General features: G+C 70.9%; 55 protein-coding genes and 2 tRNA genes (1 of these 57 running past the window's edge). 29 read left to right on the forward strand and 28 right to left on the reverse strand.

From position 1 onward, the window contains the following. Window positions 1-110, forward strand: the final stretch of a protein-coding gene (locus ABGB12_RS07680) for a hypothetical protein (protein ID WP_347675566.1). It extends 532 nt beyond the left edge of the window; only the last 110 of its 642 coding nucleotides appear in the window; its start codon lies off the left edge, out of view; it ends in the stop codon at window positions 108-110. A 103-nt stretch (window positions 111-213) separates the two neighbouring features. On the opposite strand, the gene ABGB12_RS07685 is transcribed toward ABGB12_RS07680, so the two are convergent. From ABGB12_RS07685 to ABGB12_RS07695, 3 genes are all read right to left on the reverse strand, one after another. Then, window positions 214-1602 carry a glycine--tRNA ligase gene (locus tag ABGB12_RS07685; RefSeq protein ID WP_347675567.1) on the reverse strand — a complete coding sequence of 463 codons (1389 nt, stop codon included), beginning with the start codon at window positions 1600-1602 and terminating at the stop codon, window positions 214-216. Between the two features lie 120 nt (window positions 1603-1722). Further along, on the reverse strand, window positions 1723-2538 hold the full coding sequence (locus ABGB12_RS07690; protein WP_347675568.1) for a glycoside hydrolase domain-containing protein: 816 nt from the start codon (window positions 2536-2538) through the stop codon (window positions 1723-1725). Window positions 2539-2611: 73 nt separating this feature from the next. Then, window positions 2612-2899, reverse strand: a complete 288-nt coding sequence (locus tag ABGB12_RS07695; RefSeq protein ID WP_347675569.1) for an antibiotic biosynthesis monooxygenase — start codon at window positions 2897-2899, stop codon at window positions 2612-2614. An 88-nt stretch (window positions 2900-2987) separates the two neighbouring features. Between ABGB12_RS07695 and ABGB12_RS07700 the strand changes: the two genes are divergently transcribed. Genes ABGB12_RS07700 through ABGB12_RS07715 form a run of 4 tightly spaced genes read left to right on the forward strand, consistent with a single transcriptional unit; the run spans window position 2988 to window position 5974 of the window. After that, window positions 2988-3905, forward strand: a complete 918-nt coding sequence (locus tag ABGB12_RS07700; protein WP_347675570.1) for a metal ABC transporter substrate-binding protein — start codon at window positions 2988-2990, stop codon at window positions 3903-3905. Window positions 3906-3920: 15 nt separating this feature from the next. Then, on the forward strand, window positions 3921-4700 hold the full coding sequence (locus tag ABGB12_RS07705) for an ABC transporter ATP-binding protein (protein WP_347675571.1): 780 nt from the start codon (window positions 3921-3923) through the stop codon (window positions 4698-4700). A 21-nt stretch (window positions 4701-4721) separates the two neighbouring features. After that, window positions 4722-5585, forward strand: coding sequence for a metal ABC transporter permease (locus ABGB12_RS07710; protein WP_347676104.1), 864 nt, complete (start codon window positions 4722-4724; stop codon window positions 5583-5585). After that, window positions 5582-5974, forward strand: a complete 393-nt coding sequence (locus ABGB12_RS07715; protein ID WP_347675572.1) for a transcriptional repressor — start codon at window positions 5582-5584, stop codon at window positions 5972-5974. Before ABGB12_RS07710 ends, ABGB12_RS07715 begins: the two co-directional genes overlap by 4 nt. Here the strand turns inward: ABGB12_RS07715 and ABGB12_RS07720 are convergent. After that, window positions 5971-6561: a TetR/AcrR family transcriptional regulator gene (locus tag ABGB12_RS07720; RefSeq protein ID WP_347675573.1), complete on the reverse strand. Its 591-nt coding sequence runs from the start codon at window positions 6559-6561 to the stop codon at window positions 5971-5973. The two genes, ABGB12_RS07715 and ABGB12_RS07720, sit on opposite strands and share 4 nt — an antisense overlap. 77 nt (window positions 6562-6638) lie before the next feature. On the opposite strand from ABGB12_RS07720, the gene ABGB12_RS07725 reads away from it, so the two are divergent. Then, window positions 6639-7529, forward strand: a complete 891-nt coding sequence (locus ABGB12_RS07725; RefSeq protein ID WP_347675574.1) for an alpha/beta hydrolase — start codon at window positions 6639-6641, stop codon at window positions 7527-7529. A 78-nt stretch (window positions 7530-7607) separates the two neighbouring features. On the opposite strand, the gene ABGB12_RS07730 is transcribed toward ABGB12_RS07725, so the two are convergent. Together ABGB12_RS07730 and ABGB12_RS07735 are read right to left on the reverse strand one after the other, a co-directional pair. Beyond that, the gene (locus tag ABGB12_RS07730; RefSeq protein ID WP_347675575.1) at window positions 7608-8267 is read right to left on the reverse strand and encodes a hypothetical protein; all 660 of its coding nucleotides are present in this window, start codon (window positions 8265-8267) and stop codon (window positions 7608-7610) included. Between the two features lie 691 nt (window positions 8268-8958). Next, window positions 8959-10851, reverse strand: coding sequence for a glycoside hydrolase family 15 protein (locus ABGB12_RS07735; RefSeq protein WP_347675576.1), 1893 nt, complete (start codon window positions 10849-10851; stop codon window positions 8959-8961). 216 nt (window positions 10852-11067) lie between these two features. Between ABGB12_RS07735 and ppdK the strand changes: the two genes are divergently transcribed. The 4 genes from ppdK to ABGB12_RS07755 all read left to right on the forward strand — a co-directional run bounded on the left by ppdK (window position 11068) and on the right by ABGB12_RS07755 (window position 17120). Next, window positions 11068-13737 carry a pyruvate, phosphate dikinase gene (gene ppdK / locus ABGB12_RS07740; protein WP_347675577.1) on the forward strand — a complete coding sequence of 890 codons (2670 nt, stop codon included), beginning with the start codon at window positions 11068-11070 and terminating at the stop codon, window positions 13735-13737. 110 nt (window positions 13738-13847) lie between these two features. Then, entirely contained in the window at window positions 13848-14540 is a 693-nt protein-coding gene (locus tag ABGB12_RS07745) for a YdcF family protein (protein ID WP_347675578.1), read from the forward strand. Between the two features lie 40 nt (window positions 14541-14580). Then, the gene (locus ABGB12_RS07750; protein WP_347675579.1) at window positions 14581-15792 is read left to right on the forward strand and encodes a deoxyguanosinetriphosphate triphosphohydrolase; all 1212 of its coding nucleotides are present in this window, start codon (window positions 14581-14583) and stop codon (window positions 15790-15792) included. Between the two features lie 92 nt (window positions 15793-15884). Further along, on the forward strand, window positions 15885-17120 hold the full coding sequence (locus ABGB12_RS07755; RefSeq protein WP_347675580.1) for an FAD-dependent oxidoreductase: 1236 nt from the start codon (window positions 15885-15887) through the stop codon (window positions 17118-17120). Between the two features lie 102 nt (window positions 17121-17222). On the opposite strand, the gene ABGB12_RS07760 is transcribed toward ABGB12_RS07755, so the two are convergent. From ABGB12_RS07760 to ABGB12_RS07795, 8 genes are all read right to left on the reverse strand, one after another. Further along, window positions 17223-17918, reverse strand: coding sequence for an urease accessory protein UreD (locus tag ABGB12_RS07760; RefSeq protein ID WP_347675581.1), 696 nt, complete (start codon window positions 17916-17918; stop codon window positions 17223-17225). Between the two features lie 61 nt (window positions 17919-17979). After that, a complete protein-coding gene (ureG, locus tag ABGB12_RS07765) occupies window positions 17980-18639 on the reverse strand; it encodes an urease accessory protein UreG (RefSeq protein WP_347675582.1) in 660 nt (219 codons plus the stop codon). A gap of 23 nt (window positions 18640-18662) precedes the next feature. After that, complete coding sequence (locus ABGB12_RS07770; protein WP_347675583.1) at window positions 18663-19346, reverse strand: urease accessory UreF family protein; 684 nt, start codon at window positions 19344-19346, stop codon at window positions 18663-18665. After that, window positions 19346-21055: an urease subunit alpha gene (locus ABGB12_RS07775; protein WP_347675584.1), complete on the reverse strand. Its 1710-nt coding sequence runs from the start codon at window positions 21053-21055 to the stop codon at window positions 19346-19348. Before ABGB12_RS07775 ends, ABGB12_RS07770 begins: the two co-directional genes overlap by 1 nt. After that, window positions 21048-21389: an urease subunit beta gene (locus tag ABGB12_RS07780; RefSeq protein WP_347675585.1), complete on the reverse strand. Its 342-nt coding sequence runs from the start codon at window positions 21387-21389 to the stop codon at window positions 21048-21050. Before ABGB12_RS07780 ends, ABGB12_RS07775 begins: the two co-directional genes overlap by 8 nt. Beyond that, window positions 21386-21688, reverse strand: coding sequence for an urease subunit gamma (locus ABGB12_RS07785; protein ID WP_347675586.1), 303 nt, complete (start codon window positions 21686-21688; stop codon window positions 21386-21388). Before ABGB12_RS07785 ends, ABGB12_RS07780 begins: the two co-directional genes overlap by 4 nt. 62 nt (window positions 21689-21750) lie before the next feature. Then, window positions 21751-22914 carry an FAD-dependent monooxygenase gene (locus ABGB12_RS07790; RefSeq protein ID WP_347675587.1) on the reverse strand — a complete coding sequence of 388 codons (1164 nt, stop codon included), beginning with the start codon at window positions 22912-22914 and terminating at the stop codon, window positions 21751-21753. Next, a complete protein-coding gene (locus ABGB12_RS07795) occupies window positions 22911-23531 on the reverse strand; it encodes a TetR/AcrR family transcriptional regulator (protein ID WP_347675588.1) in 621 nt (206 codons plus the stop codon). Before ABGB12_RS07795 ends, ABGB12_RS07790 begins: the two co-directional genes overlap by 4 nt. A gap of 130 nt (window positions 23532-23661) precedes the next feature. Here ABGB12_RS07795 and ABGB12_RS07800 point away from each other — a divergent pair, with 130 nt between their 5' ends. The 4 genes from ABGB12_RS07800 to ABGB12_RS07815 all read left to right on the forward strand — a co-directional run bounded on the left by ABGB12_RS07800 (window position 23662) and on the right by ABGB12_RS07815 (window position 28148). Then, window positions 23662-24708, forward strand: a complete 1047-nt coding sequence (locus tag ABGB12_RS07800; RefSeq protein WP_347675589.1) for a phosphatase PAP2 family protein — start codon at window positions 23662-23664, stop codon at window positions 24706-24708. After that, complete coding sequence (gene dnaG / locus ABGB12_RS07805) at window positions 24642-26486, forward strand: DNA primase (protein ID WP_347675590.1); 1845 nt, start codon at window positions 24642-24644, stop codon at window positions 26484-26486. Before ABGB12_RS07800 ends, dnaG begins: the two co-directional genes overlap by 67 nt. A 73-nt stretch (window positions 26487-26559) precedes the next feature. Then, on the forward strand, window positions 26560-27705 hold the full coding sequence (gene rpoD, locus ABGB12_RS07810; RefSeq protein ID WP_347676106.1) for an RNA polymerase sigma factor RpoD: 1146 nt from the start codon (window positions 26560-26562) through the stop codon (window positions 27703-27705). Window positions 27706-27767: 62 nt separating this feature from the next. Beyond that, window positions 27768-28148, forward strand: a complete 381-nt coding sequence (locus ABGB12_RS07815; protein WP_347675591.1) for a heavy metal-binding domain-containing protein — start codon at window positions 27768-27770, stop codon at window positions 28146-28148. 16 nt (window positions 28149-28164) lie between these two features. Here the strand turns inward: ABGB12_RS07815 and ABGB12_RS07820 are convergent, their stop codons facing one another. Beyond that, window positions 28165-29418 (reverse strand): molecular chaperone DnaJ, encoded by a 1254-nt coding sequence (locus tag ABGB12_RS07820; protein ID WP_347675592.1) that lies wholly within the window; start codon window positions 29416-29418, stop codon window positions 28165-28167. Window positions 29419-29613: 195 nt separating this feature from the next. Here ABGB12_RS07820 and ABGB12_RS07825 point away from each other — a divergent pair, with 195 nt between their 5' ends. The 7 genes from ABGB12_RS07825 to ABGB12_RS07855 all read left to right on the forward strand — a co-directional run bounded on the left by ABGB12_RS07825 (window position 29614) and on the right by ABGB12_RS07855 (window position 36669). Then, window positions 29614-30189 carry a TerD family protein gene (locus tag ABGB12_RS07825; RefSeq protein ID WP_347675593.1) on the forward strand — a complete coding sequence of 192 codons (576 nt, stop codon included), beginning with the start codon at window positions 29614-29616 and terminating at the stop codon, window positions 30187-30189. A gap of 47 nt (window positions 30190-30236) precedes the next feature. Next, window positions 30237-30815, forward strand: a complete 579-nt coding sequence (locus ABGB12_RS07830) for a TerD family protein (protein ID WP_347675594.1) — start codon at window positions 30237-30239, stop codon at window positions 30813-30815. 64 nt (window positions 30816-30879) lie between these two features. After that, window positions 30880-31977: a DUF475 domain-containing protein gene (locus tag ABGB12_RS07835; RefSeq protein WP_347675595.1), complete on the forward strand. Its 1098-nt coding sequence runs from the start codon at window positions 30880-30882 to the stop codon at window positions 31975-31977. A 231-nt stretch (window positions 31978-32208) separates the two neighbouring features. Beyond that, window positions 32209-33384 carry an HpcH/HpaI aldolase/citrate lyase family protein gene (locus tag ABGB12_RS07840; RefSeq protein WP_347675596.1) on the forward strand — a complete coding sequence of 392 codons (1176 nt, stop codon included), beginning with the start codon at window positions 32209-32211 and terminating at the stop codon, window positions 33382-33384. Then, on the forward strand, window positions 33381-34742 hold the full coding sequence (locus tag ABGB12_RS07845) for a phosphoribosyltransferase family protein (RefSeq protein WP_347675597.1): 1362 nt from the start codon (window positions 33381-33383) through the stop codon (window positions 34740-34742). The genes ABGB12_RS07840 and ABGB12_RS07845 overlap by 4 nt, the downstream gene beginning before the upstream one ends. Then, entirely contained in the window at window positions 34739-35830 is a 1092-nt protein-coding gene (locus ABGB12_RS07850; RefSeq protein ID WP_347675598.1) for a cysteine protease StiP family protein, read from the forward strand. The genes ABGB12_RS07845 and ABGB12_RS07850 overlap by 4 nt, the downstream gene beginning before the upstream one ends. 5 nt (window positions 35831-35835) lie before the next feature. Then, window positions 35836-36669, forward strand: a complete 834-nt coding sequence (locus tag ABGB12_RS07855) for an HAD family hydrolase (protein ID WP_347676108.1) — start codon at window positions 35836-35838, stop codon at window positions 36667-36669. On the opposite strand, the gene ABGB12_RS07860 is transcribed toward ABGB12_RS07855, so the two are convergent. Both ABGB12_RS07860 and ABGB12_RS07865 read right to left on the reverse strand, forming a co-directional pair. Then, window positions 36666-37157, reverse strand: a complete 492-nt coding sequence (locus ABGB12_RS07860) for a hypothetical protein (protein ID WP_347675599.1) — start codon at window positions 37155-37157, stop codon at window positions 36666-36668. The genes ABGB12_RS07855 and ABGB12_RS07860 overlap by 4 nt on opposite strands. Window positions 37158-37568: 411 nt before the next feature. Then, window positions 37569-37641 (reverse strand) — tRNA-Asn (locus ABGB12_RS07865). A 133-nt stretch (window positions 37642-37774) separates the two neighbouring features. Between ABGB12_RS07865 and ABGB12_RS07870 the strand changes: the two genes are divergently transcribed. The 5 genes from ABGB12_RS07870 to ABGB12_RS07890 all read left to right on the forward strand — a co-directional run bounded on the left by ABGB12_RS07870 (window position 37775) and on the right by ABGB12_RS07890 (window position 41561). Further along, window positions 37775-38044 carry a YtxH domain-containing protein gene (locus ABGB12_RS07870; protein ID WP_347675600.1) on the forward strand — a complete coding sequence of 90 codons (270 nt, stop codon included), beginning with the start codon at window positions 37775-37777 and terminating at the stop codon, window positions 38042-38044. 44 nt (window positions 38045-38088) lie between these two features. After that, window positions 38089-39423 (forward strand): trehalase family glycosidase, encoded by a 1335-nt coding sequence (locus ABGB12_RS07875; RefSeq protein WP_347675601.1) that lies wholly within the window; start codon window positions 38089-38091, stop codon window positions 39421-39423. Between the two features lie 28 nt (window positions 39424-39451). After that, a complete protein-coding gene (locus ABGB12_RS07880) occupies window positions 39452-39790 on the forward strand; it encodes a GntR family transcriptional regulator (protein WP_347675602.1) in 339 nt (112 codons plus the stop codon). Continuing rightward, window positions 39787-40659 (forward strand): DUF1648 domain-containing protein, encoded by an 873-nt coding sequence (locus tag ABGB12_RS07885; protein ID WP_347675603.1) that lies wholly within the window; start codon window positions 39787-39789, stop codon window positions 40657-40659. Before ABGB12_RS07880 ends, ABGB12_RS07885 begins: the two co-directional genes overlap by 4 nt. Window positions 40660-40736: 77 nt before the next feature. Next, on the forward strand, window positions 40737-41561 hold the full coding sequence (locus ABGB12_RS07890) for an SAM-dependent chlorinase/fluorinase (protein ID WP_347675604.1): 825 nt from the start codon (window positions 40737-40739) through the stop codon (window positions 41559-41561). Window positions 41562-41641: 80 nt separating this feature from the next. On the opposite strand, the gene ABGB12_RS07895 is transcribed toward ABGB12_RS07890, so the two are convergent. After that, complete coding sequence (locus ABGB12_RS07895) at window positions 41642-42256, reverse strand: SGNH/GDSL hydrolase family protein (protein WP_347675605.1); 615 nt, start codon at window positions 42254-42256, stop codon at window positions 41642-41644. Continuing rightward, entirely contained in the window at window positions 42253-43617 is a 1365-nt protein-coding gene (locus ABGB12_RS07900; RefSeq protein ID WP_347675606.1) for an MFS transporter, read from the reverse strand. The genes ABGB12_RS07895 and ABGB12_RS07900 overlap by 4 nt, the downstream gene beginning before the upstream one ends. Before the next feature lie 97 nt (window positions 43618-43714). Here ABGB12_RS07900 and ABGB12_RS07905 point away from each other — a divergent pair, with 97 nt between their 5' ends. Beyond that, the gene (locus ABGB12_RS07905) at window positions 43715-44332 is read left to right on the forward strand and encodes a TetR/AcrR family transcriptional regulator (protein WP_347675607.1); all 618 of its coding nucleotides are present in this window, start codon (window positions 43715-43717) and stop codon (window positions 44330-44332) included. On the opposite strand, the gene ABGB12_RS07910 is transcribed toward ABGB12_RS07905, so the two are convergent. From ABGB12_RS07910 to ABGB12_RS07930, 5 genes are all read right to left on the reverse strand, one after another. Continuing rightward, on the reverse strand, window positions 44329-45708 hold the full coding sequence (locus ABGB12_RS07910; protein ID WP_347675608.1) for a wax ester/triacylglycerol synthase family O-acyltransferase: 1380 nt from the start codon (window positions 45706-45708) through the stop codon (window positions 44329-44331). The two genes, ABGB12_RS07905 and ABGB12_RS07910, sit on opposite strands and share 4 nt — an antisense overlap. A gap of 125 nt (window positions 45709-45833) precedes the next feature. Continuing rightward, complete coding sequence (locus ABGB12_RS07915) at window positions 45834-47333, reverse strand: MFS transporter (protein WP_347675609.1); 1500 nt, start codon at window positions 47331-47333, stop codon at window positions 45834-45836. A gap of 2 nt (window positions 47334-47335) precedes the next feature. Continuing rightward, window positions 47336-47992, reverse strand: a complete 657-nt coding sequence (locus ABGB12_RS07920; protein ID WP_347675610.1) for an LppX_LprAFG lipoprotein — start codon at window positions 47990-47992, stop codon at window positions 47336-47338. Window positions 47993-48103: 111 nt separating this feature from the next. Continuing rightward, window positions 48104-48640 (reverse strand): hypothetical protein, encoded by a 537-nt coding sequence (locus ABGB12_RS07925; protein WP_347675611.1) that lies wholly within the window; start codon window positions 48638-48640, stop codon window positions 48104-48106. 221 nt (window positions 48641-48861) lie between these two features. Continuing rightward, window positions 48862-48935, reverse strand: a tRNA-Ile gene (locus tag ABGB12_RS07930). A 156-nt stretch (window positions 48936-49091) separates the two neighbouring features. Here ABGB12_RS07930 and ABGB12_RS07935 point away from each other — a divergent pair. Next, window positions 49092-50186, forward strand: a complete 1095-nt coding sequence (locus ABGB12_RS07935; RefSeq protein ID WP_347675612.1) for a glutamate--cysteine ligase — start codon at window positions 49092-49094, stop codon at window positions 50184-50186. A gap of 76 nt (window positions 50187-50262) precedes the next feature. Beyond that, window positions 50263-51417 (forward strand): M20 family metallopeptidase, encoded by a 1155-nt coding sequence (locus ABGB12_RS07940; RefSeq protein WP_347675613.1) that lies wholly within the window; start codon window positions 50263-50265, stop codon window positions 51415-51417. Between the two features lie 14 nt (window positions 51418-51431). Here the strand turns inward: ABGB12_RS07940 and ABGB12_RS07945 are convergent, their stop codons facing one another. The 4 genes from ABGB12_RS07945 to ABGB12_RS07960 all read right to left on the reverse strand — a co-directional run bounded on the left by ABGB12_RS07945 (window position 51432) and on the right by ABGB12_RS07960 (window position 55413). Then, window positions 51432-52010, reverse strand: a complete 579-nt coding sequence (locus ABGB12_RS07945) for a hypothetical protein (RefSeq protein ID WP_347675614.1) — start codon at window positions 52008-52010, stop codon at window positions 51432-51434. Window positions 52011-52330: 320 nt separating this feature from the next. Then, window positions 52331-52459 carry a hypothetical protein gene (locus ABGB12_RS07950; protein WP_347675615.1) on the reverse strand — a complete coding sequence of 43 codons (129 nt, stop codon included), beginning with the start codon at window positions 52457-52459 and terminating at the stop codon, window positions 52331-52333. A gap of 329 nt (window positions 52460-52788) precedes the next feature. Further along, a complete protein-coding gene (locus ABGB12_RS07955; RefSeq protein WP_347675616.1) occupies window positions 52789-53997 on the reverse strand; it encodes a S8 family serine peptidase in 1209 nt (402 codons plus the stop codon). A gap of 207 nt (window positions 53998-54204) precedes the next feature. Next, window positions 54205-55413, reverse strand: coding sequence for a S8 family serine peptidase (locus ABGB12_RS07960; protein ID WP_347675617.1), 1209 nt, complete (start codon window positions 55411-55413; stop codon window positions 54205-54207). Window positions 55414-55564 lie beyond the last annotated feature (151 nt).

Below are 55564 nucleotides of genomic sequence, written 5' to 3' on the forward strand. Positions count from 1 at the left end.
AGTACAACGCCGGTGTCGGCGCCGGCCACCTCAAAGGCGTGAAGTACGAGGTCGTCCAGTGGGGCAAGGGCGCGGGCAAGAAGGGCGCTCCGCAGCCCTTCGGCAGCTGACCCGGGCGGGGCTCCACGGAGAACCCCCCAAGAGCGGCAAGGGAAAAGCCCCGGCGAGAGCCGGGGCTTTTCCCTTGCCCGAAGACCGCCCGAGGCGGGCTGGTCAGCAGCCGATCAGCTGAGCGGCCAGGAAGGACTCCACCCGGTCGAGGGCGATGCGCTCCTGCTTCATGCTGTCGCGCTCCCGGACGGTCACCGCCTGGTCCTCCAGGGTGTCGAAGTCGACGGTGATGCAGAACGGGGTGCCGATCTCGTCCTGGCGGCGGTAGCGGCGGCCGATCGCGCCCGCGTCGTCGAACTCCACGTTCCAGTGCCTGCGCAGGGCCGAGGCCAGGTCGCGGGCCTTGGGGGAGAGGTCGGCGTTGCGGGACAGCGGAAGCACCGCGACCTTGACCGGTGCCAGCCGCGGGTCGAGGCGCAGGCTGACCCGCGTCTCCATCTGGCCCTTGGCGTTGGGCGCCTGGTCCTCGGTGTAGGCGTCCATGAGGAAGGTGAGCATGGCCCGGTCGACACCCGCCGCGGGCTCGATCACGTACGGCGTGTAGCGCTCGCCGGTGGCCTGGTCGAAGAAGTTGAGCTCCTTGCCCGAGGCCTTGGAGTGGGCGTTCAGGTCGAAGTCGGTGCGGTTGGCGATGCCCTCCAGTTCACCCCACTCCGAACCCTGGAAGCCGAAGCGGTACTCGATGTCCACGGTCCGCTTGGAGTAGTGGCTGAGCTTGTCCTTCGGGTGCTCGAAGAAGCGCAGGTTCTCCTCCCGGATGCCCAGGCCGCGGTACCAGGCCATCCGGGCGTCGATCCAGTACTGGTGCCACTCCTCGTCGGTGCCGGGCTGGACGAAGAACTCCATCTCCATCTGCTCGAACTCGCGGGTTCGGAAGATGAAGTTGCCCGGAGTGATCTCGTTGCGGAACGATTTGCCGATCTGGCCGATGCCGAACGGCACCTTGCGCCGGGCGGCCTGCTCGACGTTCTTGTAGTTGATGAAGATGCCCTGGGCGGTCTCCGGCCGCAGGTAGGCCAGGCCGGAGGCGTCCTCGACCGGGCCGAGGTAGGTCTTGAGCAGGCCGCTGAACTGCTTGGGCTCGGTGAACGCGCCCTTGGTGCCGCAGTTCACGCAGACGAGGTCGGCCAGGCCGTTCGCCGGCGGGCGGCCGTGCTTCTCCTCGTAGGCCTCTTCGAGGTGGTCGGCGCGGTAGCGCTTGTGGCAGTTCTGGCACTCGGTGAGCGGGTCGGTGAAGGTCTCGACGTGGCCGCTGGCCTCCCACACCTCGCGGTTGAGGATGACGCAGGAGTCGAGGCCGACGACGTCCTCGCGGCCCTGGACCACGGCCTTCCACCACTGGCGCTTGACGTTGTTCTTCAGCTCGACGCCCAGCGGGCCGTAGTCCCAGGAGGCGCGCAGTCCGCCGTAGATCTCGCTCGAGGGGAAGACGATGCCCCTCTTCTGAGAGAGAGAGACGATCTTTTCCATCACATCGGAACGGCGGACCATGAGTATGTCTCCAGCAAGAAACCCCGGTAATTGACGGTTTTGAGTCTAGGGCACAAGGGTAGACGGCCACGTCTGTTAACCCTCGGCGTCGGGTAACGGTCTGCCGTGCGGCCGTGACTTTCAGTAGACGGGGCCGTCGACGAAGTTGCTGTCGACCTTCATCCTGACCCCGCCGTGCTCCTCGAAGTGGCCTCCCCGGTACTGCTTGATCCGCTGGTGGTCGTACCAGAGGTCGTCGGGCACGTACCGGTCGTCGCCGTAGGGCTCGGGTTCGCCGTCCCAGCGGGCGTACCAGATGGCGTGCGGCCGGGTGATCCCCTCGGCCCGGGCCAGGTCGCGGATGCCGCTGGCGGCGCTGCTGTAGACGCCGGACAGGTAGCCGAGCTCGTCCAGGGTGGTGCTCCAGGCGTCGAGGAAGGCCAGGACCGCGTCCCGGCAGGAGCGGTCGCGGCTCTTGTAGGCCTCCATGTCGTAGTAGATCGGCTGCCCTTCGGGGATCCCGAGCCGCTGGGCCTGGAGCACGGCCCGCACGGCCTCGTCCGCGCCGCGCTCGAACGCCCGGTCGGCGGCGAACCGGTGGCGGAAGCGGGTGCAGGGGGCCTGGGGGCCCACATAGGTGGGGATCAGCCGGTAGCCGATCCGCCGGACCGCCCTGACCCACTCGGGGGTCAGATGGGGCTGCTCGCAGCTGCGGGCGGCTCCGCCGATGTAGATGTTGGCGACCGAGTAGGCCTGCCGCCAGGCCCGCATCGTGCTCAGGGGAGGGGCCGCGCAGGTGTCGAAGCCGTGCCCCGAGGCCCAGGCCTGGTGCTGGCCGCGCGGAGGGGAGATCGCGCGTTCGGCGGGACGCCCGGGGGAGGGGGCGGCGACGGCGGAGGCGCAGGGCACAACGATGGCGAGGCTGAGCAGACCGAGGGCGAGCACGACTCGGGGCATCGACGTCCTTCCGGTGATCGGGTGAGGCGTTGATCACCGGACGGAGGCCCGGGTAAACGGCCTGCTCAAAGCTTTACCCCGGCTTGACCACCTCGTAGGCGCCCGGCTCGTCGATGGCCAGGGCGGACAAGGGTATGAAAGCCATCCGGACTTCGTAGGCGCCCAAAGCACGGCGGTAGTAGCCTGCACCCTCCCATTCGGTGACCAGCGCCCACAGATCCGGTTCGTCCACGCAGCGGCCGAGCCTGCCGTAGCGGAATCCGGCGGAGGACTCCAGCGCTGCGAGGACGGGCTCGATCCTGGCCTGGAAGTCGTCGGCCTCGGGGCCTTGGGGGACGCGGTAGCGGGTAATGGCGATCACAAGGCCATCCTGGCATCCGGGGTCCGGTCCCGGGACGGATGATCTTACCGGTTTTGACAATCATTTTCATTTTCGTCATCATGGAGCCATGAAGAGAAGCGTCCTGGTTTCCGGTGTTTTGTCCGTAGCGTTGCTGGCCACCGCGGCCTGCGGGGGCGGCGGCTCCCCGACGGACGGGAAGACGGAGATCACGGCCTCCTTCTACCCGGTCGCCTGGCTCGCCGAGCGGGTCGGCGGCGGGCACGCCGCGGTCACCGTCCTCACCAAGCCGGGCACCGAACCCCACGACGTGGAACTGTCGCCCCGCCAGGTGGCCGAGATCACCGAGACCGGGCTCGGCCTCTACGTGAAGGGCCTGCAGCCGGCCGTCGACGACGCGTTCGCCCAGCACGCGGCCGACCGCTCCCTGGACGTGGCCTCCCTGGTGACGCTGGTCCCCGCCGCAGAGCACGAACACGAGGGGGCGGAAGGGGAGGCGCACGAGGGCGAGACCGATCCCCACCTGTGGCTCGACCCCTCCCGCATGGCCACGGTGGCGACCGGGATCGGCGAGAAGCTGGCCTCCGTCGACCCCGCCAACGCCGCGGACTACCGGGCGAACGCGGCCAAGACCGCCGGAGAGCTCAACGCGCTGGACGGCGAGTTCAAGACCGGCCTGTCCAAATGCGAGCAGCACACCATCGTGACCTCGCACGCGGCCTTCTCCTACCTGGCCGACCGGTACGGGCTCGAGCAGGTGGCGATCTCGGGGATCGACCCCGACTCCGAGCCGTCCCCCCGGCGCATGGCCGAGCTGAGCGACCAGATCAAGGCCCTCGGAGTCACCACGGTGTTCACCGAGACCCTGGTGAGCCCCAAACTCGCCCAGACGCTGGCCGACGGCGCGGGCGTGAAGACCGCGGTCCTCGACCCGGTGGAGGGGGTCAAAGAGGGGTCGAAGGACGACTACCTGTCCGTCCAGCGCCGGAACCTGGAGGCGCTGAAGACCGCGCTGGTCTGTTCCTGAGTGACAATGGAAACCATGATGGATGCCGTTTTCGAGCTGCATGAGGGGCATGTCAGGCTGGATGGCCGGGAGGTCCTGCACGGGATCGACCTGCGGATCTGCGCCGGCGAGGTCGTCGCGCTGCTGGGGCCCAACGGGTCGGGCAAGTCCACCCTGGTCCGGGCTCTGCTGGGGCTGGTGCCCCTCTCCTCGGGACGGCGCTCCGTCTTCGGTTCCGAGAGGTTCCGCGACTGGGCGCGGATCGGATACGTGCCGCAGCGGCTGAGCGTCGGCGGAGGAGTGCCCGCGACGGTCCGGGAGGTCGTCTCCTCCGGCCGGATCGCGCGCCAGTCCCGCTTCCGGCCCACCTCCCGGGCCGACCGGGCCGCCGTCGAGCGGGCCATGGACGCGGTGGGCATCGCCCATCTGGCCCGGCAGAGCGTGTCCCAGCTGTCGGGCGGGCAGCAGCAGCGGGTGCTCATCGCCCGCGCCCTGGCGGGCGAGCCCGAGGTGCTCGTCATGGACGAGCCGCTGGCCGGGGTGGACGCCGAGAACCAGCGGGCGCTGGCCGAGACCCTGACCACGCTGGTCGGAGAGGGCCGGACGATCGTGCTGGTCCTGCACGAACTCGGGCCGCTGGAGCCGCTCATCACCCACAGCGTGGTGCTGGAGCAGGGGAGGGTCGTGCACCGGGGCGAACCTCCCGCGCCTTCGGGGGCATGCGCCCTGCCCGGCCACGACCACGTCCATCCGCACGCCGAACCCGAGCCCGTCTCGTTGTGGCGGGCGCTGGTGGGCCGGACGGGAAGGCACTGACCCTTGCTCGCCTACGACTTCATGCAGCGGGCGCTGCTGGCCGCACTGCTCATCGGCCTGACCGCCCCGGCCGTCGGCACCTTCATCGTGCAGCGGCGGCTGGCCCTCCTGGGCGACGGCATCGGCCACATCGCGCTGACCGGCGTCGCGCTCGGCCTCGTCACCAGCACCTCGCCGCTGCTCGGCGCGATCGTCATCTCGGTGCTCGGCGCGATCTGCATCGAGCTGCTGCGCACCCGCGGCCGCACCGGCGGGGACGTCGCGCTGGCGCTGCTGTTCTACGGGGGGCTGGCCGGAGGGGTGCTGGTCACCAACTTCGCGCCCGGCGGCAGCACGTCCAGCCTGCTGTCCTATCTGTTCGGCTCGATCAGCAGCGTCTCCGCCCAGGACCTGACGGTCATCGGGGTGCTCGTGCTGGCGGTGCTGGCCTTCCTGGCGCTGTTCGGCCGCGAGCTGTTCGTCCTGTGCCAGGACGAGGAGGTCGCGCGGGCCTCGGGGCTGCGGGTGAACCTCCTCAGCATGATGCTGGCCGTCACCGCCGCGCTCACCATCGTGGTGGCGATGCGGGTGGTGGGGCTGCTGCTGGTCAGCGCGCTCATGGTGGTGCCGGTCGCGGCGGCGCAGCAGCTCACCCGGGGGTTCAAGGCGACGGCGCTGCTGGCGATGATCTTCGGCATGGTCGCCGCGGTCGGGGGACTGGCCGGGTCGTACCAGTTCAGCACGGGGGAGGTGAACATCTCTCCGGGACCCGCGATCGTCATGGTGGCGCTGGCCGTCTTCGTCCTGTCCACCGCCGGCGGGTTCCTGACGCGGCGCCGGAGCGCCCGGATCCCGGCGGGACCGGTAATGTCTGGGGGCGGAGCCGTGAGTGAGGAGACACCATGACGACCGCCAGACGCGAGGCGGTACGCCGCGCCCTGGCCGCCGGCGAGGGATTCCACAGCGCCCAGGACATCTACGCGGTGCTTCGCGCGGAGGGCTCGAAGATCGGCCTGACCACGGTCTACCGCGCGCTCCAGGCGATGTCGGAGTCCGGCGAGGTCGACGTGCTGCGCACCGCCGAGGGCGAGGCCGTCTACCGCGCCTGCACCACCGAGGACCACCACCACCATCTCGTCTGCCGCTCCTGCGGCCGGACCGTCGAGGTGGAGGGGCCCGCGGTGGAGAAGTGGGCGGACGCCGTGGGCGCCGAACACGGCTTCATCGACATGACCCACACCGTCGAGGTCTTCGGCACCTGCCCGGAGTGCGCGGCCAAGGCGCGGAGAGGCTAACCGAACATACGGTCCAGGTGCGCGTCCAGCACCTCCATCGCCTCCTCCTCGGTGCAGGCGCCGAACAGGAGCGGCGCGACCAGCCCTGACACCGTGCTGTACAGGCTCCGGGCCTCCCGGTCCACGTCCAGGTCCGCGGGGAGTCCTCCCTCCTGCCGCACGTCCTCCAGTCGGGCGCGGTAGAACGCGGTCGCCCCCTCGATGGCGTGGACGGCCAGCGAGGCCATCGCCGGATCGACCACGGCCCTGGCCTGCAGCGCCGCGTACAGCCGGGCTCCGGCGCGGCTCTCCTCGCTCGTCGGCAGCATCTCCTGGATGACCCGCCGGAACCACTCCCGGGCCGAGCCCGGCGGTTCGGCGAAGCGCTTGCGGACGCGGGCCGCCAGCAGGTGCTGGTTGTGCTCCATCGCGAACAGGACCATCTCGTCCTTGGTCTTGAAGTAGTGCTGGACCGCCCCCATGGACACCCCCGCCTCGGCGGCCACCGCCCGCAGGGTGGCCGCCTCCAGGCCCCGGGCGCCGATCAGGTGCAGCACGGCCCCGGCGAGGTGCCGCCGCCGCTCCTCGTGGTCGACCTGCTTGGGCAAACCCGCCTCCTTTGGCAATGCGGATGCATTGCGTCGTTTGTTACCATGCAGATGCATTGTAAAACGAGGAGGTGCTCGTGGAGACCATCAGGAAGGCCCGCAACGGGGACGTGGAGATCGCTTACGAGAGATTCGGAAAGCCGGGGGGCGAGCCGCTGGTCCTGGTCGGCGGGCTGGACGGCCAGATGGTCTGGTACGACGAGGACTTCCTCTGCCGCGCCCTGGCCGACCGGGGGTTCGACGTCGTCCGCTACGACAACCGCGACGCCGGGCTGTCCACGCACTTCGGGCCCGGCAGCAGGCCCGCCTACTCGGCCAGGGCGTTCATCGACGATCTGGTCGCCCTCCAGGACGAACTGGGCTGGAGTTCGGCCCACCTGTTCGGCCTGTCCATGGGCGGTGGGATCGCCCAGCTCACGGCGCTGCTGCACCCCGACCGCGTCCGCGCCCTCATCACCATGGGCGCCCTGCCCATGCGCAAGAACCTCTTCGTCGCGTCGGTGCGTCACATGCGCTTCCCCGGCCCGTTCAGGCACGCGTTCAAACGTTTCGGGGACTCCCGGGACGAACAGATCCGCATGCTCGTGCACGTCACCCGGATGGCCGCGGCTCCGGGCAGGTACGACGAGGAATGGGGGGCGAAGAGGGCCGCCGAGTCCTACGACCGCCGTCCGCCGGACCCGCACGCCCGCCAGCGCCAGCTCTTCGCGCGCAGGTTCGATCTTCCCCCGGGCGGGATCTCCGGCATCAAGGCACCCACCCTGGCCCTGCACGGCGAACTCGACCCCCTCGTCAGGGCCTCGGCCGTCCGCGCGATAGCCGAGCAGATCCCCGGCGCCCGGTGGGAACTGCTCCCGGGAGTGGGCCACGCCCCCGGCGTGGCCGAGGACTGGGGCCTCCTCGTGGATCGGATCGACCGGCACGTGAAGGCGGTGGAACAGGGGGGTCGAGCGCGGTCCTGCGGTTAACCTGATCACAGCGGGCCCGTCTCCGCCCAGCTCCAATGGGCGGAGACGGGCCCGCCTCACGCGGTGCCCTCGACCGGTCTAGGGCTCGCCGGGGCTCACCACCTCGAGGGGCACGTTGTAGGTGCCCGGGGTGGAGCTCTCACCCAGGAGTTCGAAAGCGCCTTGCTGGATGGTGGCGCTGCCCGGGCAGAGGAAGCTGCCGGAGGACTTGGTGATCGTGATGCCGGTCATGTCGACCTGGGCCTGGTTGTTGGTCGTGACCGGGCGGTTGATGTTGGCCGCGTTGTACCCCTTCGCCGAGGCGGTGCCGCCGTAGGTGCAGCTGACGTTGATGCCGAAGATGGTCACCGTCGCCTGCACTTTGAAGCCGTTGAGGGTGACGGTCCCGTCGTGGACGGTTCCGGTGGTGCGGGTGACGGTGCCGCTCCACGGCAGGAGGAAGGTGATCGACGACGCGATGCCCGAGCAGCCGCCGACCGTGGCGGAGGTGATGTTCAGCGGGTCGCCGTCGGAGTCGACGTTGCCGAGGAGGGTCGCCGAGGTGCAGGTGGTGGTGCCGCCTCCGTTGACCACCAGATCCTCGATCAGGTTGGCCTTGACGTTGCCGGAGTAGAGGGAGTGGGGGCTGGTGTCCGTCCGGTGGATCTCGGTACCGGCGGCGTACGCGGGGGCGCCCATCGCGGTGAGGGTGAGGGCCGCGGCCCCCGTGAGCGCCAGCAGTTGCCTGGTGTGTGGCATTTACAGCTCCTTTGTCTGATTTCAATGCCACCGCGAAGGTAAGCAGGTACTGATGAAGCGTCAACATCTCGATGGCCGTCGCGCATGGCCGGTTTGTGACACACATCACTTGGTTGTCACTCGCTGTTGAAATGGCGCTCCGTCGCTCTCGGTGGCCGGTTTGTGACATATGACACTTCCTGGCCTGGTGAAAGACGGTGCGATGGCGAAAGGAGGGTGGGGGGAAGATCACCTTTTCGTCTACTCTGGAACGCGGCAGGCCTGCCTCCGCCCATGTCGGGTGGGCGGAGACAGGCCTGCTCCCTTTCACGGCCTCATCGCGGCCGTCCGGGAGGTCAGGGGCCGGCGGTGAGAGTGCCTCCGTAGTCGCAGGTGATGCCGCCGAAGATGTCCACCAGAGCGCTCACCCGGAAGCCGACCATGGTGAGGCCAGGGCGAGCGTAGCCACGGTCGTGAGGCCGGTGATGGCCGCAAGACGCTTGGCGATGGACATTGACAATCCGTTCACTGTGGTTGATGTCACAGTGAAGGTAAGCAGTGACCAGGAGGTCGTCAATATAAGTAAGCAAACGGGTGTTTGGCCAGAATGTGACACACGTTACGTGGTTTTAACTTCATGTTCCAGGAGAAAAGTGAGGGTCATGGCGACGGAAGACCGTCGCCATGACCCCGAGCACCCGCTCTCAGCCGATCAGGTGAAGGGGAACAGGCGCTGGCCGCGCTCGATCCCGATGACCTGCATCACGGCGTTGATCAGCGCCAGATGGGTGAAGGCCTGGGGGAAATTGCCCAGGTGGCGGCCGGTGTGCGCGTCGATCTCCTCGGCGTACAGATGCAGGTGCGAGGCGTACGACAACAGCTTGTGGCAGAGGGTCTTGGCGCGTTCGGTCTCGCCGATGGTCACCAGCGCCGACACCAGCCAGAACGAGCAGATGGTGAAGGTCCCCTCCTCGGAGGCGAACCCGTCGTCGGTCTCCTCCGCGCGGTAGCGCAGCACCAGGTCGTCCTCGGTGAGCTCCTCGGCGATCGCCAGCACCGTCTCGCGGACCCGCTTGTCCTCCGCGGGCAGGAAGCCCAGCAGCGGGATCAGCAGGACCGAGGCGTCCAGCGACTTGGAGCCGTAGTGGGCGGTGAACACGCCCCGCTCGTCCACCGCGTTGGCCAGCACGTCGTCGCGGATCGCGTCGGCCGCCGCCTGCCAGCGCTCGGCGCGGCCCGTCTCGTCGGCCCCGCGCAGCCGGGCCAGCCGGGCGCCGCGGTCGGCGGCCAGCCAGCAGAACACCTTGGAGGAGGTGAAGTGCTGGGGCGCGCCGCGCACCTCCCACATGCCGCAGTCGGGCTCGCGCCAGTGCAGCAGCGCCTCCTCGACCTGGGTGACCACGATCTTCCACAGCCTGTCGTCCAGCCGGTCGCGCTTGCGCACGAACAGGTAGATCGAGCTGATGATCGCGCCCCAGACGTCGTGCTGGGCCTGGGTGTAGGCGCCGTTGCCGATCCGGACCGGTCTGGCGTTGTCGTAGCCGCCCAGATGGTCGAGCGTGGACTCCGGAAGCTCGGATCTGCCGTCTATCCCGTACATGATCTGGAGCCTGCCGTCGGACTCCTCCGCCACATCGGTGATGAAGTGGAAGAAGTCGTTGGCCTCCCAGTCGTAGCCGAGGGTGTAGAACGCCCACAGCGTCATCGTGGAGTCGCGGATCCAGGTGTAGCGGTAGTCCCAGTTGCGGTCCCCGCCGGGGGCCTCGGGCAGCGAGGTCGTCGCCGCCGCGGCCACCGCGCCGGTGTTGGCGTAGGTCAGCCCCTTGAGGGTGAGGGCGCTGCGCTGGAGGTAGGACCGCCAGGGGTGGTCGGGGAAGTCGCCCCGGTCCAGCCAGTGCTGCCAGTGGTGGATGGTCCAGCGCAGGCGCTTCTGCGCCTCCTTGAGGTTCTGCGGGGCGCCGTGGGTGCTCCACGACAGCGCCACGAACCGGGACTCGCCCTCCTTCAGCAGGGTCCGGCTGGTGGCCAGCGACCCCTCGAAGCCGACGTTCATGTCGGTGGTGAGGTGCAGGTCGAGCCCGCCTCCGGAGGCCACCGCCTGGTGGTAGCCCTGCCCGGTGTACTCCCACAGGGCGGGGTGGCGGCCGTAGTCGAACACCGGCATGCAGTCCATGCGGACCTGGACGTTGCCGTTGACGCACTTGACGATCCGCAGCAGGACGTGGTCGGCGTCGTAGTCCGTGGGCGCGCGCCGGTAGGACTGGGACCGTTCCGTTTCATGGTGCCAGGGGCCCATGAGCAGGGCGTCCGTCACCACCAGCCAGCCGCCCCTGGTCCACCAGGTGGTCTCCATCACCATGGTCCCGGGGATGTACCGCTGGGCGGCGGGCACTTCGACGCCCGCCGGCCCTATGCGGAAATAACCGGCGTCACGGTCCAGAAGTGAACCGAAGACGCTCGGCGAGTCCATCGACGGCAGGCAGAGCCACTCCACGTTCCCGTTCGGCGCCATCAGCGCCGTTGTCTCGCAGTCGGAGAGGAATCCGAAGTCCGCGATGGGCGCGAAAGGCTCGCTGCCAGGCCCCAGGGCCCCACGACGACGCACGGCCTCACCCCCCTCGTACCTTGCTTCCCCGGTTTTCACGGGCTAGCACGCTCCAATCCAGTGTGAAAAGAACGCAAAGTTATTGGAACAAGACTATTGGAATAGACCACGGAACCCACCCTGACCAGCGAGTTTGCTCTCTGGTTGAATGGGGCGACGGGGCCTGAACTGGGCAACGGGTACAGTCCACGCCCAAAGGGTGGAAGGGAGCTGGCCGTGCCGAAGTTCGTTTACGACTTCACAGAAGGCAACAAAGACCTCAAAGATCTGCTGGGCGGAAAAGGTGCAAATCTTTCCGAGATGACGAATCTGGGGCTTCCGGTACCTCCGGGGTTCACCATCACCACGCAGGCGTGCCGCCACTACCTGACCGAGGGCGCCGTGCCCACCGGTCTGGCGGAGGAGATCACCGAGCACCTCACCGCGCTCGAGGGCACCATGGGCAAACGGCTCGGCCAGGCGGACGACCCGCTCCTGGTCAGCGTACGTTCCGGTGCCAAATTTTCGATGCCCGGCATGATGGACACCGTCCTGAACATCGGGCTGAACGACGAGTCCGTGCTGGGCCTCGCCGCCCAGGCCGGCAACGAGCGCTTCGCCTGGGATTCCTACCGCCGCCTGATCCAGATGTTCGGCAAGACCGTCCTGGGCGTGGACGGCGAGCTGTTCGAGGACGCCCTCGAGGAGCTCAAGCACGCCAAGGGCACCACCGACGACCTGGACCTGACCGCGGCCGACTTCCAGAAGCTGGTCGGCACCTTCAAGGGCATCGTGCGCGAGCGGACCGGCCGGGAGTTCCCGACCGACCCGCGCGAGCAGATGGACCTGGCGATCAAGGCGGTCTTCGACTCCTGGAACTCCGACCGCGCCATCCTCTACCGCCGCCAGGAGCGCATCCCCGCCGACCTGGGCACCGCGGTGAACGTGTGCTCCATGGTCTTCGGAAACCTGGGCATGGACTCCGGCACCGGTGTGGCCTTCACCCGCGACCCCGCCAGCGGCCAGCAGGGCGTCTACGGCGACTACCTGCAGAACGCCCAGGGCGAGGACGTCGTGGCGGGCATCCGCAACACCGTCCCGCTCGCGGACCTCGAGCAGATCAACAAGCCGGTCTACGACCAGCTGCTGTCGATCATGGAGACGCTGGAGAACCACTACCTCGACCTGTGCGACATCGAGTTCACGGTCGAGCGCGGCAAGCTGTGGATGCTGCAGACCCGGGTGGGCAAGCGCACCGCCGCCGCGGCGTTCCGCATCGCCTGCCAGCTCGCCGACCAGGGCCTGATCGACCTGGACGAGGCGATCCACCGGGTCAACGGCGACCAGCTCGCCCAGCTGATGTTCCCCCGCTTCGACGCCGACGCGCCCAAGACGCAGATCGCCAAGGGCATGAACGCCTCGCCGGGCGCGGCCGTCGGCAAGGCCGTGTTCTCGTCCGAGGCCGCGGTGGAGGCCGCGGCCAGGGGCGAGAAGGTGATCCTGGTGCGCAGGGAGACCAACCCCGACGACCTCACCGGCATGATCGCCGCCCAGGGCATCCTCACCTCGCGCGGCGGCAAGACCTCGCACGCCGCCGTCGTCGCCCGCGGCATGGGCAAGACCTGCGTCTGCGGCGCGGAGGAGCTCGACGTCGACGTCAAGGCCCGGCGCCTGAAGGCCGGCGAGGTGGTCGTGCAGGAGGGTGACGTCCTCTCCATCGACGGCACCACCGGCGCCGTCTACCTGGGCGAGGTCCCCGTCAGCGCCTCCCCGGTGGTGCGGTACTTCGAGGGCGAGCTGGCCGCCGCGGACGGCGACGAGCTGGTCCAGTCGGTGGACCGGCTGATGGCGCACGCCGACACCGCGGCCCGCCTGTCGGTGCGGGCCAACGCCGACACCCCCGAGGACGCCGGGCGGGCGCGCCGCTTCGGCGCCACGGGCATCGGCCTGTGCCGCACCGAGCACATGTTCCTCGGCGACCGGCGGCAGCTGGTGGAGGACCTGATCCTGGCCACCTCCGACGCCGAGCGCGAGGCGGCCCTGGAGGCGCTCGCACCGCTGCAGAAGCAGGACTTCCACGGCATCCTCAAGGCTATGGACGGGCTGCCCGTCACGATCCGGCTGATCGACCCGCCGCTGCACGAGTTCCTCCCGGATCTGACGGAGCTTTCGGTCAAGGTGGCCCTCGCAGGGGCCGACGCGTCCGACAAGGACCGTCAGTTGCTGGAGGCGGTCCACCGCCTCCACGAACAGAACCCTATGCTCGGTCTGCGTGGGGTGAGGCTGGGTCTGGTGATTCCCGGCCTGTTCGCGATGCAGGTGCGGGCCATCGCGGAGGCGGCGGCCCAGCGGCTGTCCGAGGGGGGTGACCCCCGTCCTGAGATCATGATCCCCCTGGTGGGCTCGATTCAGGAACTCGAACACGCCAGGGAAGAGGCCGAACAGGTCCTGCAGTCGGTGGGCGGCGAGGTGAAGGCGCTGATCGGCACCATGATCGAGCTGCCGCGGGCGGCGCTGACCGCCGGGCAGATCGCCGAGGGCGCGGAGTTCTTCTCCTTCGGCACCAACGACCTCACCCAGACGACATGGGGCTTCTCCCGCGACGACGTGGAGGCCTCGTTCTTCAGCCGCTACCTGGAGCTGGGCGTCTTCGGCGTCTCCCCGTTCGAGACGCTGGACCGCGACGGGGTGGGCCGCCTGGTGAAGATCGCCGTCGAGGAGGGCCGCAAGACCCGTCCGGACATCAAGCTGGGCGTCTGCGGCGAGCACGGCGGCGACCCCGAGTCGGTGCACTTCTTCCACGAGGTGGGGCTGGACTACGTGTCCTGCTCGCCCTTCCGAGTACCGGTGGCCCGCCTGGAGGCGGGCCGTGCCGCGGTGGAGACCGACGGGAGCGACAGCCGCTGACCCCGGTCTGAGGGGGGTTCGGCCCGGCGCAAGTCATATCGCGCGTCGGGCCGAACCCGCTGATCTCCGAGTCCGTCTCACCTAGTGTGAGTGCCACGATGGTGACGGAGATGGATGGGCCGCAGACCCGGGACGGACGCGAGGAAGAGGGGGCGGAGCGCCGGGAGGACGGGAAGAGGAGACGGCGTCTGCCGCGTCCGCTGGTGTGGACGGGGCGGTTTCTGTTCGTGGTGATCGCGGTGGTCGTGCTCACCCCGCTGGTCGTGGGGTGGCGGGTCTGGTACGAGGCCAGGCAGGACCACCGGCCGCACTCGGACGCGATCATCGTGCTGGGGGCGGCGCAGTACGACGGGCGGCCCTCGCCCTACTTCGAGTACCGGCTGCGGCACGCCTTCGAGCTCTACCGGGAGGGCGCCGCGCCGAAGATCGTCACCGTGGGCGGGAAGCAGGAGGGGGACCGGGTCACCGAAGCCGCCGCGGGACGGAAATTCCTCGTCGAGCTGGGCGCGCGGGCCGAGGACATCGTGGCGGTGGAGACCGGGCGGGACACTCTGCAGAGCATGATCGCCGTCGGCGGGGTCTACCGGGAGCGGGGCTGGCGGAGCGGCATCGTCGTCACCGACCCGTGGCACAGCCTGCGGTCGAACAAGATGGCGCAGGACAACGGGATCGACGCCGTCTCCTCGCCCACCCGCAGCGGGCCCAGCGTGCAGACGAGGGACACCCAGTTCCAGTCGATCGTCAGGGAGACGGGCGGGTATCTCTACTACGTGTTGCTCGGCCGTAGCCGACACACGATGTGAAAGTCACACGAGTGTCACTTGGGAGTCCTATCCTCTGGAGATGAACGGCTACTCCTCACAGGACATCGAACGCTGGGCGGACGAACCGCCCAAGCGCCGTGACCGGACGGCCTTCGAGCGGGACCGAGCCCGGGTGCTGCACAGCGCGGCCCTGCGCAGGCTCTCGTCCAAGACGCAGGTCGGCGACCCCGGCCAGAACGACTTCCAGCGCACCCGGCTGACCCACTCCCTGGAGTGCGGCCAGGTCGGCCGGGAGCTCGGCAAGTCCCTGGGCTGCGATCCGGACCTGGTGGAGACCGCCTGCCTGGCGCACGACCTGGGGCACCCGCCGTTCGGCCACAACGGCGAGAAGGCGCTGGACCTCTTCGCCGCCGAGTGCGGCGGGTTCGAGGGCAACGCCCAGAGCCTGCGGCTGCTCACCCGCTTGGAGCACAAGTCGTTCGCCTCCGACGGCCGCAGCGTCGGGCTGAACCTCACCCGGGCCGCGCTCGACGCGACCATGAAGTACCCCTGGCGCAAGCGGGAGAACCCGGCCAAATACGGCGTCTACGACGATGATCTCGAAGTGGCGCTGTGGATCAGGCGGGACGCCCCGGTGGGCCGCGCCTGCTTCGAGGCCCAGGTCATGGACTGGTCCGACGACGTGGCCTACTCCGTCCACGACCTGGAGGACGCCCTGGTCACCGGCACGGTCGATCTCGGCATGCTGGCCGACCCGATGCTGCGCCGCGACGTGTGCGAGGTGGCCGCCAAGATGTACGGGCCCGCCGACGTGGCCGAGCTGGAGGAGCGCTTCGGGGTCCTGCTGGCCCAGCCGTTCTGGCCCCGGATGATCGACAACACCGCCAGCAGCTACGCGGCGCTGAAGAACCTCACCAGCTGGCTGATCGGCAGGTTCTGCCTGGGCGCCGAGGAGGCCACCCGCGAGGCCTACGGGCCGGGGCCGCTGACCCGGTACGCGGCCGACCTGATCGTCCCCGTCCCGGTGCGCCAGGAGGTGGCGCTGCTCAAGGCGATCACCGCGCACTACGTGTGGGTCAGCTACGAGCACAGCCGGGCCCGCCAGCGCGAGGTGATCGCCGAGCTGGCCGGGGCGATCGCGGCGGGCGCGCCCGAGACCCTCGACCCGATGTTCCGCTGGGCCTACGCCGACGCCGCCGACGCCCCGGCCCGCCTGCGGGTGGTGGTCGACCAGGTCGCCTCGCTCACCGACATCAGCGCCCTGGCCTGGCACTCCCGTCTCACGCGTTGACAGGCCGGTTCCTCCCGGGGCGATTGGACACCGCCGGTAAGGGGTCATAAGAAGGAGAAGGAAGGCGCGCACGGACGGACGGGGAGGTCCTCATGGCCGCGCTCGAATCCCATGTGATCATCGGCGCCGGGCCGGCCGGCGCGAAGGCCGCGGAGACCCTTCGGGAGGAGGGGTTCACCGGCGGCGTCCTGCTGGTCGGCAAGGAGCCCGAACGCCCCTACGAGCGGCCGCCGCTGAGCAAGAAGGTGCTGCTCGGGCAGGCTGATCCGGAGTCGGTCTACCTCCACGAGGAGTCCTGGTACCGGGACCGTGACATCACCCTGCTGACCGACACCGCCGCCACGGCGCTGGACCGCGAGGCCCGCAAGGTGAGCCTGGCGGACGGCAGCGAGCTGCGGTACGACCGGCTGCTGCTGGCCACGGGGTCCTCGCCCCGGCGGCTGCGGGTGCCCGGCACGGCCCTGGACGGCGTGCGCACCCTGCGGACCCTCGCCGACGCCCGGGCCCTGCACGGCCTGCTGCGCGGCGGGGACCGGAGGGTGGTCGTGGTGGGGGCCGGCTGGATCGGCCTGGAGGTCGCCGCCGCGGCCCGCCAGTACGGCAACCGCGTCACCCTCGTGGAGGCCGAGGCGACCCCGCTGTACTGCCCGCTCGGCCCGGAGGCGGGAAAGATCTTCGCCGACCTGCACCGGAGCAAGGGCGTGGAGTGCGTCTTCGAGGACGGCCTGTTCGCGATCCGGGGCGAGGGCTCGGTCGACCACGTCCTGACCTCGCGCGGCGTGGAACTGCCCGCCGACCTGGTGGTCCTCGCCGTCGGGGTCGTCCCGGAGGACGGGCTGGCCCGCGCCGCCGGGCTCAGGACCGACAACGGGGTGGTCGTCGACTCGGCCCTGCGCACCGAGGACCCGCGGATCTTCGCCGCGGGGGACGTCGCCTGCTTCTACCACCCGCTGTACCGCCGCCATCTGCGCGTCGAGCACTGGGCCAACGCCCTGGGCAGCGGGTCGGCCGCCGCCCGCTCGATGCTCGGCCGCAACGTCTCCTACGACCGGATCCCCTACTACTTCACCGACCAGTACGAGCTCAGCATGGAGTTCTCCGGCCACGCCGACCCCGGCTCCTACGACCGCGTCGTGGTCCGGGGCGACGTCTCGTCCGGCGCCTACCTGGTCTTCTGGCTGTCGGGCGACCATCTCGTGGCCGCGATGAGCGTCAACACCTGGGAGGTCACCGACATCCTCCAGTTCCTCATCCGCTCCGGCACCCCGGTCGACCCGGACGCCCTGTCGGAGCCGCGCCGCCCGCTGGCCGGGCTCATCGCGGGCTGACCGGGAGGCGTCAGGGGGCGGGGACGGAGGTCTCCCAGGTGCTGGTGAAGGCATGGAGGGTGATGTAGAGGTTGGGAGCCTCGTGCGGAGGCCGGGCGGATCTCAGGTGATGAGGGTGTCCGCGGTGGTGAGGAGGCGCCGGAGGGCGGCGGAGTCGGGGGCGTGGGCGTTGGCGAAGGTGCCGCCGGAGGCCAGGGGGAGGAGGGCCAGGCCCGGTTCGGTGTGGGTGACGGACGGGCCCGTGCGGACGAGGGAGCCGACGGCCTTGGCGGAGCCCAGGACGGCGCGGCTTCGGGAGGTGGGGTCGGCGCGGAGTTCGTGGCGCAGGACGGGGTGGCCCGCGCGGGCGATGTCGATGCGGCTGGTGTGCAGGCCGGGTTCCTCGCCATGGCGGCCCAGGACCAGCTCTTCCAGCCAGCGCAGGGTGCCGGACGGGCCTAGGGTCACGCGGGTGAGGGCGCGGTGGCGGCAGCCTCGGACGGCGACGGTCGGTTCGGGGGCGAAGTCCAGGTGGCCGTCGACCTCGGCGGTGATGGTGTAGGTGGACTCGCCGTCGCCGGGCATCGCGAGGGCCGTCGCCACGGAGCGGATCGTCAGAGAGGCGCCCTCGGCGACCCGGATGTCCAGGTGGAGGCGGTCACCGCCCAGGGGGCCGGCGGCCGCTCCCACCAGGTAGACGCCGTCGGGGGTCTCGCGGAGGGCGATGGGGCCGTCGGAGCGCAGGCGGGTGAGGCGGGTGCGGCCGTGCGGGCCGGGCTCGGCCGTGACGGCGGCGTGGGCTGTGTAGCCGCGTCCCATTCGGCGGTCTCCTCGGGCGGGAAGCGCGTGCGGCGCCGTGGCCGGTGCCGCACGCGGCGGGTCAGTGGTGCAGGAACTCGTGGACGGAGGCGCGGACCCAGTCGGCGATCTTCGGCACGTCCGGTTCCTCGCGGATAGAGCTGAAGATCACCGGGCGGCCCTCGCGGACCTTCGCCGAGTCGCGTTCCATGACGCCCAGGTCCGCGCCGACGAGCGGGGCCAGGTCGGTCTTGTTGATGACCAGCAGATCGCTGGTGGTGACGCCGGGGCCGCCCTTGCGCGGCACCTTGTCGCCGCCGGAGACGTCCAGCACGAAGATCTGGAGGTCGACCAGGCCCTGGCTGAACGTCGCGGTGAGGTTGTCGCCGCCGCTCTCCACGATGACCAGCTCCAGGTTCCCGTGCCGCTCCTCCAGGTCCTCCACGGCGTCGAGGTTGGCCGAGATGTCGTCGCGGATCGCGGTGTGCGGGCAGCAGCCGGTGCGCACCGCCATGATCCGCTCGTCGTCGAGCACCGCGTTGCGGCGCAGGAAGTCGGCGTCCTCGGTGGTGTAGATGTCGTTGGTGACGACGGCGAGGTCCAGTTCGTCCTTCAGCACCTTGCACAGGGCGGCCGTCAGCGCGGTCTTGCCGCTGCCGACAGGTCCGCCGATGCCCAGCCGCATCGGCCGCCCGTGCTTCGGCGCGGCGTGGTGCCGGTCCGGGCCGTGGTATGCGCCCATCGTCCTGATCTCCCTCTTTCGTGTTAAGACTCGAACAGCCGCAGGTCGGCCCGCAGATGCTCCTCCGCCCACAGGTCCAGCACGGGCGCCGAGACCGCGGGCAGTTCCGCCCAGTCCTTCTCCGCGTGCGCGGCCGCCTCCCGCGCGACCTCGTCCACGTCCCCCGCCAGCTCCGCCAGGGCCCGCTGCACGGCCATCGGGTCAAGGCCGAGCAGCCGCACCGCCGCCGACGCCGGGCCGGTCACCGCGCCGTAGGCCGCGACGGACGCCGCGTCGAGCGGCGCGCACCCGATCACGTGCGCGGCGGCGCCGAGCACCAGCGGGTGGTGAGGGGCGCGTGGTGCTCCGGGCGGGACGGACACCCGCAGCCCGTCCAGCACCGGGTGCGGCCAGGTCGCGCGCGCCGCCCGCAGCAGGGACTTGCCCTGCGCGCGGGAGGCCGTGCGCTGCGCGGGTGACGGGGTGCGCGCGTCGGCCTCGGCGTCCAGGCCGGGCCAATCCGCGCCGCTGGGGGCGTGCGCGCAGGCGGCGGCGGCCAGCGCGGCCGCCACGAGCCCCGCGGTGTGCAGCCTGCCGTGCAGGAAGTCCGCCAGATCCGTGACCGATGCCACGGCCCCCGCGGTGACGGCGGGCTCCAGGCCGCCCGAGTGGGCGTGGCCTCCGGCGGGCAGCCGGGAGTCCGCCAGCATCAGCAGGTGCGCGCGCATCAGAACAGGAAGTAGCGCTGGGCCATCGGCAGCGAGGCGACCGGCGCGGGCTCGATCTCCTCGCCGTCGATCTTCACCGTGAACGTGTCGGGATCGACCTCGATGCGGGGCAGCGCGTCGTTCAGCGGGAGGTCCGCCTTGCCCAGCCCGCGGGTGTTCTTCACCGGGACGAGGGAGCGCCGGACGTCGATCTTCGAGGCGAGGCCGTCCTCGATCGCGGCCTCGGACGTGAAGTGCACCGAGGTGGCCGCCGCGACGGCCGGGGCCGCGCCGAACATCGGCCGGGGCAGGACCGGCTGCGGCGTGGGGATCGAGGCGTTGGCGTCGCCCATCTGCGCCCAGGCGATCATCCCGCCCTTGAGCACGACGGAGGGGCGGACCCCGAAGAAGCCTGGGTCCCACAGCACCAGGTCGGCGAGCTTGCCGGTCTCGACCGAGCCGACCTCGCCGTCCAGGCCGTGCGCGATCGCCGGGTTGATCGTGTACTTGGCGACGTAGCGGCGGGCCCGCAGGTTGTCGGCGGGGCCCTCCAGCGCGCCGCGGCGGGCCTTCATGGCGTGGGCGGTCTGCCAGGTGCGGATGACGGTCTCGCCGATGCGGCCCATCGCCTGGGAGTCCGAGCCGATGATCGAGATCGCGCCCAGGTCGTGCAGGACGTCCTCGGCCGCCATCGTCGTCGGCCGGATCCGGGACTCGGCGAACGCCAGGTCCTCGGGCACCGACGCGCTGAGGTGGTGGCAGACCATCAGCATGTCGAGGTGCTCGTCGAGGGTGTTGACGGTGTGCGGCCTGGTCGGGTTGGTCGACGACGGCAGCACGTTCGGGTGCGCGGCCACGGTGATGATGTCCGGGGCGTGCCCGCCGCCCGCGCCCTCGGTGTGGTAGGCGTGGATGGACCGGCCGGCGATCGCGCCGAGCGTCGACTCGACGTATCCGGCCTCGTTGAGGGTGTCGGAGTGCAGCGCCGCCTGGACGCCCGAGGCGTCGCAGACCCGCAGGCAGGCGTCGATCGCCGCGGGCGTGGTGCCCCAGTCCTCGTGCAGCTTGAAGCCCGACGCCCCGGCTCTGAGCTGCTCCCACAGGGCGGCCTCGGAGACGGTGTTGCCCTTGCCGAGCAGCGCCACGTTCACCGGCCAGGAGTCCATCGCCTCCAGCATCCGGTGCAGGTACCAGGCGCCGGTGACGGTGGTGGCCTTGGTGCCCTCGGCCGGGCCGGTGCCGCCGCCGATGAGGGTGGTGACGCCCGCGCCGAGCGCCTCCTCGATGAGCTGCGGGCAGATGAAGTGCACGTGGGAGTCCACCGCGCCCGCGGTGAGGATCTTGCCGTTGCCGGCCAGGATCTCGGTGGACGGGCCGATCACCAGATCCGGGTGGACGCCGTCCATGATGTCGGGGTTGCCGGCCTTGCCGATGGCCGTGATCCGGCCGTCCCGCACCCCGACGTCGGCCTTGACGACGCCCCAGTGGTCCAGGATCACCACACCGGTGATCACCAGGTCGGGGGCGCCCTCGGCGCGGGTGGCGCGGGCCTGTCCCATCGACTCGCGGATGACCTTGCCGCCGCCGAACACCGCCTCGTCCCCGGCCCCGGCGCCGCGCGCCAGGTCCTCGGTCACCTCGATGAACAGGTCGGTGTCGGCCAGCCGGATCCGGTCTCCGACGGTCGGGCCGTACAGCGCGGCGTAGCGCGCGCGTGAGATCTCAGCCATCAAGGCCTCCTTCAAGGCGCAGCCCCGGGACGACCCGGGCCCCGGCCAGCGGCACCAGGTCGACGTCGCGGGCCATGCCGGGCTCGAACCGCACGGCCGTCCCCGCCGGAACGTCCAGCCGGTACCCCCGCGCGGCCTCCCGGTCGAAGCTCAGAGCCGGGTTGGCCTGGGCGAAGTGATAGTGCGAGCCGACCTGCACGGGCCGGTCCCCGGTGTTCTCCACGGTCAGCGTCAGCCGCTCACGCCCCGGGTTGAGCTCCACCGGCTCCGGGCCGACGATGATCTGCCCCGGTGTGAACCCGCCCCCGGCGCTCTCCACGGAACCCCCGCTCACGGGATCGGCCTGTGGACGGTGACGAGCTTGGTGCCGTCCGGGAAGGTCGCCTCGATCTGCACCGAGTCGAGCAGCTCCGCAATGCCCTCCATGACGTCCTCGCGCGCCAGCACGGTCCGGCCGGACTCCATGAGCTCGGCGACGGTCCGCCCGTCCCGCGCCCCTTCCAGAACATGGACCGCGATGATCGCGGTCGCTTCGGGATGGTTCAGCAGCAGCCCCCGCGCCCGGCGCTCGCGCGCCACCTGCGCGGCCACGTGGATGAGCAGCCGTTCCTGCTCGTGAGGAGAGATCAGCACGCCGTGACGTTAACCCAGCTCAACGCGGTTTTATTCATTTGAATTGCCGAATTAACGACTATTTAACGGGTTCTGTCGGAGGCCGCGGCGGAGAGTTCGGCGGAAAGGGAGGCGGCCAGGTTCAGGCCGGGGCGGACCAGGGACTCCAGGGCGCGGGCGCCGGCGGAGGGTGGGGCCAGGCGGAGGGCGGTGTCGCGCAGGCGGGTGAGCGGCGGGCGGTGCCAGTGGGCGGCCCGGCCGATCCTGCGGGAGTTGAGCTGGACCCCGCGGACGCGGGAGTGCCGGGCCGCCCGGTAGCGGTCGGCGGCGCCGTCCGGGCCCGGACGCAGCGCTTCGGGCAGGGCGGCGGCGTCCTCGATGGCCATCGCGGCGCCCTGGCCCTGGTTCGGGGTCATCGCGTGGGCCGCGTCGCCGAGCAGGAGGATCCGGCCGCGCCCCCAGACGGGGCGGTCGAGCTCGAGCAGGTCGTGGTGCAGCGGCGGGACGCCGGGCAGGGCGGACAGCAGCGCGCCGGGGACGCCCTCGAAGCCGGCGAACGCCTCGCCGAAGCCGTCGGGCCAGGAGAGGGCGGGGGAGCGGGGCGGGGCGGCCAGCACGAGGAAGTAGTAGGCGCGCCCGCCGTTCAGGGGGACGACGCCGACGCGCGCCCGGCCTCCCCACGCCTCGACCGCCGCGTCTCCGCAGTCGAAGTCGATGATGCCGCGCCAGCACGTCGTGCCGCTGTAGCGCAGAGGTCTCGGGCCGTAGAGCGCTTCGCGGGCCGCCGAGCGCAGCCCGTCCGCGCCGACGACCAGGTCGAACCGCTCCGCGCCTCGTCCCCAGTCCGCCGTGACGCCGCCCGGTGTCTCCTCCACGTTCCGCACCGGGTGGCCGAAGACGGTCACGACGTCCGAGGGGAGCGCTTCGGCCAGGGCTTCGTGCAGGTCGGTCCGGGCGAAGGCGAGGGTCGGGCCGAACCGCTCCTCGAGCGCGGCCGTGTCCAGGGAGGTCAGGAGGGCGCCCGCGGCGGTGCGCACCTCGTTGCGGGGAAGACGCCGTCCGAGCCCGTCCAGGCCGACGCCGAGAACGCTCAGGACCCGGAGCGCGTTGGGCGCCAGCACGATCCCCGCGCCCGCCGCCTCGAACCCCGCAGAGCGCTCCACGAGCGTGACCGAGTGCCCCGCCCGTCCCAGCGCGATCGCGGCGGTCAGCCCGCCGATCCCCGCACCCGCGATCAGCACCTTCATCGTCTTTCCCCTCCTCGCGCACCCAGCAGGCGCGTCAGTGAAGAGCGCAGCGTCCGCAGCTGCGCCGGACGGTCGAGCTGCCCGCGCAGCCCGGCCACGAGCACCCCGAAGTAGAGGGCGAAGAACCCCAGGAAGGCCTCCTCGGGATCGAGGTCGCCGATCTCGCCCGTGGACCGCCCCGCCGCGAGCTGTCCGGCCACCCACTGCCGGAAGGTGTGCAGCCGCACGGCGGAGGGGCCTTCGGGGCCGTGCTGGAACAGGGAGCCCGCGAGGACCTGCCGGGAGAGCTCCGGGTCGGCGTCGTAGGCGTCGAACAGCACCGCGCTCACCCCGACCAGCCGCTCCACCACCGCGATCCCGGTGTTGTCCGGCGGGGCGTCCGCCGAGGGGATCACCCCGGCCTCGGTGAGCGCCTTCTCGACCGTCTCGTCGACGAGGGTCTCGGCCAGTGCGGCCATGGTCGGGAAGTGCACGAACACGGTCCCCACCGCCACTCCGGCCGCCGCCGCCACGTCCCGCGCGGTCGCGGCGCCGAACCCCTTCTCCCGGATCACCGCCCGTGCCGCCTCCAGCACGGCCGCCCGGGTGCGCCGCTTGCTCTCCTCGCGCTTGTTCATATTGACTGAGCATACTCATTGAGCATGCTCAGTCAATGGGTTCCGGCGAGGTTCGCGGACAGGGCCGGGGCCGCGACGGGGTTTGTCACGACATGTGACGTGGTGACAGCACAGGGGAACAGGTCAAGGCATGGGGCTCTCTCCGATCGAGGAGGCCGGGGCGTGGCTGCGCGGTTCCCTCGGCAGGCTCTCGTGGATCGTCGCCGTCCGCGCCGGAGCCGTGCTCGTCCTGGCCGTGATGGCGGTCGTCCGTCGTCCGGCGTGGCCGCCGGACACGCTGTGGCTGGTGGCGCTGCTGGCGGCGGGGTTCGGGTCGAGGGTGTTCCTGCGGCACCTGGCGCCCTTCCTCGCGCTGTTCGTCCTCTACTTCGTGCTGAGCGGGCTGGCGGACGACCTCAACCCCACCGTCAACTACACGCCGATGGCCAGTTTCGACCTGTGGCTGACGGGCGGCGGGGAACTGCCGACGCGGTGGCTGCAACGCCACCTGTGGAACGGGCGCCTGAGCTGGTACGACTTCTGCTTCTACCTGCTCTACACCGCGCACTTCGTCATGCCGCTGGTGACCGCGGTGCTGGTCTGGAAGCGGCGGCCACGGCTGTACTGGACCTACGTCGGCGCGATCATGATCCTGTCGTTCGCGGCCTTCGCCACCTACGTCCTGTTCCCCGCGGCCCCGCCGTGGCTGGCGTCGGACCACCGGCACATCCCCCCGATCCACCGGGTCTCCCACGACATCTGGCAGGCCGTGGGGATCGCCGAGCCCGACGCCCTCTACAGCAGGCTCTCCCCCAACCTCGTCGCCGCCGTGCCGTCCCTGCACGCCTCCTACCCGCTCCTGATCATGATCTTCCTGGCCCGGGTGTTCGGCGGGCGGAAGGTCTGGTGGGTCGCGGCCTATCCGGTCTGCCTCTGGATCGGGATCGTCTACATGGGCGAGCACTACGTCTTCGACATCTTCGCGGGCGTCGCCTACACGCTGATCGCCTGCGCGCTCGCCTTCCGCACGGCCGCCCTCGTCTCCCTTCGCCGGGAACACCTCTCCCGGCCTCCTCCCGCCGGTCGTCCGGGTGGCCGGAGGCCTCGGTTCCGGTCGTTAGACTCGCGGACATGGCAGGCCGCATCAGACAAGAAGACATCGCACTGGTGCGGGAGCGGTCGCAGATCGACTCGGTGATCGGTGAGTACCTCCAGCTCGTCAGCGCCGGAGGCGGCAACGTCAAGGGACTGTGCCCCTTCCACGACGAGAAGACGCCGTCGTTCAACATCACGCCCAGCCGGGGGCTGTACTTCTGCCACGGGTGCGGGGTCGGCGGGGACGTCATCAAGTTCGTCCAGGAGATCGAGCACCTGAGCTTCGCCGAGGCGGTGGAGCGGCTCGCGGCCAAGGCCGGACTGCAGCTGCGGTACGAGGAGGGCGGGTACGTCCCGCGCAAGGAGGGCGGCAAACGGGCGCGGCTGATCGAGGCGCACAAGGCGGCGGCGGAGTTCTACGCCGCCCAGCTGGGCACGGCCCAGGCCGAGCCGGGCCGCCGCTTCCTCATGGAGCGGGGCTTCCGCGCCCCCGACGCGGCGCACTTCGGCGTCGGCTACGCGCCCGACGAGTGGGAGGCGCTGGTCCGGCATCTGCGGGGCAAGGGCTTCACCGACCGGGAGATGATCGAGGGCGGCCTGTGCGTCGAGGGGCGGCGCGGGCCGCGCGACAGGTTCCGCGGCCGGCTGGTCTGGCCGATCCGCGACGTCTCCGGCGACGTGATCGGCTTCGGCGCCCGCAGGCTCCTGGACCGCGACGAAGGGCCCAAGTACCTCAACACCCCCGAGACGCCGATCTACCACAAGAGCTCCGTCCTCTACGGGCTCGACCTGGCCAAGAAGGAGATCGGCCGGGCCAGGAAGGCGGTGATCGTCGAGGGGTACACCGACGTCATGGCCTGCCACCTGGCGGGGGAGACCACGGCCATCGCCACCTGCGGCACCTCCTTCGGCGACGAGCACATCAAGGTGCTGCGCCGCATGCTCGTGGACCAGGACGAGGGCCGCGGCGAGGTGATCTTCACCTTCGACGGCGACTCGGCCGGGCAGAAGGCGGCGCTGCGCGCCTTCGAGGCCGACCACAAGTTCGGCAGCCAGACGTTCGTGGCGGTCCAGCCCGACGGGCTCGACCCGTGCGAGCTGCGCGTCCGGCAGGGCGACGCCGCCGTCCGCGACCTCGTCGCCTCCAGGGTGCCATTGTTCGAGTTCGCCATCCGCAGCCGGATCGAGCGCTTCGACCTCGACAACGTCGAGGGGCAGATGAAGGCGCTCGACGCGGTCGCGCCGATCATCGCGGGCATCAGGGACGCGGGCCGCCGCAAGCTGTACGCGGTCAACCTCGACCGCTGGCTCGGCATCATGGACGAGCGGCTGGTGCTGCGCCGCGTCAACGAGCACATGAAGGGCGGCACGCCCTCCCCGCGCGCCGCCGCGCCCCGGGTCGACCCCAACGACCCGTCCGTCGAGCTGGAGCGCGAGCTGCTGAAGATGGCGCTGCAGCGTCCCGCCACGCTCGGCCCCGCCTACGACACCCTGACCCCGGAGGCGTTCTCGCTGCCCGAGCACCGGGCCGTCCACGAGGTGATCATGGCCGGGGGAGGGGCGGCGGGCGCCACCGCCCCGCTGGAGTGGTCGGCGCGGCTGCGGGAACTGGCCCCCGACGAGGAGACCAGGTCACTGCTGACCCGGCTCGGCGTGGAGCCGCCCAAAGCCGACGGGGTTTCGGACGATACTTATTCTCGGGCACTTCTGGCCCGTTTCATGGAACTGCAGCTCACCCGGCAGATATCCGCTCTGAAATCCAAACTCGGGAGGCTGAATCCGGTCTCAGAGGCTGAGGAGTACAACCGCCTCTTCGGTGACCTGGTCGCCCTTGAGCAGCAAAGACGCCGTTTCCGTGACCCGGGGGCACGGGAGTGGTGACCACGCGTAAGTGAATTAGGCCCTGCTATTTCGGTGTGTTCTGAAGCACACTGTTCATGTGGGCCCTTTGGTAATGCCCGGCGAGGCACCGTCGGTCGAGCAGGTGGCCGACCTCGTCGCACGTGGTAGGGAGCGCGGAGGCGTCACCGTCGACGACGTCGCCGCCGCTCTGGATCGCTCTGAACTGCCGGCCGACGCCCTCGAACGCGTCGTCCGCATGCTCGCCGAGCAGGGGGTGGAGGTCCTCGAGTCACGCGCTGACACCGAGGAGATCCAGCGAGCGGAAGAGGGAGACCTCGGCAGGAGGGCGACGCCCACCAGCGACCTGGTCCGGATCTATCTGCGTGAGATCGGCCGTGTCCCGCTGCTGACGGCAGAAGACGAAGTAGAACTCGCCAAATCCATCGAGGCGGGACTGTTCGCCGAAGAGAAGACGGCCAGAGCCGTCATCCTCTCTGCTGCCGAACGGTTCGACCTCGAACAGCTCGCCCGCGACGGGGCGCGCGCCAAACAACGCCTGATCGAGGCCAACCTGCGGCTGGTGGTGTCCATCGCCAAACGGTACGTGGGACGGGGAATGCTCTTCCTGGACCTCATCCAGGAGGGCAACCTCGGCTTGATCAGGGCCGTCGAGAAGTTCGACTACACGAAGGGGTACAAGTTCTCGACCTACGCCACCTGGTGGATCCGGCAGGCGATCACCCGTGCGATCGCCGACCAGGCCAGGACCATCCGCATCCCGGTGCACATGGTGGAGACCATCAACAAGCTGATCAGGGTGCAGCGCCAGCTGCACCAGGACCTCGGCCGCGAGCCGCTGCCCGAGGAGATCGGCGCGGAGATGGGGCTGGCCCCCGACCGGGTGGTGGAGATCCAGAGGATCGCCCAGGAACCGGTCTCGCTGCAGTCGCCGATCGGTGAGGAGGACTCCGACCTCGGCGACTTCATCGAGGACGCCGACGCGGTCGTGCCGATCGAGGCGGCGGCGTTCATCCTGCTCCAGGACCAGCTGGAAGGCATCCTCTCCACCCTGTCGGAGCGCGAACAGCGCATCATCCAGCTGCGCTTCGGGCTGGCCGACGGGCACCCCCGGACGCTCGAGGAGGTCGGCCGGGAGTTCGGGGTCACCAGGGAGCGCATCCGCCAGATCGAGTCCAAGACCCTCGCGAAACTGCGCCATCCGTCCCGGGCGCAGATGCTCCGCGAGTATCTGGACTGACGGGCCGCAGCCCCGGCGCGCGTTCGCGCCCGCCGGGGCGCTACGTCGTCTACGGTGTCTTCATGCTGATCGTAACTACCGACACCATTCCGGGGTATGAGGTCCGGTACGTCCGAGGCGCGGTGTCCGGGGCGGGGATCGCGCACGGCGGGCTCAGCGCAGCGCGTCGGGAGGCGATCGAACGGCTCAAGGCCGACGCCGAGCGGTACGGCTGCAACGCCGTGCTGGGCATGCGCTTCGCCAACTGCGCGATCGGGGACGGCTCGTTCGAGGTGTACGCCTACGGCACCGCGGTGCTGATCGAGCAGTCCCAGGGGGAGCCCGCCAGGGACAGCCAGGTGGCGCAGACGGCGCCTCCGCCGGTCTCGCCTCCGCCGATCACCCCTTCGGGGGGCATGCCGATGGTCGGCCGCAACCTCACCGTGCAGGTCCCGGGCCGCTGACCCGCCGGGTCCGCCGTCAGCGGGAGCGCTCTTCGCGGATGATCTCGACGACGTCCCGGGCGCGGGTGGAGATCGCGCGCAGCTCCCGCAGATACCCCCAGTAGTCCGGATGCGGCCCCTGGAGCAGCCCGGGCGCCAGTTCCAGGCGTTCGGCCAGCACGTCCAGGGCCCGCGCGTGCCGGGGCTCGGGTCCGCCGGGCGCGGCCACGGCCAGGCGCTGGGCGTCCCGGACGGCGAACCTGGCCTGCTCAAGCGGGCGGCCCGGGTCGTGTTCGGCCTCCTCCAGTTCGCCCACCCTGTCGGTGACCGCGCGGGCCCGGCGTTCGGCGTCCTTGAGTTCGGTCCGGGCGGCGGCGAGGCCGCGCGAGACCTCCCGCCACTCCTGGGCCGCGGCGGCCCGCTCGGTCTCGGAGATCCGCTCGAGCGCGCGCTCCAGCGCCTGCGAGATGGCGTCCGGCGCGCCCCGCAGGTCCTGCCAGCAGGCGGCGGAGTAGCGGCGGCGCAGGACGCTCATCGCCTCGTCGACGCGCTCGCGCCGGCCCGCGGCCATCTGCACCCTGGTACGCACGCTGGCCAGGTCGTTGCGGGTCTTCTGCACCGCGACGGCCAGGTTCCGGGCCTCCTCCGCCAGCGCCGCGGCCCGGTCCCGCGCCTCCTCGGCCCTGGCCATCGCCCCCTGCAGGCCCAGCCCGCCCAGACCCGGTGCCGCCAGCTCGGCCAGGAGACCCTGGACGGCCGCCAGGTCGGCGGAGACCTCCCGGGTGCGCATCCCCGCCGCCTCGGCCGCCGAGACCGCCTCCTGGGCCTCCTGGAAGGCCTCACGGGCGGCCCGCAACCGGGGGGCGAGCTGCTCCAGGCGGCCCTCCAGCCGCGCCATCTCCGGAGCGATCGCCGCGGTGACGCCCTCCAGTTCGGAGGAGGACCGCTTCAACGCGGCGGTGGCCGCCTCCAAGGCGCGGCGGGCCGCCTCGTACTCGGCGGGCGTGCGGTCCTCGTCGTCCAGATCGTGGGAGTCGACCACGGTGATGTAGTCCAGGGCCGCGGTGTCCGCGCCGCCTCCGGCCCGCTCGGCCCGTGGCCGGAGCCGGTCGGCGGCCGTCCGGTCCAGGTCGCCCAGCAGCGTCAGCCGACCCGCGAGGTACTTCTGGGCCTGGTCCATCTCGTAGAAGGCCTGGGCGGCGTCCTCCCTGGCCGCCAGAGCGGCGGAACGCGCCTCGGCCGCACGCTGGTCCCGGCGTCCACGGCGGCGGGGATCACCGGATCGGTACACCGGACCTCCTTGAGAACCGTTCTGCCCAGGTTCACAGCCAATCATTTCCCCCCGGGGACGCAAATCCGGCATGACCTTGGGTGATCAGGTGGAACCGATAGCATCGTTCGCACGTCTGTCAGGGCGAATCGTGTCGTGCGGCCCGTCGTCCGGCGCGGTTCTCCAAAGGATCCCTACACATTCCTGGAGGCAAAGATGCCGGTCAGTCTGAGCAAGGGCGGCAACGTCTCGCTGAGCAAGGAGGCCCCCGGCCTGACGGCCGTGATCGTCGGCCTGGGCTGGGACGTGCGCACGACCACCGGCACGGACTTCGACCTCGATGCCTCGGCCATCGTGGTGGACGCGAGCGGCAAGGTCCTGTCCGACGGCCACTTCGTCTTCTTCAACAACCTCAAGACGCCGGACGGCGCGGTCGAGCACACCGGCGACAACCTCACCGGCGCGGGCGAGGGCGACGACGAGCAGGTCAAGGTGAACCTGGCGGGCATGCCGCCGAACGCCGAGCGCGTCGTCTTCCCCGTCTCGATCTACGACGGCACCAACCGGGGCCAGAGCTTCGGCCAGGTGCGCAACGCCTTCATCCGCGTGCTGAACGCGGCCGGCGGCACCGAGATCGCGCGTTACGACCTCACCGAGGACGCCTCCACCGAGACCGCCATGATCTTCGGCGAGCTCTACCGGCACGGCGCGGACTGGAAGTTCCGCGCGGTCGGCCAGGGGTACGCCTCCGGACTGCAGGGCATCGCACAGGACTTCGGCGTCAACGTCTGACGCGCGAGGGCGGCTCATCGGAGAACAGCGGACCGAGAAGGAGAGACATGGGCGTCAGCCTGTCCAAGGGCGGGAACGTCTCACTGAGCAAGGCAGCACCCAACCTGACCGCGGTCACCGTCGGTCTGGGCTGGGACGTGCGGGTCACCACCGGCGCGGACTTCGACCTCGACGCCTCGGCCCTGCTGCTGGGCGCCGACGGCAAGGTACTCTCTGACCAGCACTTCGTCTTCTTCAACAACCTCACCAGCCCGGACGGGACCGTCGAGCACACCGGCGACAACCTCACCGGCGAGGGGGATGGCGACGACGAGGCGATCAACGTCGATCTCGCCGGGATGGACCCCCGTGTGGACCGGGTCGTCTTCCCGGTGTCGATCTACGACGCGGTGAACCGGGGCCAGACCTTCGGCCAGGTGCGCAACGCGTTCATCCGGGTGGTGAACCGGGCCGACGGCTCGGAGCTCGCCCGTTACGACCTCACCGAGGACGCCTCCACCGAGACCGCCATGGTCTTCGGAGAGCTCTACCGCTACAACTCGGAATGGAAATTCCGGGCCATCGGTCAGGGGTACGCCTCGGGACTGCACGGAATAGCCCAGGACTTCGGGGTCAATGTCGGATGACGACCCCTGACGGCGGTCCGTCGGCGCGGCGACGCGCCGACGGACCCGAGGACATACAAAAATCATGATTTTGCGCACGTTCGGCTGGTCTTTCGCCATCACCATCCTCGGCTTGGTGGGCGCCTTCTTCTACGGGTCGACCCAGGCCCTGCTCCTGGTGGCCGTCCTGGCCATCCTGGAGATCTCGCTCTCCTTCGACAACGCCGTGGTGAACGCCAAGGTGCTGGAACGGATGAGCCCCTTCTGGCAGAAGATCTTCCTCACCGTCGGCATCGCGATCGCGGTGTTCGGCATGCGGCTGGTCTTCCCCGTGGCGATCGTGGCGATCACCGCCAAGCTCGGTCCCATCGAAGCGGTCAACCTGGCCCTCAACGACCATGAGGCCTACCAGGAGCGGATGGAATTCGCCTATCCGATGATCGCGGCGTTCGGCGGCATGTTCCTGCTGATGCTGTTCCTGGACTGGATCTTCGAGGAGCGCTCGGCGCACTGGCTGCCGTGGCTGGAGCGCCCGCTGGCCCGCATCGGCAAGCTCGACCAGCTCTCCGTGGTCATCGCCGGCAGTGTGCTGGCCGGGGCGGGCACCTGGCTGGCCGACGACGCCCACCGCACCAACGTGATGATCTCCGGTCTGCTGGGCATGGTCGTCTACCTCCTGGTCAACGGGCTGGGCGAGCTGTTCGACAAGACCGACGAGCTCGACGAGCAGGTCGAGGAGCTCACGGACGGGGCACCCAGGCGGGGTCCGAGCGGGCTGGCCGTGGCCACGGGCAAGGCGGCGTTCTTCCTCTTCCTCTACCTGGAGGTCCTGGACGCCTCGTTCTCCTTCGACGGCGTGATCGGCGCGTTCGCGATCAGCACCGACCCGGTCATCATCGCGATCGGCCTGGGCGTCGGCGCCATGTACATCCGGTCGATCACCGTCTTCCTGGTCCGCCAGGGCACCCTGGCGGAGTACCGCTTCCTGGAGCACGGCGCGCACTGGGCGATCGGCGCGCTGGCCACCTGCATGGTGATCAGCATCGGCCACCACGTGCCGGAGTGGATCACCGGCGGGCTGGGCGCGGGCCTGATCATCGCCTCCCTCGTCAGCTCGATCGTCCGCAAGAAGCCGGAGGGCGAGGAGAAGAGCCAGGAGGAGCTGGAGTCCAGCTCGGTCTGATCCGCTGTCCTCAGCGGGTTCGGACGTCTCGGGAACGTGTGCGGGGGCCCCGGCCGGGATTCGGCCGGGGCCCCGTTCTTTCCGTACTCGCCTTTTTAACCCGGTGCTAACAGAGTTTTCGGGCGGTTAATAGCGATCTGGGTAGGATTTCGGTTGTTGGCCTGCGAAGGCGGAACTGCGAGTGTGGTCCCTACGTTGTGCGGCCAGAACGAACGGGAAGGTGACTGAGCCGTGCGTCATTTCGATCACATCGACGCCGCGCGCCGCGCGGAACTGTTCCACCTCCAGCCTCGGGAGTTCGACAGGAACGACGATCCGGACATGCTGGCGGTGGCGCTCGGCGCGACCCTTTACAGCCCAGCCACCCGCCCCGCCCTCGCCTCCGACATCGTCAAATGCGCCAGGCAGGGGGCGCGCAGCATGGTCGTCTGCCTGGAGGACTCCATCTCCGACGCGGACGTGACGGCGGCCGAGGAGAACCTCGTCGCCCAGATGCGGGAACTCGACCCCGACGAGGCGCCGCTCCTGTTCGTCCGGGTCCGCGAACCCGGCCAGATCGCCGACCTGACCCGCCGGCTCGGCGCCTCCGCCGCCCTGCTCAGCGGGTTCGTCCTGCCGAAGTTCGAGGCGTCCGGCGGCAGGAGGTACCTGGACGCGCTCACCGAGGCCGCCGAGCTGAGCGGCACCAGGCTGCTGGGCATGCCGGTGATCGAGACCCGCGACGCCCTCTACCGGGAGAGCCGCAGGACCGTCCTGCAGGACATCGCGCTGCTGCTGGCCGAGCACCGGGAGCAGATCCTGGCCGTCCGGCTCGGCGGCACCGACCTGTGCTCGGCCTACGGCCTGCGCAGACCCCGAGAGCTGACGATCTACGACATCAAGCTGGTCGCCGGGCTGATCTCGGACGTGGTCAACGTCTTCGGCCGAGCCGACGAGACCGGCCACGTCGTCACCGGGCCGGTCTGGGAGTACTTCTCGGCGGGAGAGCGGATGTTCAAGCCGCAGCTGAGATCGTCGCCGTTCGACGAGCACGACGCCGGCCCGCTGCGCCGCCGGCTGCTCAACGCCGACCTCGACGGGCTGATCCGCGAAGTCACCCTGGACAAGGCCAACGGGCTGACCGGCAAGACCGTGATCCACCCCAGCCACGTGGGGGCCGTCCACGCCCTGTCGGTGGTCACGCACGAGGAGTACAGCGACGCCACCGACATCCTCGGCGTCGCGAGGGGAGGCGCCATGGCCTCCAGTTACGCCAACAAGATGAACGAGGCCAAACCGCACCGGGCCTGGGCGGAACGGCTGCTGCGCCGCGCCGAGGTGTTCGGGGTGGCCGCGCCGGACGTCGACTTCGTGGACCTGCTGGAGGCGGCCGTGGGAGCGCAGATGATGAATCCGGTGGGCCGGTGACGGCGCCCTGGCCCGGAGGCTGGGTCACGTCCAGACTGGACCTCACGCTGACCGACGGGAGCTCCCCGGTGGGGCTCACCCTGCCGCGGCTGGTCGGGCTGGCCGTCCGCCGCAACCCCCGCAGGGCGCACCTGCTGGTCTCCGCCGTCCTGGGCAAGCACGTCCCCACCGACCCTCGGCTGGTCTACGGAAGCGCGCTGCTGCTGGGCCGCCTGGTCGCCGACACGCTGCAGCCGGGACCCGCCGGGCCGGGGGAGCGGGCCGGGGCGTTCGTCGAGGCGGCGCTGCGCGGCGAGCCGGGCGCAGCGGCCGGGCTGCGGAACCTCCTGACGGCGCACAGGCGCGTGATCGGCGCCGTGGTCGTGGGGTACGCCGAGACCGCGACGGCGCTGGGGCACGGGGTCGCCGACGGCATGGGGGAGGCCGTGTACCTGCACTCCACCCGGCGGCCCGTGGCCGGGGTGACGCCCTACGGCGGCTTCGAAGAGGAGCACAGCCACGCCACGAGCCACCTGCTGCTGCCCGTGCCGGCGGGGCTGCTGGAGTACGACGGCCCGCTGGTGCTGGTGGACGACGAACTGTCGACCGGGAAGACGGTGCGCAACACGCTGCGGGCGCTGCACGCGGTGCGGCCTCGAGACCACTACGTGGTGGCGGCGTTGACGGACCTGCGCGGCGAGGCGGACAGAGCCGCGATGCGGGCCCTCGAGCAGGAATTCGACGCCCGCGTGGACGTCGTGTCGCTCGTCACCGGCAGTGTCGTCCTGCCCCCGGACGTCCTGGCCGCCGGACAGGAACTCGTCGCCCGGATCGAACGGGAGACGTCCGGGACTCCGGGCGCGATGGGACGCCCGTTGGGCGGCGTGCGGCGGGTCGCACTGGGCTGGCCGGCGGGAGTGCCCGACGGAGGCCGTCACGGCTTCCTGCCCGAACACCGGGAGCAGTTGGAGAAGGAGCTTCCGGGGATGGCCGCCCGGCTGGAGTCCGCACTGCCGGACGGAGCCCGCAGGGTGCTCGTGCTGGGCTTCGAAGAGCTCATGTACGCCCCGCTGCGCCTCGCCGAAGCCCTTGCGGACCTGCTGGAGGACACCGACGTGCGGTACTCGACGACGACGCGCTCACCCGTCCTCGCCGTCGACGACCCGGCTTACGCGATCCGCGACAGGCTGGTCTTCCCCTCGCACGACGATCCCGCCGACGGGCCGGGCGAACGCTACGCCTACAACGTCGACCAGGGTTTCGACGCGGTCGTCGTGGTGGTGGACGAAGCCGGGGACACGCCCGAACTGGAGCGAGGACTGGTGCACGAGGTGCGGAGCCTGGGAACCGAGGTGCTGGTGGCGGTGGTGCCGTCGTGAGCGCGCACCCGCTGCGAGGCCCGGGGTTCGGCAGCTACCGGCCCGAGGACGTGGCCTGGCTGCTGACCGACCTGTCGGACGTCGAACTGGAGGCGCCGACGGAGGAACGCGAGGAGGCGATCCAGTCGGGGGCCGCGCACTACGCCGAGTCTCTGCCGATCGAATACCAGCCCTCGCCCGAGTACCAGATGCTCTTCCACGCCGCGCTGGAGGAGTCGGCGGCGCGCCTCGCCCAGGCGGTGGCGGTGATCACCGAGCGGATCCTGGAGGAGCGCGGCCCGGACGCGGTGCTCGTCTCGCTGGCCCGCGCCGGGACGCCGGTCGGCGTCCTCGCCCGCCGCTGGGCGGCCCACGCCCACGGGCTGGACCTCCCCCACTACGCGGTGAGCATCGTGCGGGGACGGGGCATCGACACCGTCGCGATGGACCACCTGGCGCGCCACCACGACCCCCGGAACGTGATGTTCGTCGACGGCTGGACGGGCAAGGGCGCCATCACCCGCGAGCTGACCGAGGCCGTGGCCGCCCTGGACCGCGGGTTCTCCCCGGAACTGGCCGTGCTGGCCGACCCGGGACGGTGCGTGCGGATCTACGGGACGCGGGAGGACTTCCTCATCCCGTCCGCGTGCCTGAACTCCACGGTCTCCGGCCTGGTCAGCCGGACGGTGCTCAACCGCGACCTCATCGGCCCGGCGGACTTCCACGGCGCGAAGTTCTACAAGGACCTGGCCTACTCGGACGTCTCGAACCTCTTCCTCGACACGGTGTGCGCGTACTTCCCGTCCGTGGACCCCTCGGACCGCCCGGAGGCCGAGGAACCCGACTGGTCGGGCTGGGAGGCGGTGCGCCGCATCAGCCGGGAGTACGGGATCGGCGACGTGAACCTCGTCAAACCCGGGGTCGGGGAGACCACCAGGGTGCTGCTGCGACGCGTCCCGTGGCGGATTCTGGTCCGCTCCGACGCTCGCGACGACCTCGCGCACGTCCGCATGCTGGCCGCCGAACGGGACGTGCCCGTCGAGGAAGCGGACGGCGACCTGCCCTACGCGTGCGTGGGGCTCATCAAACCTCAAGGAGCCGGTTCTTGACCGTCGTGGCCTGCGCGGACCTGGACCGCACACTCATCTACTCCGCGAACGCCCTGGCCCTGACGGGCCCCGACGCGGAACTGCCGCGGCTGCTGTGCGTCGAGCTGTACCAGGCCCGCCCGCTGTCGTTCGTCACCTCGGCCGCCGCCACGAGCCTGGAACTGCTCGCCCGGACGGCTTCTCTCGTCCCCACCACGACCCGCACGCCCGAGCAGTACGCGCGGGTACGCCTGCCCGGGCCGCCGCCCGCCCACGCGATCTGCGCGAACGGCGGGTTCCTGCTCGTCGACGGCGAGGAGGACCCGTCCTGGTCGGCGTCCGTCCGCAAGCAGGTCGCCGACTGCGCGACCGTGCTCGACGTGTACGACCACGTGAAATCCCGCAGCGGCGACTTCACCTTGAGCGTGCGGACGGCCTCTGACCTGTTCGTCTACACGGTGGTGGAACGCGACCGCCTCCCCGACGGCTGGGTGGAGGAGCTGACGGCCTGGTGCGCCGCACGGAACTGGAAGGTCTCGCTCCAGGGACGGAAGGTCTACTTCCTGCCGGTCCCGCTCACCAAGTCCGCCGCGGCCGCGGAGGTCGCCCGCCGTACGGGCGCGTCCCACCTCCTGGCGGCCGGGGACTCCCTGCTGGACACCGAACTCCTCGAGGTCGCCGACGCGGCGATCCGCCCCGCCCACGGCGAGCTCCACGAGCAAGCCCACACCGGCACGGCCGTCACCGCGGCCCCCGGCGTCCTGGCGGGGGAGGAGATCATCTCCTGGCTCCTGGCCCGGGCCCTGTCTCCCTCTTTCATCCCGAGAACGGGATCCTGGCGGCTCCGGACCGCCGGTTAGAGCCCCACCTGCCGCCGGACCGCCTGCAGCAGCTGCTCCGCCTTGGCCCGCACCCCGGGATCCTCGGAGGGCGCTCCGTCGTCGAAGACCATCGCCCACATCAGCTCTTCGCGGGCCGGGGACGGCCGCTCGTGCGTGGGCCGCCGCCCCACGATCCGCACTCCGCCGTCCCCCAGGTCGAAGTGCCGGCTGACCACCACGGTGGACGTCACCCGTTCCTGCACCACCTCGGGCACGGATCCGGGCTCCACGAGCCGCACGTGGTGTTCGGCGTCGTCCCCCCACACGTGCAGCCAGTCGCCCTGCCAGGAGGCCCGCAGCACCCTCTCCCAGGGCACCCGCGTGAACCCGCCGGCTCCGTCGGGCACGTGCAGGGCATGCCCGGTGGTCACCACCACCGACCCCCCACGCGTGGGAGCGTGCGCGAGCACCTTCTCACCACGCTCCAACCCGAGCAGTTCACGTACAGGACGAGGCAGCCGCGACATACCACCAACCTACCCCAGGTGATCATGCCGGCTACGCCTTCTTCCATTCCCACCCGGAACCGGCTCCTCACTCACCGCAGATTGGCGGGCTTGATGAGCCGTCCTCATCCTCGGAAGCGAACAGGCCACCCTTACCGTCGGTCCAGGACGGTCGTTCTCGAGTCGGGGCACCCGCCATGGGGATCCGGGCCTCGGGTGCGCGCCCTCTCGACGACCTCGGTCGCGTGCCGGTCGATGATCACCTATGGGCTGAGACGATGGCCACACTCTTGCGTGAAGATGGTCGATCTGCCCGGTGGGGACGCGAGAGGGACCCCGGCTTCGGCGAGCGGCTCCCGAAACATCTCAGGCCCCCTGTCCCGTAAGTGGGAAAGGGGGCCTGAGCCGCGTCCATGTCAAACCTTGCGCTTGCTCCCGCGATTGGACTCGAACCAATAACCTGCCGGTTAACAGCCGGCTGCTCTGCCAATTGAGCTACGCGGGATCGCGTCTGGCGGGGGGCTTCGGTCCCTGCCAGCGCGTCTAGATTAGCGCATCTTGGCGGGTGCTCGTGCATCGTTATCGGCAGGGCGGGTACGGGGTGAAGGTGGAGACGACTGAAAGGGAGTGATCTCCGTATGAAGCAGTTGATGTTCCTCACCGGAGCCGCCGTGGGGTACGTGATGGGCTCGCGTGCCGGGCGTGAACGGTATGAGCAGATCAAGAAGACGGCCCAGGAGCTGTGGGCGCACCCGTCGGTGCAGTCGGCGGCCGAGAGCGTGCGTGAGCAGGCCTCGCTGGCGGCGAGCAGCAGTGCCCACAAGGCGGGGTCGATGGCCGGGACCGCGAAGCAGAAGGTCAATGAACGTCTGCACCGGGACCGGGAAGAGGAAGTACTGATCACCTGATCGGGAGACTGGCCAGAACACGATCGCGGGGTCACGCTACAGAGATGAGCCCGCGACTGACCGGTGATGAATCCTCGCTCTGGCGGGCGGCCATTCGGGTGCTGGACGCCAACTGGACGGGGATCGCGACGACGCCGTCGCCCGGTCTGTACCCGCACCAGTGGAGCTGGGACTCGGTGTTCGTCTGCCTGGGGCTGGCCCGGTACCGTCCGGAGCGGGCCCGGCAGGAACTCGCCGGGCTCCTGCGCGCCCAGTGGGCCGACGGGATGGTCCCGCACATCGTGTTCAACGCGGGTCTCGTCCGGCGGGGTTATTTTCCCGGACCCGAGCTGTGGCTCAGCCGCCGGCAGCCGGGCGCCCCCCGGTCGGTCGAGACCTCCGCGATCACGCAGCCTCCGCTGCACGCCTTCGCGGCGATGCGGCTGCACGCCGCCGCCTCCGACGGCGCGTGCAGCCGCGACTTCCTGCGCTGGGCCTACCCTCGGCTGGCGGCCCAGCACAGGTACCTCGCGAACGTCCGCGACGTGGGCGGTGAGGGGCTGGCCTCGATCTGCCATCCCTGGGAGTCGGGGATGGACAACAGCCCCGCCTGGGACCGGCCGCTGGCCGCGGTCCAGCCGCCCCCCACCGCCTACGCGCGGCTTCCCGTCCCGCGTTCGATCCCCGCGGGCGTCGACCACGACCGCTACTTCTGGCTCGTGACCTCCTTCCGGGAGTCGGGGTATGACGCGGGGTATCTGCGGGACGAGCACCCGTTCCTCATCGAGGACCCCTTGTTCAACGCCGTCTACCTGGCCTCCACCCACGCTCTGGCGGAGATCGCCGAGGTGGTGGGCGCCGACCCCGTCCCGCACCGGGAGGAGGCCGAGCGGCTGCACTCCGCCCTGGCCCGCCGCCTGTGGGACGACGAGCAGCGCTGTTTCCACCCGCTGGACCTCAGATCGGACAGGCTGATCAGGATCGCCACGATCGCGTCCTTCGCCCCGCTGCTGGATCCGGCGTTGTCCTCGCCGATGGCCCGCAGGCTGGCCGATCTGCTGCTGTCCGCGCGTTTCGCCGGGGCGGCGGGCTATCCGGTGCCGACCTGCGACCTGCAGGCCTCGGCCTTCGACCGGGCCGCCTACTGGCGCGGCCCCACCTGGGTCAACACCAACTGGCTGCTGTGGGCGGGATCCCTCCAGCAGGGCTTCGACACGATCGCCGACCTGCTCTACGGCGGGACGCTCCGGCTGGTCCGGCAGTCGGGGTTCCGGGAGTTCTTCGACCCCTTCGACGGTTCGGGGCGCGGCAGCCACGACTACAGCTGGACCGCCGCGCTGCTGCTGGATCTGCTGGCGGCGCGCCGGGCGGTCCCGGAGGCCTTCCCGCGCGGAGAATGACGCTAATGGTGCTAGCTTTATTAGCACCATGCTGCTGAGACTGGAAGCGGAGGACCCCCGCCCCCTGCACGAGCAGGTGGCGGCGGCGCTGCGCCGCGCCATCGCGGACGGCGGCGCCCCCGAACGGCTGCCCACGGCCCGCGACCTCGCGGCGGCCTTCGAGGTCGACCCCAACACCGTGCTGCGCGCCCTGCGCGGGCTGCGGGACGAGGGACTGCTGGAGTTCCGGCGCGGCCGCGGCATCCGGGTGGTCCCCGGGGCGGGCCGCAGGAGCGAGTTCGTCGACCGGGTGAGGGAACTGGTCCGAGACGCCGAGAAGGCGGGACACACCCGGGCGGACCTGATAGCCATGATCGAGGAGATGTGAAGAGACTTCCGCTGTGGGGCGCCCTCGTGGCGCTGGTGCTCGTGGCCCTGTCCGCCGTGTGGTGGGGCAGGCTGCCCGCCGCCATGGCCGTGCACTGGAACGCGGCGGGCGAGCCCGACGGCTCCCTGCCCAAGGCGGCGGCGCTGGCCCTCCCGCTCGTGCTCTGGGTCGTCGGGGTCGTGTTCGGACGCAGGACGCCGCCCGTCGCGGCGGCCTTCGCCGTCCTGGCGCTCCTGCTGCAGGGCCTGACCGTCTGGGCGAATCTCGACCGGGCGGACTGGCACGACGCCCGCCCCCTGGCCGTGTGGATGCCCGTCCTGCTGATCGTGCTGCCGCTGCTGGGCGGCTGGCTGGGCCTCCGGTTCACCATGGTCCGGGACGCCCCGCCCGCGCCTGCCGAGACCCTGGACCTTCCCGAAGGGGAACGGGCGGTGTGGGTCTCCCGCTACACCAGCCCGATGCTGCTCGCCTCGGGCTGCCTGGCCCTTGCCGCCGGCGCGGTCGCGCTACTGCCCGGAAGGTCGGTGGGCCCCGTCTCCCCGGTGCTGCTCGTCGTCGGGTTCCTCCTGCTGCTGTTCAGCAGTGTCCGGGTCCAGGTGAGCGAGCAGGGAGTGGCCGTCGCCTACGGCCCCTGGTCGTTCCCGGTCTGGCGCAGGCGGCTGTCGGCGATCGCCTCCGCGCGGACGGAGAAGGTGAGCCCCTTCCAGGTCGGCGGCTGGGGCCTGCGGGGGCTGCCGGGCAGGGCCACGCTGATGTTGCGCGGCGGGGAGTGCCTGGTGCTGGAGTACCCGAACGGCGGCAGGTTCGCCATCAGCGTGGACGGCGCCGCCGACGGCGCGGCCCTCATCAACACCCTGAAGAACCGCTGAACCATGGGTTCCGACGTGCTCTGACCGGGGTTGGTAGCGTTGGCCGATCACCCGGCCGCCGATGTGAGAGCCCTCCTGTGATCCTGCCCGTGTCCGCCGGCGAGCGAGCCGGTACGAGCCCGTACGTCAGCATCACCACCGACTTCGGCGCCGCCTATACCGGTATCTGCGCCGGAGTCGTCGCCCGCATCGCGCCGACCGCCCGCGTCCAGGTGCTCAGCGACGAGGTGAGCAAGTACGCGGTCGTCGAAGGCGCGCTGCTGCTGGAGCAGGCGCTCCCTCATCTGCCGGTGGGCGTCCATCTGGCGGTCGTGGATCCCGGAGTCGGCACTCTCCGGCATCCGGTGGCCGTGCGCACCGGCCGCGGGGACTTCCTCGTCGGCCCCGACAACGGGCTGCTCGTTCCGGCGGCCGAGGCCCTCGGCGGGGTGGCCGAGGCGCGGATCCTGGACAACCCCGGGTTGCGGCTGCCCGCGCTCTCCAGCACCTTCCACGGCCGGGACCTCTTCGCCCCGGCCGCCGCGCATCTGGCCAACGGCGTCCCCCTCGGCGAGTTCGGTCCGGAACTGCGGCCGAGCCCCCTGGAGATCCCGGAGCCGGTCCCGGGGGAGGGCGAGCTGAGCGTGGCCGTGCTCTACCCCGACGACTTCGGCAGCCTGATCCTCGGTGCGTTCCCGAGGGATCTGGCTGCCGTGTTCGGTCCGTTGGAGTACGGCACGGCGCTGGACGTGGCGGGCACCCGCGTGCGCTGGGCGGAGACCTTCGGCGACGTGGCGGAGGGAGAGCCCCTGCTGTTCGCCGACTCCTCGGGGCGGCTGGCACTGGGCGTCAACCTGGGGTCGGCCGCGGCCCGCTTCGGCCTGTCCGCGGGCAGAACCGTGACCTTGCGTCATGCCGGGTGAAGCTGGACTTTCTGCCGGAGCACGGCTCCCAGGATCAGATCTTCACGACCCCTGGGAGCCGCGTACCCGGGAGTTCCCGGTCAGGTCGCGCTGACCCGGCCGACGGAATGCGCCGCGAGCCTGCGGAGGCTCTCCTCGGCGACGATCGCGTGCCCCTTGGCGTTCAGATGGATCCGGTCGCCGGCGTAGATGGACGGGTCGGTCCCGGCGGGGTGCCGGCTGAAGTCGACGAACACGGCGCCCCGTAGCGCGGAGATCTCTTTCGTCAGCCGGTTGAGCTCGCGCAGCCGGGGCGCGAAGACCTCCTGGAAGCGCCGCCCGGCCAGCCCGGCGTCGACGTTGTCGAACAGGCCGAGGGTCAGGACGTCCGCGCCGACCTCGCGGAAGGAGCCGACCATGAGGTCGAGTTCGGCGGCCAGCGCGTCGGCGTCGAACTCGTCCTGGAAGGCGTCGTTGCCCCCGCAGACGACGATCGCCAGGTCGGGCAGGAAGGCCAGCGCGGGCAGCAACTGCTCCTCCCGCACCTGCCGGGCCGTCAGGTCGCGCCGTCCGAGGTTGAGGGTGCGGGTGCCGAGCTCCCGGGTGATCCGGTCGGTCCAGGACAGGTCCTCGTAGCCTTCGGCCGGTTCCCGGACGCCCGCGGCGATGCTGTCTCCGACCACTGCCAGTTTCGTCCATCGGGTCATGCCGGTCATGCGGGTGCTCCTTCTCGTGCGGCGGTGGAAACAGCGGGGACGGCCGTCCGCAGCCCGAGCCCCGCGAGGAGGGCGAGCGCGCAGACGATCGCGCAGTAGGCGTAGACGGTGGTGAACTCCTCGGCGCCGGCCCGCGGGCCGGACAGCAGCGCGGCCAGGACCGCGGTGCCGAGCGCGCCGCCGAGCTGCCGGGCGGTGGTGTTGAGTCCGGTGGCCCCGGCGAACCGGACGGGGGCGACGGACAGGGCGGCCGAGCCGGCCGTGCCGGTGGCCAGGGCGCCCATGCCGATGCCGATCAGCAGACCGCAGGGCAGCCAGAAGGCCAGGAACCGGGGCTCTTCGGGAAGCGCGCGCCAGGTCCAGACGGCGGTGCCGAGCATGACGAGCGAGCCGGTGAGGATGGCGGTGCGCGGGGCGGCCAGCCGTCCCATGAGCACCGAGGCGACGGCCGCGCTGACCGCGCCGGGGGTCATCGCCAGCCCGGCCTCCAGCTCCGAGTAGCCCCACATGCGGGTGAGGACCAGGACTCCGACGAGCATCCACGGGAAGAAGGCGGCGCCGTAGAAGAACGAGACCACGTTGGTGACGGCGAAGTCCCGGTTGCGCCACAGCGAGATCTCCATGGCGGGCACGGGGTGGCGGGCCGAGCGGGTGAGGGCCAGCGCGACGGCGGCGGCCCCGCCGAGCAGCGCGGCCAGGACGCGCGGGTCCGACCAGCCGAGGTCCGGCCCCTGGCTGACGGCCAGGGCGAGCACGCCGAGGCCGCCGCCGAGCAGGACGGTGCCCAGGACGTCGGGGAGGCGGCCTTCGCCCGGTTCGGGGGCGAGGCCTCGGGCCGTCCAGAAGAGGGCGAGGCCCAGCGGGATGTTGATGAAGAAGAGCGCCCGCCAGTCCAGGAGGTCGACCAGGACTCCGCCGACGGACGGTCCGACGGCGGCGGCGAGCGCGGCCGAGGCGCTCCACAGGCCGATCGAGCGGGCCCGCTTCTCGGGCGGGGTGCCGTGCAGCAGGACGGCCAGCGAGACGGGGACCATCGCGGCCGCGCCCGCGCCCTGGACGGTCCGCGCGGCGAGCAGCGCCGGCAGGTTCGGGGCGAGGACGCAGGCCAGGGAGGCGAGGGTGAACACGCCGATCCCGGCGCGGTAGAGCCGCCGCCGCCCGAGCAGGTCGGCGAGCCGCCCGGCGGGGGCGAGCAGGGCGGCGAACGACACGGCGTAGAGGGTGACGATCCAGGTGAGCCCGCTGATCGTGGCGCCGTCGAAGTCGCGCTGGAGGTCTGGGAAGGCCAGGTTGGTCACGGTGGCGTCGAGCATCGCCAGGAAGGTGGCTCCCGCCGCGAGCGGCAGGATGCGTGCGGTCATGCGATCTCCCAAGTAATAGTACGAACGGTCGTACGATTTCTTTTCCCGGGAGGTCTTGTCAAGTGACCGAACGAACGATCGGTCGTATTCTTTGGGCATGACCACTGACGGCAGGCTGCTGCGCGGAGAGCAGACAAGGCGGCTCATCCTCGAGCGCGCGCTGGACATCGCCTCGGCGGAGGGGCTGGAGGGCCTGTCCATCGGACGGCTGGCGGGCGATCTGTCGCTCTCCAAGAGCGGGCTCTTCGCCCATTTCGGCTCCAAGGAGGAACTCCAGCTCGCGACCGTCGAGGCCGCCCGCGAGGCCTTCGTCGAACAGGTCGTGAAGCCGGCCCGCTCCGTCGAGCCGGGCCTCGCCCGCATCGAGGCGCTGATCGGCAACTGGCTCGACTACGTCGAACGCCGGGTCTTCCCCGGCGGCTGCATCCTCTACTCCATCAGCGCCGAGTACGACGCCCGGCCCGGCAGGGTCCGCGACGCCGTCGCCGCTTCCCTCGACGCGTGGCGGGACTACCTGCGCCACACCATCCGGGAGGCCGTCTCGCTGGGCGAGCTGCGCTCCGACACCGACCCCGAGCAGCTCCTCTTCGAGCTCACGTCCTATGTCTGGCAGGCGTGCGGCACCGCCGTCCTCTACGACGACGACACGTTCTTCGGCAGAGCCCGCGAGGCCGTCGCCGTCCGGCTCCAGCGGGCTCTGCCGCGGCCCGCCTAATCCGCCGCGGGGGCCTTGAGCAGTTCGGCGATCCCCTCGCCGATCCCGGCGGTGAACACCTCGATGTCCGGCTGGCCGTCGAAGTCGGCGCTCACCCCGAAGTTCAGCCACCCGTCGTAGCTGAAGATCGCGGTGCCGACCTGGATGCCCCCGGTCAACGGCACGTAGGGGAACAGGCCGTCGATACGGCGGCCGAGCACGTACAGGGGGAAGTCCGGGCCCGGCACGTTGGTGGTGATCGTCTGGATGATCGGGTTGAGCATCCGGATCGGGATCCGGGCGCCCAGCGCCAGCAGGGCCGGGGCCACGGCCGCGTCGGTGACCCTGGTGAGCTTGGCGCCGATGACCTCCTGGCTGGTGGCCTTGAGGTCCTCGGTCTGCTCGCGGATCAGCCGGTAGCGCTCGGCGGGGTCGGCCACGCCGACCGGGAGGTTGACGAAGATGGCCGACACCCGGTTGTTGAGCGCGCCCCGCTCGTCGGCGGTCCTGACGGACACCGGGACCCCCGAGCGCACGACCATGTCGGGCTTCAGCGCGTTCCGCCCGGCGAGCTGCTCGCGGAAACCCCGCGTGACGGAGGCGAGGACCACGTCGTTGACGGTTCCCCCGTGCCTCTTGCGGATCCGCTGCGCGTCGTCCAGCGGGGCGCTGACCCACGACCACCGCCGGTGCGGCCCGATCGGCCCGTTGAGCACGCTGGCGGACCTGCGGGTGAAGCGGGACAGCTGGCGGACGACCCCGCCCGCGTAGTCGAGCAGCTGCGGGGTCCGGCCCAGAGACGAGGCCAGGTGCGGCAGCGAGGAGACCAGCCGGAGCGGCTGGAGCGTGTTGTCCACCAGGGCCTCGCCGAACAGCCGCAACGAGGACGGTCCGGGGTGGGGGACCCACTCCTCGGCGGGCTGCTCCGGCTGGGGGGCGTCGGGGTCGAGGTCGAACATCGAGGCGATGAGGTCCATGCCCGCGACTCCGTCGACCATGCAGTGGTGGACCTTGCCGATGAGGGCCCATCTGCCGCCCTCCAGGCCCTCGACCAGCCACAGTTCCCACAGCGGCTTCTTGGGGTCGAGCCGCTGGGCGATGATCCGGCCCGCGAGGTTGCGCAGCTGGTCCATGGTGCCGGGCGCCGGGACGGCGGTGTGCCGGACGTGGTACAGGATCTGGAAGTGTGGATCGTCCACCCAGACGGGGCGTCCCAGGTGGAGCGGCACGGAGCGGACCCGCTGCCGGTAGCGTTCGATGGAGGGCAGCTTGGAGGCGACGAGTCTGACGATGTCGCCGTAGCCGGGCACCGGACCTTCCAGGATGATCGCGGCCGCCACGTGCAGGGGCGTGTTCTCGTCCTCGATCAGGTAGAAGCTGGCGTCCAGTCCGCTCATTCGCTGCACGATGTTCCGTTCCTCCCCGGCCGCCGGTCCTGGGTGAAATGTAGTAAGGCAATTACGTACGGCCAGGATGAGAAGTAATCACTCGCCGTAGGACCTTGGCAACGGGGTGACGGTGTTCAGACGGCGAACTCCTTGGCCGGATGCGGCAGGTCGGACGGCGGCCTCCGCAGGCTCGCAGCCACCACCGCGCCGAGCAGGCAGAGCCCCGAGGTGATGAGGAAGATCTCGCGGTACTCGGTGTGCAGCGCCTCGCGCAGACCCGCCTGGTACACCTCGAACTCGGCCTTGAAGTTCGGATTCCCGAAGGGGAGCGGAACCGTCAACTCGGCCGTCAGCGACTGCAAACGGTGGAAACCGTAGGCCGACAGAGCAGAGATACCCAGCAACATCCCCATCATGCGGGAGACCACGACGGAAGCGGAGGCCACGCCGTGCTGCCCGGCGGGGACCAGCCGCAGGACCGCCGAGGAGACCGGCGCGATGGCCAGGCCCAGGCCGGTCCCGGCCAGCGCCAGGTCGACGTCCATGCGCGGCAGCGGACCGTAGGACGCGGCCGCGGGATCCAGCGGCCACCCGGAGACCAGCAGGTAGCCGATCGCGGCCAGCGCCATCCCGGCCACCAGTGGCCAGCGGTCGCCGTACCGGTGGGCGACGAACCCGCCCGCGACGGCGGCGAGCGCCAGCGCGACCAGGAACCGGGCCAGCAGGAACGCCCCCTCGGCGGAGGTCCGCCCCAGCAGGGTGGTGGCGATCAGCTGGACGTCCACCAGGGTGACCATCAGCGCCGCGCCGGACAGCAGGCTGACGGCCAGGACGGCGAACACCGGGCTCTTGCGCACCCCGGTCAGGTCGAGCAGCCGGGACTTCGCCCGCGCCTCCCACACCCCGAACAGGACGAGCAGCACCACCCCGCCCGCGATCATCTGCGCGCCGCCGGGCGGCAGGACGCCGTACTCCGGCTCCTCGTTGTAGGTGCCGACGACCAGCAGGCCGAGCCCGCCGGCCAGCAGCAGCCCGCCCGGGACGTCCACCCGGCCCGGAGCGGCCGGGCGGGTCGGCGGGACGGTGAAGTGGATCGCGGCCATCGCGGCCAGCACCAGCGGCACGTTCACCCAGAAGACGCCGCGCCAGCCGATCAGCGCGGCCAGCCCCGCCCCGTACAGCGGGCCCAGGACGCTGCCCAGCTCCTGGACGGCTCCGACGGCGCCCAGCACGACCGTCCGGCGCCGTTCGGACCACAGGTCGCCGGCGAGCGCCATCGTGATGGGCAGCAGCGCGCCGCCCGCGACGCCCTGGACGACCCGTCCCGCCACGAGCAGGGAGAACTGCTCGGCGGCGGCGGTGACGGCGGAGCCGAGGGCGAACGCCACCAGGCAGGCGTGCAGGACCGCCCGGCGGCCGAAGCGGTCCGACAGCTGGCCCAGCAGCGGCATCGCCGCCACGTAGCCGAGCAGGAAGCCGGTGATGACGGGGGTGATGCGCTCGGGGCGGTTGGCGGGTATGCCCAGGTCCTTCGTCATCTCGAGCAGGACGGTGACGATGACGTAGGCGTCGAGAGAGGCCAGCAGGACGATGGCCCCGCCGGCCCCGATCGCCAGGCGGCGTCGGCTGCGCACGGCTACTGCTCCGGCGCCTTGATCACGGGGTCGGCGTTGAAGTCGTCGAAGGCCAGGGTCGCCGACCCGCCTTCCAGGTCCATCCGGACCCTGGTGAGCCGCTTGTCGTCCTCGTCGATCCACACGGCGCCCTTGAGGGTGCCCGCGACCTTGACCCCCAGCCCCGCGACGGCGGTGCCGGGCAGGGTGGCGGAGATCTTGACCGCTCCGTCCTCACGGGTCTCGGCCTTGGCGTCGGTGGCCTGGGTGAGCAGCAGCGGGATGCCGCGCTCGGGGTCGAGGATCGCCGACGGGTCCAGGAGCTGGGTGACCGTCGCCCTGTCGGTCTTCTGGTAGCCGCCCATGAGGTTGTAGTAGAGGTCCGGGCCGACCAGGACGAACTTGGCCTGGACGGTGAAACCGGCCTGGGTGGCGGTGAGGTCGCCCTGGGCGTCGCCGTTCCGCAGCAGTTGGCCGTTCATCGCCTGCACCGGGATCCCCGAGGGGGTGCCCTCGGTGGTCAGCGCGAACCCGACGCTGGTGACGTCCTTCATGGCCGTGGCGGACTGCTGCAGCAACGTCTTGGCGTCGGGCAGCGGGCCGGACCCGTCCGCCGAACTGCAACCGGACATCAGGGCCACGGCGAGGACCGCCGCCAGGAGGGTGCGAAGTCGGGACATGGCGGTGAGCCTAGCCACTTGGCCCCAAGTGAGGACAGATCTCCGGTGCGGAGTTCTCGGTAGGCCCGACGGGGGACCGGCGCCCCGTTCGCATCCCTCCCGGGGATGACCTCAGGGTTCCTGGACGACGGGCCGGGCGCGCAGCCCCTCGGGGAGGCGGCGGCCGGCCCGGAAGAGCTCGATGCCCAGCAGTTCGCCCGAGCGGGCGAAGTCCAGGACCGCGGCGAGCTCGCCGTTCCGGTCGCCGACCTCGATCTGCTCCACCGCCTCCTGCGCCTGGTCGAACACCCCGGCCAACGCGATGTAGGCGCTGTCGGAGGAGAACTCGTGCAGCACCTTGATCCGCTGGAAGGGGGAGGGGAAGCCCAGGTCGGGCTCGCCCCACAGGCGCAGCCGATGGCTCTGCTCCGAGCCGGTCAGCACCCCCCAGATCACTCCCTGGACGAGCTGGAGCGCCTGGACGGAGTCCTCTCCGGCGACCTGGTACCGGCCGTCCCAGTCGCCCAGCCCCTCGATCTCGTAGGGGCAGAGCCACTCTCCGCGCCCGTCGGGATCACGGTGGGGCTGGCCGATGGAGATCACCACGTCCCGGAGCCCGTCCCCGTTCTCGTCGTGCAACTGCAGAACCCGCCGCGCGATCACGTTCACGGAGTTGATCTACCTCGTTCCCCCGGCCGGGAAACGACGGGATGCCGACCAGGACGGACGCATACCGGGAGACGACCCGGCCTCTAACCCGGCTTGGCCGGGCTTTCCACGGAGGTACGGGAGGGGGGCCTCGGTCTCCCGGGGGAGCCGACCGGAGACGACTCACGGCGATGAATATCGGGTAAGTACGCTTATACGCAGGTCGGGGCGTGGGGAGAAGGTGGGGCGGGTGGGGCTCGAACCCACGACCGGCGGATTATGAGTCCGCTGCTCTGACCGGCTGAGCTACCGCCCCTGGCCTCGTGCGGGCCTGTTCCGGCCGGAGGCCGGGACCCAACAGAAAGTGTAGAGCGTGCCGGGGGGACGGTGAACACTTCGCGGGAACGGGGTGGGACGGAGCGGGGAAGGCGAAGCCCAAGTCGGGGGAAGAGGCGGAGTTTGCGGGCTAATTATGGCGAAATCACCCAATGAACTGCTGGTCGGGGTGGAAGAGGAGTTCCATCTCGTCGACCTGGACAGCGGCCAGCTGACGCCCGCCGCCACGACCCTGCTCGACCTTCTGCCCGGCAAGAGGTACAGCGCGGAGCTCCAGGCCACGACGATCGAGGCGCACAGCGCGCCCTGGGCGAGGCTGGACGACCTGGCGGAGGACCTGACGGCCACCCGGAAGGTGCTGATCAAGACGGCCGAGGAGCGGGGCCTGGGCGTGGTGGCCACCGGCACGGTGCCGCTCGCCGCGGTCTCCGGCCACGACATCCCGCCCGTGCCCAGGTTCCAGCACATGCACGACCTCTACCGCTCCCTGGCAGGGGAGCAGCTGATCTGCGGGGTCCAGGTGCACGTGGACGTGCCCGACCGCGACCTGGCGGTGCGGGTGCTGCGGCGGCTGGCGCCCTGGCTGCCGGTCTTCCTCGCGCTCAGCGCCAGCTCGCCTTTCTGGCGGGGAGCCGACACCGGCTACTCCAGCTACCGCTCGCTGCTGTGGCAGCGCTGGCCGACCGCCGGCCCGCCCGGTTCCTTCGACAGCGCCGCCGAATACGACGCGCTGGTGGCCAGGCTCGTGGCCGACGGGACGATCATCGACCCGGGCATGGTCTACTTCGACGTCCGGCCGTCCTGCCATCTGCCGACGCTGGAGCTGCGCGTCTGCGACGCCTGCCCGAGGGTGGACGACGTCGTCCTTCTGGCCGGGTTGTTCCGCGCCCTGGTCCGGCGGGAGTGCGCGGCCGAGAGGGAGCGGGAGTTCCGGCCCGTGCGGGGGGAGCTGCTGCGCTCGGCGACGTGGCACGCCGCCAGGTTCGGGCTCGGCGGGCTGCTGGTCGATCCGGCCACGGGACGCCCCGCGCCGGCCGGCGAGGTCGTCCGGGACCTGCTGGCGGAGCTGGGGCCGTTCCTCGAGGAGGCGGGGGACCGGGACCTGGTCTCCGCTCTGGCCGCGGATCTCCTGGAACGGGGGGACTGCGCGGCCAGGCAGCGCGCCGTCCACGACCGGGGAGGCTCGCTGCGGGCGGTCGTCGCGGGGCTCGTCACCGAGACCCGGGCCTGATCGGGAGCGCCGAGAATTACCTCAAATAACCCCATAGGGGGATGAAACTCCATTCATGGTGCAGTAAAAATACTTCATGCCCCCCGAGCCGGACGAGACCCTCCACCGCAAACTTCGCACGGCCGTCGCGGACGAAATCCCCGCGGCGATCGAGCTGCGGCACCGCCTGCACGCCGAGCCCCGGATCTCCGGCCAGGAGGAGGACACCGCCCGCGAGGTCGTGGCGGCCCTGGACGCCGGGCCCGGAGAACGCGTGGCGGGGACCGGCCGCCTCCTGCGGATCGGCGGGGAGGGGCCGGCCGTGGTGCTGCGCGCCGAACTCGACGCCCTGCCGATGACCGAGCGGACCGGGGCGCCCTGGAGCGCGACCGGAGCCGCCATGCACGCCTGCGGCCACGACGTCCACCTCGCCGCGCTCGTCGCCGTCTGCCGCGCCGCGGCCAGGATCGGCCCGGACGTCCCGATCCTGGCCCTCCTGCAGCCGCGGGAGGAGACCCACCCCTCCGGAGCCGAGGACGTCGTGCGGTCGGGCGTCCTGGAAGGCGCCATCGCGGTGGTCGGCGCCCACGTCCAGCCGCGGCTGCCCGCCGGGGTCGTCGGCGCCACCCCCGGGCCGGTCAACGCCGCCGCCGACGAGTTCGAGATCGTCGTGACCGGTGCGGGCGGCCACGCGGGCTACCCCCACCTGACCCGTGACCCCGTCCTGGCCGTGTGCCAGGTCGTCGTCGCCCTCCAGCACCTGGCGTCCCGCCGGTTCGACCCCGTGCTGGGCGCGTCCTGCACCGTCGGCCACATCACCGGGGGGAGCGCCGCGAACGTCGTCCCGGACACCGCGGCGGCGCGCGGCACCGTCCGGGTCATGCGGGACGAGGACCGCGCCGAGGCGGCCCGGCTCATCACCGAGATCGCCGCGCACACCGCCGCCGCCTTCGGCTGCACCGCCGAGACCCGCATCCACCCCCTGGAACCGGTCCTGCGCAACGACCCGGACCTGGCCGACCGCGCGACCGGAGTCCTCAACGGCTTCGGCATCCCGGTGGACCGCACGTTCAGGTCCTATGGAGCCGACGACTTCTCGCACTACTGCCACGGCGCCCGCGGCCTCATGCTCTTCGTCGGCACCGACCCGTCGGCTCCGGGCCTGCATCACCCGGCCTTCCTGCCGGGCGACGAGGTCGTCGGACGGGTCGCCGACGCCCTGGTGGCCGGATACCTGGCCGCCGCGACCTGAGCGCCGGCCCCGGATCAGCGCTTCGTTCCGGAGCCGCGCGGACGGGGAGGGGCCGCCGATCCGGACCGGGCCGAGCAGAAGAGGAAGGCCAGGACCAGGAGGCCGACGATCGGCCACGCCCAGAGGAACGACTCGTCGGACTTGACCTCGACGGTCAGCAGGCAGACCACGGAGATCAAGGACGACCAGGACAGGAACCACAGGAGCCCGTTCGGACGGGAGCCGCGTCTCCCGCCGCGCGGAGGCCGGGGTCGGGGTTCGGGCCGGGAGACGGGAGGGGGCCGTTCTCCTCGCCGCCGGACCTGGCGGGGGCCGGGGCCCCGGCGGTCCGAGGCGGGACGCCCGAAGTCCTGCACGGTGCGGCCGGTTCCGTCCGCCACGGTCCGTCCGGGATCGTCCGCCGTGGTCCGTCCGGGGTCGTCCGAGACCGGCCGCCTGGGTGCCGCGGTCGAGTGGCGTCCGGTCGGGGGCCGTTGCGGGGCGACGACCGGACTGGGGGCGGGCGGTCGCTGGGCCGGCGGCCTCCGCCTGACGGGAGGCGGCGCGGCGGCCCGGTCCTGCCCGGTCCGGTTCGGGGCGGGCGGAGCGGTCACGGGCCGGAGCGGTCCTGAGGCGTTTGCGCTCGGCGGGTTCCCGCCGGGAGTCGCGGGGTCGCGTCCACGGAACCGCCCATGGGAGGCGGGGGGCGTGAACCCAGGAGGCGTTGGATCGCTCACGGCAGAACTCCACGCGGTGCGGTATGCAGGCAAACCAGTCCTATCAGACAGACGGCTAGAGGTTCACCTTTATCTTGGCTTTTCGCGATGGATATTGATCCGTTATGGAGCGCCGGGGGGGGTCACGGAAAACGCCGATCCCCGGGTCCTCCCCCCGCAGGGGAGGCCCGGGGACCGGTATCAGCCCGAGTGCTGCCTCAGATCTGGGTGCGGCGCGGGTTGGCAGTGCTGGTCGGCCAGTTGGCGAGCGCGGCGGCCACTTCGTCGTCGGCGGCGACGGGCGTCTCGATCTCCTCGTTCACGGAGGTGGGCGACTGGTCGGTCACGGCTGCTTGTTCCCTTCGCTCTTCTTCGGACTCCGGTGCGCGGCCGGGGGCCGGACGGAGACGACGGATGATGTTACCAGCCAAGGATATCCGCCCTCCTCCCGCGCCCGGGAGCGGTCAGGGCAATCCCGGGGCGGCCATTTACTGCCATATGCCAAAAAACTAAGATTTACCTGGATGTTAAGGCAAGGTCTGAAGGTCCCGAAGCCGGGGGTGGCGGCGGCCCCGGGGCGGAGTGCGGGGCGGAAACCGCCTGGTGGGGTACGAGGTGTCACTCTGGGTGAGTGGAATCACTTTGTCTCTTTAATTAGCTTTCCGTTGCTTTTTTCCTAGAGGCGCGTGACGTTGAGCAGACGCTCCTGAACGCCGTCGGGATCGTCGGCGGAGTTCCAGTCGGTCGTCCCGGCGCTCTGCAGGGCGCTCTTCACCGCGGCGGGCGAGGCCGTCGGGTGGGCGGCCTTGTAGCGGGCGGCGGCGCCCGCGGCGTGCGGAGCCGCCATGGAGGTGCCCGAACTGGTGCTGTAGCCGCCCTTGATCCAGGTGGAGCGGATGCAGGCGCCGGGGGCGATGAGGTCGATGTCACGGCCGTGGTTGGAGAAGTTCGCGAAGGTGTCGTCCTGGTCGGCGACGCAGGTGGACTGCGCCTTGCCGCCGGGCAGCCCGTCGAAGTCGGCCAGCGCGCTGACGGTGATCACCTCGTCGTAGGAGGCCGGCACGTGCTTCGCGGAGTCGACGGAGGAGTTGCCCGCGGCCACCGTGTAGGTGACGCCGGCGGCCACCGACGTGCAGATCGCCTGGTGCAGGGCGTCACGGGCGGTGTTGCCGCAGGCGCCGTCGTCGGTGCCGGTGGCGCCGAGGCTCAGGTTGGCGACCTCGATCTCGCCGGCGTGGGCGGTGACGTGGTCGATGCCGCAGATGATCGAGGAGAAGGTGCCGTTCCCGGAGTCGTCGAGCACCCGGACCGGCCACACCCGCGCGCCCGGCGCGACGCCGACCACGCCTTCGCCGTCGTCGAGGGCGCCGATCGTGCCGGCGACGTGGGTGCCGTGGCCGTTGCCGTCCTGGGCGCCGGTCCCCCCGGTGCAGTTCTTGGCCCCGGCGGTGTGCACGTTGAGGTCGGGGTGGTCCGACTGGATCCCGGTGTCGATCACCGCGACGTCCACGTCGATCCGTTCGCCGGCGGAGCCGCCGCCGGAGGAGCGTCTGGGCTCGGCGTCGACGCGGTCGACGCCCGTGGGAACCGTCTGGGCCTCCAGTCGGACGCTGCGGTCGGGCTGGACGAACCGCACCCGGGGGTCCTCGGTGATCTTCTTGGCGACGGCGGGCGTCATGGCCGCCGCGTAACCGTGCAGGGCGTGGTCGTAGGTGTGCAGGACCTTGGCGCTGTACTCCCCGGAGTGCTGCCGGGCGACCGAGACGGAGTCGCTGCCCTTCTTCAGCACCACGATGTAGCCGGCGGGGGGATCGGCCAGGACGGGGGGCGCGGCGAGGGCGGAGAGGACGGCGGCCGTCAGGACGGCGGAGGTCGAGCGACGCATGCGGAATTCCTCCGGAATTGAATCCGTCACGGGATTTCGAATCGCTCATGGTAATCCGCCCTGTGGTTTGTTGAGATTCTTTCCCGCTCCAGGGAAATGCGTGTCGACGGCAAATATGCCGTTTGGTGCGCAACGCAAGGAGTTCGACGGACGCCCCAGGACGGAGGACCGCCCGGGCCGTGGCCCGGGCGGCGAAGGAGTCGGGGATCAGAAGCCGGCCACGTTGAGGAGCTTCTCCTTGATGCCGTCGGGGTCGTCGGAGTTCGTCCAGTTGGTGGTGCCGGCGCTCTGCAGGGCGCTCTTCACCGCGGAGGGCGAGGCCGTCGGGTGGGTGGCCTTGTAGAGGGCGGCGGCGCCCGCCACGTGCGGGGTCGCCATCGAGGTGCCGGAGATGGTGTTGTAGCCGCTGCCCGTCCAGGTCGAGTTGATGCAGACGCCGGGCGCGATGAGGTCGACGTCGGAGCCGTAGTTGGAGAAGTTCGCGAAGGTGTCGTCCACGTCGGAGCGGCAGGTGGCCGCCGCTCCGCCGCCGGGCAGGCCGTTGAAGTCGGCCAGGGCGCTGACGGTGATGACCTCGTTGTAGGAGGCCGGCACGTAGCCGGCGGAGTTGGCGGAGCTGTTGCCCGCGGCGACCGCGTAGGTGACGCCGGCGGCCACCGACGCGCAGATCGCCTGGTGCATGGCGTCGCCGTTGCTGTTGCCGCAGTTGTTGTCGTCGGTGCCGGAGCCGCCGAGGCTCAGGTTGGCGACCTCGATCTCGTCGGCGTTCGCCGTCACGTAGTCGATGCCGCAGATGATGGAGGAGAAGGTGCCGCTGCCGGAGTTGTTGAGCACCCGGATGGGCCACACCCGGGCGCCCGGCGCGACGCCGACGACCCCGCTGGTGTTGTCGATGGCGCCGATCGTGCCGGCGACGTGGGTGCCGTGGCCGTTGCCGTCGGCGGCGCTGGAGCCGGTGGAGCAGTTCTTGGCCCCGGCGGTGTAGACGTTCAGGTCGGGGTGGTTGAGCTGGATGCCGGTGTCGATCACCGCGACGTCCACGTTGACCCGCTCGTCGACGCCGTCGATGTCGGCGGTGGGGCTGGTCTCGGCGTCGACGCGGTTGATGCCGGTCGGCAGCGTCTGGGCCGCGACCGTCACCTTCTGGTCGACCTGGACGAACTGCACCCGCGAGTCCTTGGCGATCGCCTTGGCCGCGGAGGGGGCCATGTTCGCGGAGTAGCCGCGCAGGGCGTGGCTGTAGGTGCGGGTGAGCTTCGTCTTGTGCTTGTTGCCGTGCTCCTTGGCGACCTTCGAGGAGTCGTTGCCCTTCTTGAGCACCACGATGTAGTCGACGGCTTCTTCGGCCTGGACGGCGGGGGCGGTGGCGGCGACGAGGAACGCCGCTGCCAGGACGGACAGGAGGGAATGACGCATGGGGGTACTCCTCCAATTAAGGGGGATTTTCGGGAGCAAACGCATCTTCGAACGCCCTCCATGCGGGTGCCAGGGTCCAAATAAATCCGTTATTGTATTTTGACCAATTCCTAATAAAGTGCCAGGACCCTTGACAGTGCCGGTTTCGAGG

This window comes from Actinocorallia sp. B10E7 (assembly GCF_039871655.1).
Lineage (GTDB): Bacteria > Actinomycetota > Actinomycetes > Streptosporangiales > Streptosporangiaceae > Actinocorallia.

What these genes read in the sequence shown, in the direction of transcription:
- ABGB12_RS07830 (WP_347675594.1), top strand. Translation starts at nt 30,237, where the DNA reads ATGGGCGTCAGCCTGTCCAAGGGCGGGAACGTCTCACTGAGCAAGGCA.
- ABGB12_RS07905 (WP_347675607.1), top strand. Translation starts at nt 43,715, where the DNA reads ATGACCACTGACGGCAGGCTGCTGCGCGGAGAGCAGACAAGGCGGCTC.
- ABGB12_RS07835 (WP_347675595.1), top strand. Translation starts at nt 30,880, where the DNA reads ATGATTTTGCGCACGTTCGGCTGGTCTTTCGCCATCACCATCCTCGGC.
- dnaG (WP_347675590.1), top strand. Translation starts at nt 24,642, where the DNA reads ATGGCAGGCCGCATCAGACAAGAAGACATCGCACTGGTGCGGGAGCGG.
- ABGB12_RS07900 (WP_347675606.1), bottom strand. Translation starts at nt 43,617, where the DNA reads ATGACCGCACGCATCCTGCCGCTCGCGGCGGGAGCCACCTTCCTGGCG.
- ABGB12_RS07745 (WP_347675578.1), top strand. Translation starts at nt 13,848, where the DNA reads ATGGATGGGCCGCAGACCCGGGACGGACGCGAGGAAGAGGGGGCGGAG.
- ABGB12_RS07880 (WP_347675602.1), top strand. Translation starts at nt 39,452, where the DNA reads ATGCTGCTGAGACTGGAAGCGGAGGACCCCCGCCCCCTGCACGAGCAG.
- ABGB12_RS07815 (WP_347675591.1), top strand. Translation starts at nt 27,768, where the DNA reads ATGCTGATCGTAACTACCGACACCATTCCGGGGTATGAGGTCCGGTAC.
- ABGB12_RS07800 (WP_347675589.1), top strand. Translation starts at nt 23,662, where the DNA reads ATGGGGCTCTCTCCGATCGAGGAGGCCGGGGCGTGGCTGCGCGGTTCC.
- ABGB12_RS07955 (WP_347675616.1), bottom strand. Translation starts at nt 53,997, where the DNA reads ATGCGTCGCTCGACCTCCGCCGTCCTGACGGCCGCCGTCCTCTCCGCC.
- ABGB12_RS07760 (WP_347675581.1), bottom strand. Translation starts at nt 17,918, where the DNA reads ATGGGACGCGGCTACACAGCCCACGCCGCCGTCACGGCCGAGCCCGGC.
- ABGB12_RS07935 (WP_347675612.1), top strand. Translation starts at nt 49,092, where the DNA reads ATGGCGAAATCACCCAATGAACTGCTGGTCGGGGTGGAAGAGGAGTTC.
- ureG (WP_347675582.1), bottom strand. Translation starts at nt 18,639, where the DNA reads ATGGGCGCATACCACGGCCCGGACCGGCACCACGCCGCGCCGAAGCAC.
- ABGB12_RS07750 (WP_347675579.1), top strand. Translation starts at nt 14,581, where the DNA reads ATGAACGGCTACTCCTCACAGGACATCGAACGCTGGGCGGACGAACCG.
- ABGB12_RS07685 (WP_347675567.1), bottom strand. Translation starts at nt 1,602, where the DNA reads ATGGTCCGCCGTTCCGATGTGATGGAAAAGATCGTCTCTCTCTCTCAG.
- ABGB12_RS07870 (WP_347675600.1), top strand. Translation starts at nt 37,775, where the DNA reads ATGAAGCAGTTGATGTTCCTCACCGGAGCCGCCGTGGGGTACGTGATG.
- ABGB12_RS07895 (WP_347675605.1), bottom strand. Translation starts at nt 42,256, where the DNA reads ATGACCGGCATGACCCGATGGACGAAACTGGCAGTGGTCGGAGACAGC.
- ABGB12_RS07940 (WP_347675613.1), top strand. Translation starts at nt 50,263, where the DNA reads ATGCCCCCCGAGCCGGACGAGACCCTCCACCGCAAACTTCGCACGGCC.
- ABGB12_RS07860 (WP_347675599.1), bottom strand. Translation starts at nt 37,157, where the DNA reads ATGTCGCGGCTGCCTCGTCCTGTACGTGAACTGCTCGGGTTGGAGCGT.
- ABGB12_RS07700 (WP_347675570.1), top strand. Translation starts at nt 2,988, where the DNA reads ATGAAGAGAAGCGTCCTGGTTTCCGGTGTTTTGTCCGTAGCGTTGCTG.
- ABGB12_RS07790 (WP_347675587.1), bottom strand. Translation starts at nt 22,914, where the DNA reads ATGAAGGTGCTGATCGCGGGTGCGGGGATCGGCGGGCTGACCGCCGCG.
- ABGB12_RS07825 (WP_347675593.1), top strand. Translation starts at nt 29,614, where the DNA reads ATGCCGGTCAGTCTGAGCAAGGGCGGCAACGTCTCGCTGAGCAAGGAG.
- ABGB12_RS07730 (WP_347675575.1), bottom strand. Translation starts at nt 8,267, where the DNA reads ATGCCACACACCAGGCAACTGCTGGCGCTCACGGGGGCCGCGGCCCTC.
- ABGB12_RS07795 (WP_347675588.1), bottom strand. Translation starts at nt 23,531, where the DNA reads ATGAACAAGCGCGAGGAGAGCAAGCGGCGCACCCGGGCGGCCGTGCTG.
- ABGB12_RS07920 (WP_347675610.1), bottom strand. Translation starts at nt 47,992, where the DNA reads ATGTCCCGACTTCGCACCCTCCTGGCGGCGGTCCTCGCCGTGGCCCTG.
- ABGB12_RS07875 (WP_347675601.1), top strand. Translation starts at nt 38,089, where the DNA reads ATGAGCCCGCGACTGACCGGTGATGAATCCTCGCTCTGGCGGGCGGCC.
- ABGB12_RS07710 (WP_347676104.1), top strand. Translation starts at nt 4,722, where the DNA reads ATGCAGCGGGCGCTGCTGGCCGCACTGCTCATCGGCCTGACCGCCCCG.
- ABGB12_RS07690 (WP_347675568.1), bottom strand. Translation starts at nt 2,538, where the DNA reads ATGCCCCGAGTCGTGCTCGCCCTCGGTCTGCTCAGCCTCGCCATCGTT.
- ABGB12_RS07755 (WP_347675580.1), top strand. Translation starts at nt 15,885, where the DNA reads ATGGCCGCGCTCGAATCCCATGTGATCATCGGCGCCGGGCCGGCCGGC.
- ABGB12_RS07705 (WP_347675571.1), top strand. Translation starts at nt 3,921, where the DNA reads ATGATGGATGCCGTTTTCGAGCTGCATGAGGGGCATGTCAGGCTGGAT.
- ABGB12_RS07770 (WP_347675583.1), bottom strand. Translation starts at nt 19,346, where the DNA reads ATGCGCGCGCACCTGCTGATGCTGGCGGACTCCCGGCTGCCCGCCGGA.
- rpoD (WP_347676106.1), top strand. Translation starts at nt 26,560, where the DNA reads ATGCCCGGCGAGGCACCGTCGGTCGAGCAGGTGGCCGACCTCGTCGCA.
- ABGB12_RS07715 (WP_347675572.1), top strand. Translation starts at nt 5,582, where the DNA reads ATGACGACCGCCAGACGCGAGGCGGTACGCCGCGCCCTGGCCGCCGGC.
- ABGB12_RS07960 (WP_347675617.1), bottom strand. Translation starts at nt 55,413, where the DNA reads ATGCGTCATTCCCTCCTGTCCGTCCTGGCAGCGGCGTTCCTCGTCGCC.
- ABGB12_RS07910 (WP_347675608.1), bottom strand. Translation starts at nt 45,708, where the DNA reads ATGAGCGGACTGGACGCCAGCTTCTACCTGATCGAGGACGAGAACACG.
- ABGB12_RS07775 (WP_347675584.1), bottom strand. Translation starts at nt 21,055, where the DNA reads ATGGCTGAGATCTCACGCGCGCGCTACGCCGCGCTGTACGGCCCGACC.